This window comes from Dietzia maris, from assembly GCF_014144855.1.
Taxonomy (GTDB): Bacteria; Actinomycetota; Actinomycetes; order Mycobacteriales; family Mycobacteriaceae; genus Dietzia; species Dietzia kunjamensis.
This window is the reverse complement of the sequence record NZ_JAALDN010000086.1, coordinates 1-44,274: the sequence shown is the minus strand read 5'-3', so window position 1 is coordinate 44,274 and position 44,274 is coordinate 1. Positions and strand designations below refer to the sequence as shown.

At 70.7% G+C, this 44,274-nt stretch carries 44 protein-coding genes, 1 tRNA gene and 1 riboswitch; of the genes, 9 read left to right on the top strand and 36 right to left on the bottom strand.

The features are described 5' to 3' along the window. The coding region (locus tag G6024_RS03475) for a DUF4192 family protein (RefSeq protein ID WP_235027744.1) at nucleotides 1-739 on the bottom strand (739 nt) is incomplete at its 3' end. 286 nt (nucleotides 740-1,025) lie between these two features. Between G6024_RS03475 and G6024_RS03470 the strand changes: the two genes are divergently transcribed. From G6024_RS03470 to G6024_RS03440, 7 genes are all read left to right on the top strand, one after another. Beyond that, nucleotides 1,026-1,976, top strand: a complete 951-nt coding sequence (locus G6024_RS03470; protein ID WP_069390205.1) for a proteasome assembly chaperone family protein — start codon at nucleotides 1,026-1,028, stop codon at nucleotides 1,974-1,976. A 27-nt stretch (nucleotides 1,977-2,003) separates the two neighbouring features. Beyond that, nucleotides 2,004-4,550 (top strand): DEAD/DEAH box helicase, encoded by a 2,547-nt coding sequence (locus tag G6024_RS03465; RefSeq protein WP_159148027.1) that lies wholly within the window; start codon nucleotides 2,004-2,006, stop codon nucleotides 4,548-4,550. 85 nt (nucleotides 4,551-4,635) lie between these two features. Further along, nucleotides 4,636-5,094, top strand: a complete 459-nt coding sequence (locus G6024_RS03460) for a DUF3817 domain-containing protein (protein WP_096905531.1) — start codon at nucleotides 4,636-4,638, stop codon at nucleotides 5,092-5,094. Further along, nucleotides 5,091-5,759 (top strand): TetR/AcrR family transcriptional regulator, encoded by a 669-nt coding sequence (locus G6024_RS03455; protein ID WP_083249828.1) that lies wholly within the window; start codon nucleotides 5,091-5,093, stop codon nucleotides 5,757-5,759. The genes G6024_RS03460 and G6024_RS03455 overlap by 4 nt, the downstream gene beginning before the upstream one ends. A 4-nt stretch (nucleotides 5,760-5,763) precedes the next feature. Beyond that, on the top strand, nucleotides 5,764-6,579 hold the full coding sequence (locus tag G6024_RS03450) for an NUDIX hydrolase (protein WP_067715878.1): 816 nt from the start codon (nucleotides 5,764-5,766) through the stop codon (nucleotides 6,577-6,579). A gap of 79 nt (nucleotides 6,580-6,658) precedes the next feature. After that, nucleotides 6,659-7,648, top strand: a complete 990-nt coding sequence (locus tag G6024_RS03445; RefSeq protein WP_159148025.1) for a TY-Chap domain-containing protein — start codon at nucleotides 6,659-6,661, stop codon at nucleotides 7,646-7,648. A gap of 55 nt (nucleotides 7,649-7,703) precedes the next feature. Then, nucleotides 7,704-8,243 carry a hypothetical protein gene (locus G6024_RS03440; RefSeq protein ID WP_159148023.1) on the top strand — a complete coding sequence of 180 codons (540 nt, stop codon included), beginning with the start codon at nucleotides 7,704-7,706 and terminating at the stop codon, nucleotides 8,241-8,243. Here G6024_RS03440 and G6024_RS03435 read toward each other — a convergent pair. Next, a complete protein-coding gene (locus tag G6024_RS03435; protein ID WP_159148021.1) occupies nucleotides 8,240-8,623 on the bottom strand; it encodes a YchJ family protein in 384 nt (127 codons plus the stop codon). The two genes, G6024_RS03440 and G6024_RS03435, sit on opposite strands and share 4 nt — an antisense overlap. Nucleotides 8,624-8,763: 140 nt before the next feature. Between G6024_RS03435 and G6024_RS03430 the strand changes: the two genes are divergently transcribed. Continuing rightward, nucleotides 8,764-9,012, top strand: coding sequence for a hypothetical protein (locus tag G6024_RS03430; protein ID WP_120283106.1), 249 nt, complete (start codon nucleotides 8,764-8,766; stop codon nucleotides 9,010-9,012). Nucleotides 9,013-9,054: 42 nt separating this feature from the next. Continuing rightward, nucleotides 9,055-10,611 carry a fatty acyl-CoA synthetase gene (locus tag G6024_RS03425; protein WP_067715801.1) on the top strand — a complete coding sequence of 519 codons (1,557 nt, stop codon included), beginning with the start codon at nucleotides 9,055-9,057 and terminating at the stop codon, nucleotides 10,609-10,611. Here G6024_RS03425 and G6024_RS03420 read toward each other — a convergent pair. The 34 genes from G6024_RS03420 to G6024_RS03255 all read right to left on the bottom strand — a co-directional run bounded on the left by G6024_RS03420 (nucleotide 10,586) and on the right by G6024_RS03255 (nucleotide 44,143). Beyond that, on the bottom strand, nucleotides 10,586-11,476 hold the full coding sequence (locus tag G6024_RS03420; protein WP_082923882.1) for an alpha/beta fold hydrolase: 891 nt from the start codon (nucleotides 11,474-11,476) through the stop codon (nucleotides 10,586-10,588). The two genes, G6024_RS03425 and G6024_RS03420, sit on opposite strands and share 26 nt — an antisense overlap. 26 nt (nucleotides 11,477-11,502) lie before the next feature. After that, nucleotides 11,503-12,330 carry an 8-oxoguanine DNA glycosylase OGG fold protein gene (locus G6024_RS03415; RefSeq protein WP_067715796.1) on the bottom strand — a complete coding sequence of 276 codons (828 nt, stop codon included), beginning with the start codon at nucleotides 12,328-12,330 and terminating at the stop codon, nucleotides 11,503-11,505. 50 nt (nucleotides 12,331-12,380) lie between these two features. Then, nucleotides 12,381-15,260, bottom strand: a complete 2,880-nt coding sequence (gene gcvP, locus G6024_RS03410; RefSeq protein ID WP_172812136.1) for an aminomethyl-transferring glycine dehydrogenase — start codon at nucleotides 15,258-15,260, stop codon at nucleotides 12,381-12,383. 177 nt (nucleotides 15,261-15,437) lie between these two features. Next, a riboswitch (glycine riboswitch) is annotated at nucleotides 15,438-15,536 on the bottom strand. Between the two features lie 34 nt (nucleotides 15,537-15,570). Next, complete coding sequence (locus G6024_RS03405) at nucleotides 15,571-16,110, bottom strand: MerR family transcriptional regulator (protein ID WP_235027748.1); 540 nt, start codon at nucleotides 16,108-16,110, stop codon at nucleotides 15,571-15,573. A 350-nt stretch (nucleotides 16,111-16,460) separates the two neighbouring features. Beyond that, the gene (locus G6024_RS03400) at nucleotides 16,461-16,961 is read right to left on the bottom strand and encodes a bifunctional nuclease family protein (RefSeq protein WP_096907250.1); all 501 of its coding nucleotides are present in this window, start codon (nucleotides 16,959-16,961) and stop codon (nucleotides 16,461-16,463) included. 80 nt (nucleotides 16,962-17,041) lie between these two features. Further along, the gene (gene ftsR / locus G6024_RS03395; protein ID WP_067715790.1) at nucleotides 17,042-17,776 is read right to left on the bottom strand and encodes a transcriptional regulator FtsR; all 735 of its coding nucleotides are present in this window, start codon (nucleotides 17,774-17,776) and stop codon (nucleotides 17,042-17,044) included. Further along, on the bottom strand, nucleotides 17,773-18,192 hold the full coding sequence (gene odhI / locus G6024_RS03390) for an oxoglutarate dehydrogenase inhibitor Odhl (protein WP_172812138.1): 420 nt from the start codon (nucleotides 18,190-18,192) through the stop codon (nucleotides 17,773-17,775). Before odhI ends, ftsR begins: the two co-directional genes overlap by 4 nt. A gap of 121 nt (nucleotides 18,193-18,313) precedes the next feature. Further along, complete coding sequence (gene gcvH, locus G6024_RS03385; protein ID WP_067715784.1) at nucleotides 18,314-18,718, bottom strand: glycine cleavage system protein GcvH; 405 nt, start codon at nucleotides 18,716-18,718, stop codon at nucleotides 18,314-18,316. A 47-nt stretch (nucleotides 18,719-18,765) separates the two neighbouring features. Then, entirely contained in the window at nucleotides 18,766-19,530 is a 765-nt protein-coding gene (locus G6024_RS03380) for a CDP-alcohol phosphatidyltransferase family protein (protein WP_082923877.1), read from the bottom strand. Further along, on the bottom strand, nucleotides 19,527-21,824 hold the full coding sequence (gene secA2 / locus G6024_RS03375; protein ID WP_159148019.1) for an accessory Sec system translocase SecA2: 2,298 nt from the start codon (nucleotides 21,822-21,824) through the stop codon (nucleotides 19,527-19,529). The genes G6024_RS03380 and secA2 overlap by 4 nt, the downstream gene beginning before the upstream one ends. Before the next feature lie 86 nt (nucleotides 21,825-21,910). Further along, a complete protein-coding gene (locus G6024_RS03370) occupies nucleotides 21,911-23,050 on the bottom strand; it encodes a hypothetical protein (RefSeq protein ID WP_119191637.1) in 1,140 nt (379 codons plus the stop codon). Between the two features lie 115 nt (nucleotides 23,051-23,165). Continuing rightward, nucleotides 23,166-24,767 (bottom strand): polyamine aminopropyltransferase, encoded by a 1,602-nt coding sequence (locus tag G6024_RS03365; RefSeq protein ID WP_067715776.1) that lies wholly within the window; start codon nucleotides 24,765-24,767, stop codon nucleotides 23,166-23,168. A 22-nt stretch (nucleotides 24,768-24,789) separates the two neighbouring features. Next, nucleotides 24,790-25,242, bottom strand: a complete 453-nt coding sequence (locus G6024_RS03360; RefSeq protein WP_067715773.1) for a DUF350 domain-containing protein — start codon at nucleotides 25,240-25,242, stop codon at nucleotides 24,790-24,792. Nucleotides 25,243-25,285: 43 nt separating this feature from the next. Beyond that, on the bottom strand, nucleotides 25,286-25,705 hold the full coding sequence (locus tag G6024_RS03355) for a DUF4247 domain-containing protein (RefSeq protein WP_067715770.1): 420 nt from the start codon (nucleotides 25,703-25,705) through the stop codon (nucleotides 25,286-25,288). Then, nucleotides 25,702-26,307 carry a DUF2617 family protein gene (locus G6024_RS03350; protein ID WP_096905545.1) on the bottom strand — a complete coding sequence of 202 codons (606 nt, stop codon included), beginning with the start codon at nucleotides 26,305-26,307 and terminating at the stop codon, nucleotides 25,702-25,704. The genes G6024_RS03355 and G6024_RS03350 overlap by 4 nt, the downstream gene beginning before the upstream one ends. Further along, nucleotides 26,304-26,930 carry a DUF4178 domain-containing protein gene (locus G6024_RS03345; RefSeq protein ID WP_067715765.1) on the bottom strand — a complete coding sequence of 209 codons (627 nt, stop codon included), beginning with the start codon at nucleotides 26,928-26,930 and terminating at the stop codon, nucleotides 26,304-26,306. The genes G6024_RS03350 and G6024_RS03345 overlap by 4 nt, the downstream gene beginning before the upstream one ends. 174 nt (nucleotides 26,931-27,104) lie before the next feature. After that, nucleotides 27,105-27,178 (bottom strand) — tRNA-Pro (locus G6024_RS03340). 71 nt (nucleotides 27,179-27,249) lie between these two features. Continuing rightward, nucleotides 27,250-28,716 carry a ribosome biogenesis GTPase Der gene (gene der, locus G6024_RS03335; protein WP_067715763.1) on the bottom strand — a complete coding sequence of 489 codons (1,467 nt, stop codon included), beginning with the start codon at nucleotides 28,714-28,716 and terminating at the stop codon, nucleotides 27,250-27,252. After that, on the bottom strand, nucleotides 28,713-29,441 hold the full coding sequence (gene cmk / locus G6024_RS03330) for a (d)CMP kinase (RefSeq protein WP_067715760.1): 729 nt from the start codon (nucleotides 29,439-29,441) through the stop codon (nucleotides 28,713-28,715). Before cmk ends, der begins: the two co-directional genes overlap by 4 nt. Beyond that, a complete protein-coding gene (locus G6024_RS03325; RefSeq protein WP_371517504.1) occupies nucleotides 29,438-30,280 on the bottom strand; it encodes a pseudouridine synthase in 843 nt (280 codons plus the stop codon). Before G6024_RS03325 ends, cmk begins: the two co-directional genes overlap by 4 nt. Then, nucleotides 30,204-30,917: an SMC-Scp complex subunit ScpB gene (gene scpB, locus G6024_RS03320; protein WP_067715754.1), complete on the bottom strand. Its 714-nt coding sequence runs from the start codon at nucleotides 30,915-30,917 to the stop codon at nucleotides 30,204-30,206. The genes G6024_RS03325 and scpB overlap by 77 nt, the downstream gene beginning before the upstream one ends. Further along, on the bottom strand, nucleotides 30,908-31,753 hold the full coding sequence (locus tag G6024_RS03315) for a segregation and condensation protein A (protein WP_067715751.1): 846 nt from the start codon (nucleotides 31,751-31,753) through the stop codon (nucleotides 30,908-30,910). Before G6024_RS03315 ends, scpB begins: the two co-directional genes overlap by 10 nt. A 7-nt stretch (nucleotides 31,754-31,760) precedes the next feature. Continuing rightward, the gene (locus tag G6024_RS03310) at nucleotides 31,761-32,636 is read right to left on the bottom strand and encodes a ParA family protein (RefSeq protein WP_067715749.1); all 876 of its coding nucleotides are present in this window, start codon (nucleotides 32,634-32,636) and stop codon (nucleotides 31,761-31,763) included. 102 nt (nucleotides 32,637-32,738) lie between these two features. Continuing rightward, nucleotides 32,739-33,689, bottom strand: coding sequence for a site-specific tyrosine recombinase XerD (locus tag G6024_RS03305; RefSeq protein ID WP_082923875.1), 951 nt, complete (start codon nucleotides 33,687-33,689; stop codon nucleotides 32,739-32,741). Nucleotides 33,690-33,705: 16 nt separating this feature from the next. After that, nucleotides 33,706-34,275, bottom strand: coding sequence for an NUDIX domain-containing protein (locus G6024_RS03300; protein ID WP_067715746.1), 570 nt, complete (start codon nucleotides 34,273-34,275; stop codon nucleotides 33,706-33,708). A 5-nt stretch (nucleotides 34,276-34,280) separates the two neighbouring features. Beyond that, nucleotides 34,281-36,110, bottom strand: coding sequence for a CTP synthase (locus tag G6024_RS03295; protein ID WP_067715743.1), 1,830 nt, complete (start codon nucleotides 36,108-36,110; stop codon nucleotides 34,281-34,283). Between the two features lie 58 nt (nucleotides 36,111-36,168). Further along, a complete protein-coding gene (locus tag G6024_RS03290) occupies nucleotides 36,169-37,101 on the bottom strand; it encodes a copper transporter (RefSeq protein WP_235027743.1) in 933 nt (310 codons plus the stop codon). Then, a complete protein-coding gene (gene steA / locus G6024_RS03285) occupies nucleotides 37,098-38,270 on the bottom strand; it encodes a putative cytokinetic ring protein SteA (protein ID WP_159148017.1) in 1,173 nt (390 codons plus the stop codon). The genes G6024_RS03290 and steA overlap by 4 nt, the downstream gene beginning before the upstream one ends. Nucleotides 38,271-38,328: 58 nt before the next feature. Next, the gene (recN, locus tag G6024_RS03280) at nucleotides 38,329-40,074 is read right to left on the bottom strand and encodes a DNA repair protein RecN (protein WP_159148015.1); all 1,746 of its coding nucleotides are present in this window, start codon (nucleotides 40,072-40,074) and stop codon (nucleotides 38,329-38,331) included. Between the two features lie 9 nt (nucleotides 40,075-40,083). Next, a complete protein-coding gene (locus G6024_RS03275) occupies nucleotides 40,084-41,013 on the bottom strand; it encodes an NAD kinase (protein WP_159148013.1) in 930 nt (309 codons plus the stop codon). Then, on the bottom strand, nucleotides 41,010-41,831 hold the full coding sequence (locus tag G6024_RS03270; protein ID WP_067715729.1) for a TlyA family RNA methyltransferase: 822 nt from the start codon (nucleotides 41,829-41,831) through the stop codon (nucleotides 41,010-41,012). Before G6024_RS03270 ends, G6024_RS03275 begins: the two co-directional genes overlap by 4 nt. Then, entirely contained in the window at nucleotides 41,831-42,043 is a 213-nt protein-coding gene (locus G6024_RS03265) for a hypothetical protein (protein WP_067715725.1), read from the bottom strand. Before G6024_RS03265 ends, G6024_RS03270 begins: the two co-directional genes overlap by 1 nt. 10 nt (nucleotides 42,044-42,053) lie before the next feature. Next, a complete protein-coding gene (locus G6024_RS03260; RefSeq protein ID WP_159148011.1) occupies nucleotides 42,054-43,052 on the bottom strand; it encodes an HAD-IIA family hydrolase in 999 nt (332 codons plus the stop codon). 5 nt (nucleotides 43,053-43,057) lie between these two features. Continuing rightward, on the bottom strand, nucleotides 43,058-44,143 hold the full coding sequence (locus G6024_RS03255; RefSeq protein WP_182640301.1) for a tetratricopeptide repeat protein: 1,086 nt from the start codon (nucleotides 44,141-44,143) through the stop codon (nucleotides 43,058-43,060). Between the last annotated feature and the right edge of the window lie 131 nt (nucleotides 44,144-44,274).

Below are 44,274 nucleotides of genomic sequence, written 5' to 3'. Positions count from 1 at the left end.
GACGGGCCCCGTCCACCCGCGGCGGCCCCGACTCGTGGGGATCCTCGTCGCAGGCGTCCGCGTCCCGCACGAGGTACATCCGGTCTATCTCGTCCCGCGAGCCGGACCGGACCCGGCCACCGTACGCGTGGACCGCGGCGATCTGCGTCGAGTCGGGATCGAGTTGGACCCCACGGACCATCCCGAACAGGTCCACCCACGGTGCGCCCTCGGCGAACTCGCCGACGCCGTAGGCCGCCGCGACCTCTGTGCCCGCGACACCCAGCCAGTACTCGAACGCCGATGCGGCGTCCTCCGCCCGCAAGCCCGCGTGGTAGTCCTCCACGCAGTCCTCGTGCACCACGACCAGATGCACCGACCCGATCCCCTCCCGCGCGCAGAACTGCGCCAACCCGCGCGCGGGACCGGGATCGACAGCCGGGTTCGAGCGCCCCACGGAAGCGTCGTCGGGACCGCCGTCGTGATAACCGTCCACGTCGTCGTCACCGTCGAGCAACTCGTCGTCATCGGGGTCGCCCCGTCCCGCCCCCAGCAACCCGTCGACATCCATACGGACCACCGGCCCCTGCCCGCCGTCGGCCGTCTCGCCGCACAGCACCACCACCGACCCCCGGCCCGGTGGGAACCCGAGCATCGCCGGTATGGAGGCGATCAACTCCTCCGGCGAGGAGATCACCACCGTCGCCCGTCCGTCCGCCCCGTCATCGTCGATCATCTCGCCGGTCGTCATCGCCCTCATCCGTCTCCTGTCTCGCGCGTCCTGGGCCCCGCCCGGGTCCCGGCCCGCAGGTGCCGTGCACCGGTCTCACCATCGGGCACGTGGTCGGCCACCGGAGGCCTGCGGGCGTCCTGTCGCGCCCCGCCTGTGGAGAGGGGGACGACCTGTGGGGAACGGCAGGGGCACCGCCACCGGGGAATCAACCCGGGCGCGGTGTCGTTGTCACAGTTGTGAACCCCGTCCCGGATGGACGACCGGGCGACCCCGTACTCCCGACGGACGGGGTGTGGTGACGAGAGGAGTCGACATGGCCAGGCACAGCGATCTGTACCGAATGATCGAACCCGTTCCCGACCTGCGTTCTGAGGACGGCCGCGGGCCGGTCCTCGTGCACGGACTCGAGGGGTTCTCGGATGCCGGCCAGGCGATCCAGGGCGTGGCCGAACACCTCCGCGAAACCCTGGACTCGCAGCTGATCGTCGAGTTCGACGTCGACGAGCTGGTGGACTACCGGTCCCGCCGCCCCCACCTGAAATACTCGTTCGATCGGTTCTCCGAGTACGACCAGCCGACGATCCAACTGCACGCCGTCAAGGCCACCGACGGCACGTCGTTCCTGTTGCTCTCGGGCCTCGAACCCGACCTGAAGTGGGACGGTTTCACCAACTCCGTGATCGATCTGGCCGCCACCTTCGGCGTCCGCATGTCGATCGGACTCGGGGCAATGCCGCTGGGCGTGCCGCACACCCGGCCGACCAACTCCAGCGCCCACGCCAGTGATGTGGACCTCATCCAGGGGTTCACCGCCTGGCCCGGCGAGTTCTCCGTGCCCGGCAACGTGACCTCACTGCTCGAGCTGCGGATGGCCGAGCACGGGATCCCGTCCGCGGGCTTCACCGTGCACGTCCCCCAGTACCTGTCCCAGACCGCGTACCCCGCGGCGGTGCTCAACCTCGTCGACAACGTCTCGCGGCTCGCGGACCTCGAGCTGCCGACCACCGGACTGGAGAAGGCCGCCGAGGAGTTCACCGCGCAGGTCAACGCGCAGATCGAGAACAACCACGAGGTCCTCACCGCCGTCGAGCTCATGGAGAAGCAGTACGACCAGTTCATGGAGACGCGGCTGGGCTCCGATTCACTCAACCCCGGCGGCAAGCCGTTGCCCTCCGGCGACGAGATCGGTGCCGAGTTCGAGCGGTTCCTGGCCCAGCAGGCCGAGGACGACGGGTCGGGCCGGGGCCCGGAGATGAACGGCTGACCGACCCCGGCGACTAGGCTCGGACCGGTGCATCTGCCCCACCTCCTCGCCGACCTCGACGACGTCCCCGCCGACCTGCACGACGAGGCGGTGTTCGACGCGTTCGTGGCGTGGGCCGCCGACCGGGGGCTGACGCCGTACCCGGCGCAGGAGGAAGCCGTCCTCGAGATCGCCGCCGGCAGCCACGTGATCCTGGCCACCCCCACAGGCTCCGGCAAGTCCCTCGTGGCACTGGGGGCCCACTTCTCGGCGATGGCACGAGGTGTCCGCAGCTACTACACCGCCCCCATCAAGGCGCTCGTCAGCGAGAAGTTCTTCGCCCTGTGCGAGGTCTTCGGCGCCGAGAACGTGGGCATGCTCACCGGCGACGCCTCGGTCAACGCCGACGCCCCCATCGTCTGCGCCACCGCCGAGATCGTCGCCAACATCGCCCTGCGAGAGGGGTCGGCCGCCGACATCGGCCAGGTGGTGATGGACGAGTTCCACTACTACTCCGAGCCGGACCGCGGGTGGGCCTGGCAGGTGCCGCTCATCGAACTGCCCGACACGCAGTTTCTGCTCATGTCCGCGACCCTCGGGGACGTCGACTGGTTGCGGGAGGACCTGCGTCGGCGCACGGGTCGGGAGTGCGTGCACATCGGCGGCACCGAACGCCCCGTCCCCCTGTCGTTCGAGTACGAGCTCAGCGGCGTCCACGAGACGGTGGAACTGCTCCTCCGTGACGGCAAGGCCCCCGTCTACATCGTCCACTTCACCCAGGCCGCCGCACTCGAACAGGCCCAGGCGTTGACCTCGCTCTCGGTGGCGACCAAGGAGCGCAAGGCCGCGGTCTCCGAGGAGATCGGCGGGTTCCGGTTCAGCACCGCGTTCGGCCGCACCCTGCGCAAACTCCTGCTCCACGGGATCGGCGTCCACCACGCGGGCATGCTCCCCAAATACCGGCGGCTGGTGGAGCGGCTGGCGCAGGACGGCCTGCTCACCGTCATCTGCGGTACGGACACCCTCGGCGTCGGGATCAACGTGCCCATCCGGACCGTGCTGTTCACCGGCCTGACCAAGTTCGACGGCCGTCGTCAGCGGGTCCTCAAGGCCCGCGAGTTCCACCAGATCGCGGGCCGTGCCGGTCGGGCCGGGTTCGACACCGAGGGGTTCGTGGTGGTGCTCGCCCCCGAGCACGAGATCGAGAACGCCAAGGCCGCCGCGAAGGCCGCCGCCAACCCCAAGAAGAAGGCCAAGGCGGGCAAGAAGAAGCCCCCCGAGGGGTTCGTCAACTGGTCCCGGTCGACCTTCGACAAGCTCGTCGGCGCGCAGCCGGAGCAACTGACCAGTCGCTTCGAGGTGAGCAACTCGATGCTGCTCAACATCATCTCCCGACCCGGCAGTTGCTACGACCACATGCGGCACCTGCTGTTGTCCTCGCACGAGACCCGCGCGCGGGTACGTCGGCACGTGCTCCGCGCGATCGAGCTGTTCCGCGGACTGGAGGCCGCCGGGATCGTGGAACGGCTCCCGGAGCCCGACGGCGACGGGCGGCACGTCCGGCTGACGGTGGACCTCCAACGGGATTTCGCGCTGAACCAGCCGCTGGCGCCGTTCGCGATCGCTGCGATGGAGGTGCTCGACCCGGAGTCCCCCACCCCCGAGCTGGACCTGGTCTCGGTGATCGAGGCCGTGCTCGACGATCCCCGGCCGATCCTGTACGCCCAGCAGCGCCAGGCCCGTGGGGAGGCGATCGGGGCGCTCAAGGCCGACGGGGTCGAGTACTCCGAGCGCATGGAGTTGGTCGAGGACATCTCGTGGCCCAAGCCGCTCGGGGACCTCATCGCCGACGCCTACGACGCCTACCGCGCAGGGCATCCGTGGGTCGCCGGGATCGAACCGTCACCGAAATCGGTCATCCGGGAGATGGTCGAACGGGGCATGACGTTCTCGGACCTCGTCTCGGCCTACGGGCTCGGCCGCTCCGAGGGAGCCGTCCTGCGCTACCTCACCGACGCCTACCGGGCACTGCGCCAGACCGTCCCCGCCGACCGACGCTCCGAGGAGTTCGAGGACCTGGTCGAGTGGCTGGGCGAACTGGTCCGACAGGTGGACTCGAGCCTGCTGGACGAGTGGGAGCTCCTCACCGACCCGGATGTGTCGTCCGCCCAGGTCGCGGAGCTCGCGTTCGGTGAGTCCGCCGGGAACACCAGGCCCGTCACCGCGAACAGGCGCGCGTTCCGCGTGATGGTGCGCAACGCGATGTTCCGCCGCGTCGAACTGCTCTCGCGCGACGACATCGAGCGGTTGGCGGAACTTGACGCCGACGTGCCCGACCACCCCGACTGGGACTCGGAGATCGACGCCTACTGGGACGAGTACGACGCCATCGGAACCGGTCCGGCGGCCCGTGGCCCGGCGCTGTTCACGGTCACCGAGTCGGGCCCCGGCGTGGAGACCAATACGTGGCGGGTCCGGCAGGTGCTCGACGACCCGGAGGGCGACCACGGTTGGGCGATCGAGGGTGTGGTGGACCTGGCGGCCTGCGACGAGGCGGGCGAGGTGCGTTTCGCCTCACTCGCCCTCCACGGGTGAACCCGCCCCCGACCTGGAACCTACCCGCGCGGCCCGGGTCCGTAGCATGTGCGACGAACCCCGACCCGATCGATGGAGGACAGTTGTGACCCCCCGCATCCTGTACAAGAGACTCGCGCTCGCGGAGGTGGTCACCTGGACGCTCCTGATCCTGGGCATGATCGGCAAGTACGGCTTGGGATTCGACTGGGCGACCATGGTCGGCGGCAGCGTCCACGGGTTCGTGTTCCTCTGCTACGCGGTGGCCACCGTCGCGGTATGGACCGACAAGCGGTGGACCGCAGGGACCGGTGTCCTCGGTCTGGCCTCCGCCGTGATCCCCTATGCGACCGTCCCGTTCGAGCGGTCGGTGGAGCGTCGTGGACTGCTCGACGGCCCGTGGCGGGTCGGCCCGGAGGGCGACGCCCCGCGTACGCTCCCGGAGCGCGTTCTGGCCTTCGCGGTGCGGTCGCCCGCCCTCGCGTTGGTGGCGACGCTCGTCGTGGTGGCGATCGTGTTCTCGCTGTTGCTGATGGCCGGCCCGCCGACCGAGTGGTTCTCGTGACCCCCACCCGCGAACCCGGCCGCCGGGAGTTGAACAAGGCCGACAAGCAGCGGCGCATCCACGCGGCCGCCCGCGACCTGTTCACCCGTCGCGGCTACTCCTCGGTGACCACCCAGGAGGTCGCCGATCTGGCCGAGGTCGGGACGGGGACGCTGTTCCGGTACGCGCAGTCCAAGGGCGAACTGTTGTGCATGGTCGCCAACGACGAGTTCCGCGCGATGGTCGAGACCGTCCCGGCCACCGGCGACCCGGTGAACGATCTCGTCACCCTGTGCGAACCTCTCCTGGTGGCGCTCGACAGGCAGCCGGAGAACATCGCGGCGTACCACCGCGAGACGCTGTTCGGGGAGCCCGGGCCGCACCGCGCGGAGGCGCAACGCATCCTCGGAGAGCTTCGCGACCTCATCGCCGGCGTCCTCGCAGGTCACTCGGGCACCTCCGCGACCGCGGACGACCTCGCCGGTCCGGCCCAGACCGTGTTCGACGTGCTCTACATGACCATCGTGCGGTGCGGGGTGGAGCGCTCCCCCGTCAGCGACAGCCGCGGGACTGTCACCGAGCAGGTCCGCCACGTGCTCTACGGCGTCCTGCCTCCGGCCGCCACGGGTTCCGACCGACCACACCCACCCCGGTGTGCGGCGCGCCACCGCGTCGGGCGAGACTGACAGCATGACCGAGGTTGACCAGAGCACCGCCCGCCCCGTCAAGGACGCCTCCACCGTGATGGTGATCCGCGATTCCACCGCCGGCCCGGAGGTGTTCGTCGCCCGCCGCGTCAAGGGTATGGCGTTCGCCGGTGGGATGACCGTCTTCCCGGGTGGAGGGGTGGACGCCGCCGACGACGACCCCGACCTCGCGTGGACGGGCCCGGCCCCCACCTGGTGGGCCGAGCGCCTCGGGTGCGACGAGCCGCGGGCCCGCCGGCTGGTCTGCGCCGCCGCCCGGGAGACGTTCGAGGAGTGCGGTGTCCTGTTGGCGGATCACCTCGACGGAGCCGCGGTCTCGGATGCCGGCAGGTACCACTCGGCCCGGGCCGAGCTCGAAGCCCACGAATTGTCGTTCAGCGGCTTCCTGGAGCGGGAGGAGCTCTCGCTGGCCGCCGGCCGTCTCCGTCCGTTCGACCACTGGATCACTCCCGAGGTCGAGAAGCGCCGGTACGACACCCGGTTCTTCCTCGCCGCACTGCCGGGCGGGCAGGAGCCGGACGACCTGACCACCGAGGTGGACCTGACCATGTGGGCCCGCCCCGTGGACCTGCTGGCGGACTTCCGTACCGGCCACTCGATGCTGCTGCCGCCCACCTGGACCCAGCTACGCCACCTCGCCGAGTTCGCGGACGTCGACTCCGCACTGGCCGCGTCCCGGACCATCGCGCCGATCCAACCGGAGATCATCGAGCACCGCGGCGGCATCAGGGTCGGGTTCGACGGCTCCGACGAGTACTGGTCGGACTATCAGGCAGGGCATCCGCCGACCGGGAACTGATCGGCGCGCGCCGGGACCCGTGCGCCGGACCCTGTCGAACCGCTCACGGAGACGGTGGCTCGGTGGTTGACTGCCTTGCATGCCGGCATTCGAGTTCGACGTGGACGCGTCGATCGCGGCCGGGTGGGACCGTTTCGCCTCCCACCTGGCCGATCTCCTGCGCGACCTGGTCCCCGGCGCGATCTTCGACCTGGCGGTACCCGTCCTCGGTGCGCCCTCCGCGCACACGCCGTACATCCGGTTCACCGCCGTCGCCTCCGGGCGGGTCGACGCCGAGGTCTCCGGCGGCGGTTCCGAGGACACCCCCACCCCCCTGCGCCCCGCGCAACTGGCGCAGCTCTCGGCCCTCGGATGGCAGGCCGCCGACACGGGTCGTGAACCGGATCCCGCCGCCGGCCCCCGTGTCAGCCTGACGACGGACCGGGCCCGCGAGCTGTCCCACCTCGTCGCCGGGACCCTGGAACAGGTGTTCGGGATCCGACACCCGGTGTTCCTGCACGATGTCACCGACTCCGATCCGGATGACCTCGTCGGCGCGCGTCCGGTCGAGCCCGGGGCTCCGGACGGGGACCCGTCCGACGCCGGGAGCCCCGCGGGCGGCGAGGACGACTTCCGCCCGCAGCCGATCACCGATCCGGACCAGGCGACCCGGGCGGTGGAAGCCGCCCTCACCGAGGTCTACCGGCGGCGCGTCCGGGCCGACGAGCACGATGTCTTCACCGTCCCCGCCGGGTGCGTCCTGCTCTTCGTGCGCGCGCACCGTTCCCTGCCGCTCATCGTGTTCCGCAGTCCGCTGGTGTCGGCGGTGGAGGACGCGGCCGCCGCGGAGACCGAGGTCGCGATCCTCAACCGCGACTCCTTGTGGTGCCGGTACGTCTTCGACGGCAAGGCGATCACCGCCGAGTCGGAGTTCGTCGACCGGGTGTTCGTGCCGGTCAACTTCAAGATCCAGCTGGCCGAGATCTCCGCGGAGCTCGATGACGTCTACCCGGACCTCGTACGCCGGGTCGCGGGCAAACACTCGCGGGACCTGCGAGCCTCCGATGACCCCGACCCCGACGGGCCGTAGGATCAGGGACTGCCGGGACCGGCCCGGCGCACGATCCCGCCACAGGAGCGCCCCTATGCGTCGCGCCGCCCTCGCCGCCGTGGTCACGGCGGCGACCGTGTTGACCAGTGCCTGCTCTCCGTCGCTCCTCGGCGACGACGACGAACGCGCCGTGCCCGTCCCCACCGCCGAGCCCAGCGGCCCGCTGCCCTCATCCCAGCAGTTCGACCGCCCGTTCCCCGTCTCGGGCGATCTGTGGGACGCCACCGTCACCGTGTCGAACCTGCGGATCGAGCAGTCCTCCGCGTACTCGGACGCCGTGCTGGTGGTGGATGTCCGTGCCGTGCAGTCGTCCGGGCAGCCCGAGTTGGGTCCGGCCGACTTCTCCGCCTTCGACCCCTCGGGACGACCCTTCGAGCGGATCCAGAACCCCACGGGAATCGTCGACGACCCGCTGGTCCCCTCGGTCCTGGCCACCCCCGGCGAGGAGATCCGGGGAATGGTGGCCTGGACGGTGCCCCGCGGTGTCAGGATCGGCCGGATCGATGTGACCACCCCCGGCACGATCGGTTCGTTCATCGTGACCCGCCAGCCGGACGACCCCGCCCGGTCCTAGTCGCCCGCGGGATCCGATCCCGTCAGGTACGTCCAGCGCCCGCCCCTGCGCTCGAACAGCGACCGTTCCCACATCACGGTCGGGCCCTCCGGGCCGGTGTACCGCGCTTCGAACTCGACCACCCCGTCGTCGTCGCCCTCACCTCCGGCGACCACCTCCACGACGGTGAGCCCGGTCCACTCCACCTCGGAGGCCTCGACCGTCGGCGGCCTGGTCCGGGGATGCCACGTGCGCCAGAGATGGTCCGTGTGCCCCAGCACGAACGCCGTGTACCGCGACCGCATCAGCCGCTCGGCCGTGCGCGCGGGTAGGCCGTCCTCGACGATCGGACCGCAGCACGTCCCGAACCCGTCCCCACTGCCACACGGGCATGCGCTCATCGGTCCACTCCGTTCCCCCTGCGATCCGATCCCCTCAGGCTACCGCCGCCGCACCGGGCGGCCACCGACCCGCCCAGCCCCGCCACCGGACGCCGCCCGCCTACCCCCGGCCTTCCCGGCGGTCTATCCTCGCTGGTGACATGACTGGTTTCGCTTCCCTCCGCTCGCTCACGCGACGCCGCCCGGACCCCGACCTCGCACCCCTGCGCGTGCGCTCCTGCCGCGACCTGTGCAATTGGAACGAGACCCCGGTCGAACGCCGGGGAGAGCCGCTGTTCGCGTGCCGCGGATGCGGATCCCAGTGGGTCCCGAGTGAACCGTGGACCCCGCGCGAGGCCACCGGGGAGATCCCCCGGGCCGTCCTGGACCTCCTCCGGTCCGGCGACTGACCACCCGGGGTACGACGTCACCGTCCGCTATAGAGTCGGACCATGACAACGACCCCTCTGTCCCCCCTCTCGTCCGCCGGCGCCGGGACCGTCGACGCGATCCTGCGACGGTCCGCCTCCCGGTTCCCCGACCGGGTCGCCCTGACCTTCGCCGACCGTCGCTGGACCTACGCCGAACTCGACACCGCGGTCGACCGGGTCGCCTCCCTGCTCGCCGCTCGGGGGCTCGACGACGGTGCGCGGATCGCCGCCTACGGGGTCAATTCGGACGCCTACCTCATCGGCTTCCTCGCGACCTCACGGGCGGGGTACACCCACGTCCCGGTGAACTACGCCCTGACGGGCGGAGAGCTCGAGTACCTCCTGACGGATTCCGGCGCCTCACTCGTGCTGGTCGACCCCGCACAGGCGCCGACCCTCGAGACCGTCGTCCAGACCCTGCCGTCGCTGCAGACGCTCGCGCTGCAACCCGCCGCCGGGGACCCCGCCGACGGCACGCTGCTGGGCGCGGCAGTGGATCGGGGCGAGGCCCGGCCCGTCGACTCCCCCGCATCCGGGAGCGACCTCGCGCAGCTCCTGTACACCTCGGGCACCACCTCGCGGCCCAAGGGCGCGATGATGACGCACGCGGCACTGGCGCACGAGTACGTCAGCTGCATCCTCTCCCTCGACCTCGCCGCGGATGACGCACCACTGGTGACGATGCCGCTGTACCACTCCGCGGCCATGCACGTGTTCGCGATGCCGTACCTCTCGCTGGGGGCGACGGTGCACCTGATGGCCGCGCCCGACATCCCGGAGATCCTCCGGCGCGTCGAGGAGGACGGGATCGGGTCGCTGTTCCTCGCACCGACGGTCTGGGTTCCGCTGGCCTCCCACCCCGACCTCGACACGCGTGACCTGTCGAGCCTGCGCAAGGCCCAGTACGGCGCGTCGATCATGCCGGTCACCGTGCTGCAGCGCCTGCGCGACAAGTACCCCGAGCTCGGGTTCTACAACTGCTTCGGGCAGTCCGAGATCGGGCCGCTGGCGTGCGTCCTGCGTCCCGAGGAGCACGATGCACGCCCGGCCAGTGCCGGCCGTCCCGTCTTCTTCGTCGAGGCGCGCGTCGTCGACGAGAGCGGCGCGGAGGTCGCGGCCGGCGAGCAGGGTGAGATCGTCTACCGCTCCCCGCAACTGTGCCAGGGGTACTGGAACAAGCCCGAGGCCACGCAGGAGGCGTTCCGCGACGGGTGGTTCCACTCCGGGGACCTCGTGGTGCGTGACCCGGAGGGGTTCGTCGAGGTGGTCGACCGGATCAAGGACGTCATCAACACCGGCGGTGTCCTGGTGGCCTCCCGCGAGGTGGAGGACGCCGTGTACCGGGACGAGCGGGTCGCCGAGGTCGCCGTGATCGGCACCCCGGATCCCAAGTGGATCGAGGCGGTGACCGCGGTCGTCGTCCTCAAGGACGGAGCTCACGCCACGGAGGACGAGATCGTCGCGGGCACGCGCGAGCACCTCGCCCCGTTCAAGGTGCCCAAGCGGGTGGTGTTCGTCGATGAACTGCCCCGCAACCAGTCCGGAAAGCTCCTCAAGCGGGAGTTGCGGCAGGACTGACACGCCTCGGGGCGGTCAGGCGATCCGGGCCAGGACCTCGCGTGCCACCAACGCGGGGGTCCTGTTCCGGTATCCAGTGGCCGAGGTCATCGAGCGGGACGAAACGGTACTCGGCCGTCACCCGCTCCGCCGTCGCGTCGGCCCCGCTGCGCGCGACCGCGGGATCCTGCCCGCCCCACAGGAAGGTGGTGGGGACGGTGACGTCGGGGAGGTCATACCGCCGCATCGCGCGGTACCAGTGCAGGGCTGCGGTCAGGGCCGAGCGCTCCCCGAGCACCTCGAGATGCCGGTCCACCAGATCCGGCGGTACCTGCCCGCCGAACATGGCGCGCAGTCGGTGGGCATCTCCCTCGAGGAGCACGTCCTCGGCCTTGCCCTCCTGTCGGAACAATCCGAAGTACGCCGACCGGGCCTGCTGATCGGGATCCGTCCCGATCGCGTCGGAGAACGCCGCGAGATGCGGGATCGAGATGGCCGTGAGGCTGGCGACCCGATCCGGATGGTGGGCGGCCAACCACCATGCCACGGACGCCCCCCAGTCATGACCCACCACGTGGACACGCTCGAGCCCCAGACCGTCCGCCACGGCGAGGGCGTCAGCCGACAGGTGCTCGATGGCATAGTCCGCCACATCGTGCGGACGCGCTCCGGGCGAGTATCCACGCTGCATGGGGGCCACCACCCGGACCCCCTGAGTCACCAGGTCCGCGGCGACGCGTTCCCATTCCCACGCCGACTCGGGGAAGCCGTGCAGGGCCAACACCGTCCGCACCGGTGCAGTGTCGGCCGCGTGGCCGTCCGGCTCCCACACCAGGACGTCGAGGGTGCCTGCCGGGACGTCCACGGTCGTTCTCCGGGGTTCCATGGAGCGGACCCTAGCGCGCCACCGGGTCAGCGCGGGCGGGTTCCCCGATGCGTCCGGGCGGACGCGCTCGAGCAGCCGGCCGGCGCCCGCCGGTCGTGCCACTCCCGGACGAGCCACATCTCGATAACCAGCGGGTCGACGGCCGCCTCGCGCACCCACGCGGCGACCACGTCCAGGTATCGCTGGTAGCGCCGGGGGGTCAGCCGGGCGGCCGAGTCGATCTCGGTCCAGCCGGCGTGGATCAGGGTGCCGATCCCCGCCGGATCGACCGGCACGATATGCGGCGCCGACCAGGCCATGCCCAACGACGACAGGTACAGCGATGCCAGGGGATACCCCAGGTCCGGAACGCCGCGCCCCGCTCTGCCGGCGGGAGCTCCGTGCCGCAGGAGGTTCATCGCCTCAACCGGCGCGTCGAGCCAGTCCACCACCTCGTGCAGCACGAGTGGGTATCCGTGGGAGGAGACCGATACCCGACCGTGCCGGTCCCGCTCGGCTACCCGGAAGTCCGGCAGCCCGCGCCGCACCCCCGATCGCGACGGGTGGCCGGACAGCCAGGCGGCGCACATGTAGAGCGCCACCACGGATTCCTCGAGACTGCCCCGGGCGCGCCGACCCGCCGCCCACAGGTCGCTCCTGCGGAGGTACCCGGACCCGGACTCGACCCGCCCGCCGTCGAGGCCACCGGCGACCAGGCGGAGGTCGACGCCCTTCTCTGCGAGGCGCAGGTTCCACAGGTCCAGATCGATCCCGACGTACTCGTCGGCGACCAGCAGCGCGGGAGGCTGCGCGCGGCACCACTCGCGGCAGGCCGCGGGGAGTGCGGGGATCGGGTGGGGTCCGGTCGTCGTCATGCCCCGTACCGTGTCATGCGGGTACGACAACACCGGACCCCGGCGCCGGTTCAGTCCTGTGCGAACGCGTCCAACGGCGGGCACGAGCAGACCAGGTTGCGGTCGCCGTAGGCCCCGTCGATCCGGCGGACGGCCGGCCACACCTTCGGGCGCCAGGTCGACCCCAGGGGGTACCCCGCGACGCTGCGCGGGTAGGCGTGCGTCCACTCGTCGGCGGACACGCTCTCGGCCGTGTGGGGCGCGCCCCTGAGCGGGTTGTCGTCCACGGTCCACTCACCGTCGGAGACGCGGTCGATCTCGGAGCGTATGGCCGCCATCGCATCACAGAACGCGTCCAGTTCGGACAGGTCCTCGCTCTCGGTCGGCTCGACCATGAGCGTGTTGGGCACCGGGAAGCTCATGGTGGGCGCGTGGAAGCCGTAGTCGGCGAGACGCTTCGCGACGTCGTCGATCGAGATGCCGACCGAGTCGATGAGCGGGCGCAGGTCGAGGATGCACTCGTGGGCGACCCACCCGCCGTCACCGGAGTACAGCACCGGGAAGTGCTCCCCGATACGCCGGGCCAGATAGTTCGCGCTGGCGATGGCGGTGAGCGTGGCCCGGCGCAGTCCGTCGGCCCCCATCATCCGCACGTACGCCCACGTGATGGGCAGGATCGACGCGGAGCCGAACGCGGCCGAGGAGACCACGCCACCCGCGCCCAGGCCGTCCTCGTGGGGATGCCCGGGCAGGAAATCGCGCAGGTGCTCGGCCACCGCGACGGGGCCGACGCCCGGTCCACCGCCACCGTGGGGGATACAGAAGGTCTTGTGCAGGTTGAGGTGGCTCACGTCGCCCCCGAACCGGCCCGGGCGCGCGACCCCGACCAGCGCGTTGAGGTTGGCCCCGTCGATGTAGACCTGACCCCCGGCATCGTGGACGATCGCGCAGATCTGCTCGATGTCGTGCTCGTACACGCCGTGTGTGGACGGGTAGGTGATCATGATCGCCGACAGTTCGGCGCCGTACTTGTCCACCTTCGCGCGCAGGTCGTCCACGTCGACGTCGCCGTTCTCACGGCACGCCACCACGACGACCTTCATCCCGGCCATGACCGCGGAGGCGGCATTGGTGCCGTGCGCGGACGACGGGATGAGGCAGACCGTCCGGTCCTCCTCCCCGCGCGATCGGTGGTAACCGCGGATCGCGAGGAGTCCGGCGTACTCGCCCTGGCTACCGGCGTTGGGCTGCAGACTGACCGCCGCGTACCCGGTGATGTCGACGAGCCACTGCTCGACATCCGCGACGAGTTCGCGGAGTCCGGCGCTCTGGTCCGCCGGGGCGAACGGGTGGAGTCGGTTGAACTCCGGCCACGTGATGGGCTCCATCTCGGTGGTGGCGTTGAGCTTCATCGTGCACGAGCCCAGTGGGATCATGGTCCGGTCCAGCGCCATGTCCTTGTCCGAGAGCGCTCGCAGGTATCTCAGCATCGCGGTCTCGGTCCGGTACCGCACGAACGCCTCGTGCTGGAGGAACTCGCTCGTGCGATCCCCGTGGCCCGGATCCACCGAGATCTCGACGGCCCCGACGGCACCTGCGCCGAATGCCTCGAGCACGACCCCGACGTGCTCGGCGGTGGTGGCCTCGTCACACGCGATCGACACGGAGTCGTCGTCGACCTTCCACAGATTGACCCCACGCTCGGCGGCGGCGGCCAGTACCTCATCAGCGCGTCCCGGTACACGGGTCAGGACCGTGTCGAAGAACGCGTCGTGGACCACCTCGACCCCGGCCGAGCGCAGTCCCCGGGCGAGAGCATCGGCGTGGGCGTGCACCCGGCGGGCGATCGCCGAGAGACCGTCGGCGCCGTGATAGGACGCATACATCGCGGCCAGGACCGCCAGGAGGACCTGGGCGGTGCAGATGTTGGACGTCGCCTTCTCACGACGGATGTGCTGCTCACGGGTCTGGAGGGCGAGACGGTACGCGACCCGTCCGTCGGCGTCTGTCGACACCCCGACCAGACGACCCGGCAGGTTGCGGGCGTGCGCGCTGCGGCACGCGAGGAAACCGGCGTGCGGCCCGCCGAAGCCCATCGGGACCCCGAAGCGCTGGGTGGTGCCGAAGCACGCGTCCGCGCCCTTCTCCCCCGCGGGGGTCAGGACCGTCGCCGCCAGCAGGTCGACACCCGCGGCGACCATGGCGCCCCGCTCGTGGCACTGCTCGATGAGCCCGGACACGTCGGCGACACGACCGGACGCGCCGGGGGTCTGCACGAGCGCCCCGAAGAACTCTCCCTCGGGCAGGCCGTCGTCCACCAGGTTCGCGGTGACGATCTCGATGCCCAGGGGCTCGGCGCGGGTGGCGAGGATCGCCGCGGTCTGGGGGAAGATGTCGACGTCGACGGCGAAGCGGGGGCTCTTGGAGGAGCGGTTGGCCCGTCGCAGCATCGTCATGGCCTCGGCCGCGGCTGTGCCCTCGTCCAGCATGGAGGCGTTCGCCATGTCCATACCGGTCAGGTCGGAGACCATCGTCTGGAAATTCAGGAGCGCCTCGAGACGGCCCTGGCTGATCTCCGGCTGGTAGGGGGTGTAGCCCGTGTACCACGCCGGACTCTCGATGATGTTGCGGATGAGCACCGGCGGGGTGAGCGTGTCGTAGTACCCCTGGCCGATCATCGACACGGCGACGGTGTTGCGGTTCGCGAGTTCACGGAGCGCGGCGAGGGTGTCCGCCTCCGACAGCGGCTCCGGTAGCGCGTCGATCCCCTCAGCACGCCCGTCCGCGCCCACCTCGTCGAGGATGACCGACGGGACGGACCGCTCGGCGAGCTCGTCCAGCGAGCTCACCCCGATGGTGTCCAGGATGCGTTCCAGGCCGTGGGCGTCGGGACCCAGGTGGCGGGCGACGAACTCGCCTCCGGTCCGGGAGATGTCGGGGGTCGTCGTCACAGGTGCTCCTCAGGTGGCGGGGCCGCCCGGACAGGCGGCCTGCGGGCCGGTGCTACCCTCTCCGCTCTGTCCCCTGCCGGACGGGTGCCGGCGCCTGAGAGATTCACCGGACTCGCGAGGCGAGCCCGGCTTTCCCCGTGGGCGGGTGGTCTGTTCCACCGCTCTCCAGAGGCGTTAGGCGACTACACGGTCCGGGTGCCTGAGAGATTCTCGGAGAGGAGTTGCTCCTTCGGCGCCCACGGCCCGTAGGCCGCGGAGCTCTCCCGTGAGTCGCGTGAACGCACGGCCGAGTCTAGACCACCCGAGCCGATCAGCCCGTGCGGCGTGAGGCGCGTGCGCGCCGACGGGCCGCCAGTTCGTCCTCCACCGGCGTCAGGATGTCCTCCTCCGACACCGTCTCGGCGGGGAACTCGGCGATCGAGCCGGCGAGCTCACGCATCGCTCCCCCGATCCCGATCCCGAAGACACCCTGCCCGCCCTGCAGCAGGTCGAACACCTCCTCCTTGGAGGTGCACTCGAACACGGTGCGGCCGTCGGAGAACAGGGTGATGGTCGCCAGATCCTCCACACCACGTGAACGGATCTGGTCCACGGCCTTGCGGATGTTCTGCAGCGAGATGCCGGTGTCGAGCAGCTGCTTGACGATCTTCAGGACGAGGATGTCCTTGAACGAGTACAGGCGCTGGCTACCCGAGCCGGCCGCATTGCGGATCGACGGCACCACGAGGTCGGTGCGTGCCCAGTAATCGAGCTGCCGGTAGGTGATCCCGGCGATCTGGCATGCGATCGGGACCCGGTACCCGCTCGTGCCGTCCGGGATCCCGTCATCGGGGAACAACCCGGGCTGCACCTCGTCGAAGGAAGCCTGGGTGCCCTCTCCTCGGTCCCCGAAGAGACTCTCCGTGTTCGTATCGGCGACGGACGGCTCCGAGACCCGGGTGTGGTCGGCCACGATTGCTCCCTCAAGCTGCGGGTGTCGCCACGATCGTGACGACACGGTACCGGGCGACGAGGCCCGGATCCTGGACGCGTGAACACCATCGGTGTAGTTCACTGAGGGCAACGCTATGCCCGCCGGGGGCCCTGATCAATAGGACACGCGGTAAACCTCAACCTCAAGTTGAAGTTTAGAGTCTGTCCTGACCTGCGAACTGGTATCGGTGTGGCCACTGTGAATGCCAAACTCGCAGGTCGCAGGCGTCAGGACGATGACCCGCCCGGTTCTCTGGGCGCCTCCGGTCCGCCGAGAAAATCGTCAGGGTTCACCTGATCGAGGAACTCCCGGAAGGCTTCGACCTCTTCCTCGCCCTGCTCCACGAGGGAGATCCCCACCTCGTCGAGCACCTCCCGGCTCACGAGTACCGGCGAGGAGGTCCGCAGTGCAACCGCCACCGCGTCGGACGGGCGCGCGGACACCCTCGTGTCGCCGAAGACCAACTCCGCGAAGAACGTCCCCTCGGACACTCCGATGATCTCCACCTGCTCCAGCGGATGCGAGAAGGTGTCCAGTAGCGCGGCCACGAGGTCGTGGGTCAGCGGCCTGCTCGGCCGCACCCCCTGCTGTTGGAGGCTGATCGCCGCGGCTTCGGCCGCCCCGATCCAGATCGGTACGTACCGGCCACCGTCCTTCTCGTGCAGGATCAGTACGGGTGCGTACTCCGGCTCCTCGAAACGGACGCCGACGATGTCGACCTCGCGCATGTTCTTTCCCATGTTCTCCGCCTCTCCCACGTCTCAAGCGTAGCCCCGATCCGGTTCACCGCGAGCGGGCGCTGTCCCTGTCAGGACTCGAGGGCGTGCCTCACGGCGACGGTCACCAGGGTCGAATGGAGCGACACCGACAGTGCCGCGATCTCCCGCGCCAACTCCGCGGCCCGGTCACGGGCATCGGCATCGCCCTGGCGGGCCACCGGGCCGGCGATCTGGGTGATCAAGCCGGTCTGCCGATCCGCCGCCGTGCGGAAACCCCTGAGGTGGCGCACGTCCACCCCGTGCCCGGCCAGATCGTGCGCGGTCCGCGCCACCAGGACCGCTTCCGGGTCGAAGAAGCCGCCGGGCCCCGCCGCGATCAGGCCGGCGTCGATCAAGGCGTCGACCAGTGCGGCGTCCACCCCGGACTGCTCGACCACGTTCTCGCGGGTGAGCCTCTTCAGGGTGTCGCTCCGGAAATCGTCCGGGGCGGAGCCGGGGACGCCGTCCTCACCCGACCGGGGCCGCAGCGCGGTGGTCGACCCGTCGGCGATGCCGGCGTCCAGTGCGTCGAGTTCCTGCCGGATCACCTTGAGCGGCAGGTACCGATCGCGCTGGGCGGTCAGTACGTACCGCAGGCGCTCGCGGTCCTCGACGCTGAACCGCCGGTATCCGCTCGCCGTGCGCTCAGGGGTGACCAGCCCCTCGTTCTCGAGGAACCGGACCTTCGACACCGTCAGGTCCGGGAACTCCGGACTCAGAAGTGCGATGACGCCCCCGATGGAGAGGTACTCCTCCCTCGGGGCGCCCTGTCCGGCGGCGGTCACTGCCCGGGCGTACCCGTCAGGAAGACGAGACGGAACTTGCCGATCTGGACCTCGTCGCCGTTGGACAGCGACGCCGAGTCCACGGGCTCACGATTGACGTAGGTACCGTTCAGCGACCCCACGTCGACGACGGTGAAGGTCTCGCTCTCGCTCCGGAACTCGGCGTGCCGCCGGCTCACCGTCACGTCGTCGAGGAAGATGTCGCTGTCCGGGTGCCGTCCCGCGGACGTGGTGGCCTGGTCGAGCAGGAACCTCGACCCCGCGTTGGGGCCACGCTTGACCACGAGCAGCGCCTGCCCCTCGGGGAGCCCCTCGACACCGGTGACGGCGGAGTCGGACTGGGCCGCCTGCTGGTCGGATTCGTTGAGGAGCTCGGCACGGAACACCGAGGTGGTCTCGGCGGTCGCCTCGGGCATGTTCTTGTTCTCGGTCACGTTCGTATCTCCTCGTCCGAGCCCAGCGGGGGCTCACCGTGCGGTGCTGTTGATTCTATGTCGGAGTCCCCGGTCGCGGGGCCCGGGGGCGGCGACTACCCGCTCAGCCCTCGGTGATCTTGGCGTACCCGTCCGAATCGAGGGTCTGCTCGAGCTGGGACTCCAGGTCGTCCACATCGGCGATCTCGAGGACGACGATCCACCCCTCACCGTACGGATCCGAGTTGACCAGTTCGGGAGACGTCTCGAGGGCGGTGTTGACCTCGACGACCTTGCCGCTCAGTGGCGCGTAGAGGTCGGACACGCTCTTCGGCGACTCGACCTCACCGAAGGGCTCACCCGACTCGGTCTCCCCACCGACGTCCGGGAGTTGGACGAACACGATGTCGCCCAACTTGGACTGCGCGTACTCGGTGATTCCGATGCGCACGCGGGTGTCCGACACCCGCTCCACCCACTCGTGCTCATCGGTGTACCGGAGCTGGTCGGGGATGTTCTGATCGCTCACTGACGCGCCCTTCTCGAGTGGCTCACTTCGAATTCCATCTGGCGACATTACACACCGTCGGGCGCCCCCACATCAGCCGATCGGACCCCGCGCGGGCGAACCGCCCGCGCGATCCTCGACGCCTGCCAGACGTAGATGCCCCCACTCCAGGCGTACAGGCCGACACCCCAGTACAGGCACGCCTCCCCCACGAGTTCGAAGGCCTGGCCTCCCGGTACTCCGGCGTGGCCGGTCAGCAGCAGTGGGAGCGACCAGAACAGGGCGAAGGTCGCCGCCTTGCCCAGATAGGTGACCTCGGGGTCCAGCCCGCGCCGGCGATAGACCGGGAGCGTGGCCGTCAGTAGGAGATCACGCGCGATCAGCACCACCACGATCCACACCGGGATGTATCCCGCCACGGCGAAGGAGACGGGGACGGCGGCGACGAGGATCCTGTCGGCGATCGGGTCCAGACGCTCGCCCCAGGTGGAGCGCATGTTCCACAGGCGGGCGATCTTGCCGTCGAGCCAGTCCGACACCACCAGCACCCCGAGGAGCCACAACGCCAGGGGTGGGTCATCCCACGCCAGGATGCTCAGCACGAGGACCGGGATCAGGGCGATGCGCCCCAGGGAGATCGCGTTGGGCAACGTCCAGAACCGGTCGCTGACCTCCGGAACCCTCGCGGGCGTATCGGGCCCCAGGCCGGGCGGGACCGCCGCGGACAGGTGGCCGTCCCGCGGCGGGGGGATCCTGGCCCCGAGGACCTTGCCCTCGCCGGTCCGCCATTCCCGGAGGTCGGTCTCCCGTCGACCGTCACGCGCCGCACTCATCGGAACGTCGACATCATCCCGGAGAAGACGTTCCCGCCGGCCGCCATCGGGTTGTCGTGGACCATGTAGGTCCAGGTCGAGGTGGGCCGTGCCATGGAATTGGCCTCGAGGTCCACCCCGGAGGCGGTGAACTCGATCTCGGCGAACGTGGCCTCGGACTTGCGGACCGCGTCGGAGGCGAGATCGCGGAAGTGGTCGATCGCGATCCGGTGGAACTCGTCGAGGGGGTTCTCGCGTCCCAGCGCGCGGAGGTGGATCGATTCGCGGACGTCGTTCATCGTCTCGAGATGTCGCGCCCAACCACGGTCGAGATGCCACAGCATGATCTCGCGGCATCCCTGCACCACGGCGTCGCGGCCGTGCGCCTCCACCAGTCGGGCACTCCGTTCGGGATCATGTGCCGTGAGTTCCTCGAACGCCTTGTCCGTGCGGAGCAGCGCGGCACGTCGCTCGGCGAGGATGTCGCGCTGCTCGGCGAGGAGACGACTGTAGCGCCAGGTGTTGGCGTGGATCTCCAGCATCTGCCCCTCGGTCACCCGCTGGGCGTGATCGACGGCGTCGCGCCCGCGATTGCCCTTGAGCAACCCGGACATCCTGTCGTGGCTGGTCGGGATCTTTTCGGGTTCGAGCGCCGAGGTCACCACGGGGTCGTCCATGGCGGCGAAGAACACCGAGCTGCCCGGGTCGCCCTGACGCCCCGCCCGTCCCCTGAGCTGGTTGTCGAGCCGCTCGGTCCGGTGCCGTCCGGTACCCACCACGTGGAGACCGCCGAGTTCCACGACCTCGTCGCGTCGGGCCTCGTCGGAACCGCCGAGGCGGATGTCCGTCCCGCGCCCGGCCATCTGGGTGGAGACGGTGACGTTGCCGACGTCACCGGCCTCGGCGACGATGGCCGCCTCCTCCTCGTCGTTCTTGGCGTTGAGGACCGAGCACTCGACCCCCTTCTCGGCGAGCCGTGCGGCCAGTTCCTCGGACTCGGCCACGTCGTGGGTGCCCACCAGGACCGGCTGACCGGTGGCGTGGACAGCAGCGATGTGTTCGACCAGCGCGCGGGTCTTGCTGTCGGTGTCGATGTAGGTGCGGTCGGCCTCGTCGAACCGGATGTTCGGGGCGTTGGGGTCGATCCGGGACACGCCCAGGGAGTAGAACTCGCGCAACTGGGCACCCGCCGCCAGCGCGGTGCCGGTCATCCCGCATACCTTGTCGTACCGGCCGATGAACGCCTGGACCGTGATGCTGTCCAGGATCTGCCCCGCCTCGGACACCGCGACGCCCTCCTTGGCCTCCACGGCGGCCTGGAGCCCGTCCGGCCACCGCTGGAGCTCGGCCACCCGTCCGCGGGACGCGTTGACGAGCTGCACCCGTCCGTCGCGGACGATGTAGTCCACGTCCCTACGCAGCAGGAAGCACGCGTGGAGCGCGACGTTGACCTGGACCAGGGTCGTACCGACGTGGTCGGCGTCGTAGAGGTCGGGGATGCCGAGCTCGGTCTCGATGGCCTCGGCGCCGTCGTCGGTGAGGAAGATGTTGCGGCGGTCGGCGTCGGTCTCGTAGTGCCGACCCGGTCGCAGCTTGCGCACCGCGGCCAGGACCTCACCTGTCGGCGCCTCCCCGGAGGTCGAGCCGGCCAGGACCAGCGGCACGAGCGCCTCGTCCACCAACACCGAATCGGCCTCGTCCACCAGGGCCACGTCGGTGGTCGGGGCGATGAGATCCGCGGGGTCGGTCACCAACTGTTCGCGGAGGACGTCGAACCCGATCTCGGAGACCGAGCCGTACGTGACATCGCAGGAATAGGCGATACGTCGCTCGTCGCGCGTCGAGGACTCCGTCACGTGGCCGACCGAGAGCCCGAGCATTTCGAACATCGGCCCCATCCAGCGCGCGTCCCGGGCGGCGAGATAGTCGTTGACCGAGATGACGTGCACCGTGTGGCCCTGGAGGGCGTAGCCGGCGGCGGCCACCGCCCCCGAGAGTGTCTTGCCCTCGCCGGTCGCCATCTCGACGACATCGCCGGCGAACATCCGCAACGCTCCCTGGAGCTGGACGCCGAACGGCCTCAGACCGACGGTCCGGGTGGCGGACTCCCTCGCCAACGCGAGGAACCGGGCGAGATCCTCGGGCGGATCACCGAAGAGCTGCAGCCCGTGCGCGGCGTCCGCGAACTCGTCGTCGTCCAGTCCTGCCGCCCACTCGTCGAACCCGTGCGACATCTCGACCGCGCTCTGCGCGCGCGAGGTGTCGCGTCCCTGGGTGGAGCCCATGAGCTTCCAGAAGCGGTTGGCCAGTCCCACGCGTGGAGTCCTTCCCGGTGACGAACAGATGCTCCCACCGTACGCAGGGGGACGCCGTCGGGGACGCGCCCCTCCGGTCGCGGCGTCTAGCGGTCGGGGTCGATCTGGCCGCGCAACCTCCGCATGGCCTCCGTCGAGAGCATCCGGTCACCCGCGCGCGCCGCCAGATGCTCGGCCGCCACATCCGCCGGGGAGGGACGGTAGGGGGTCGAGGGCGACGCCACACCGTTGTCACGGGCGATGCCGGCGAGACGGTCCGCCTCCGCCACCGCGGCCTCGGCCCGCGACTCCACCGACTCGACGAGCTCCCGGAACGCGACCGCCCTGTCGACGACCTCCGCCCACACCTCGTCGATGGAGACGCCCATACCGGTCAGAGTGGTGAAACCGTCGCTCGCCGGCGGCACCCCGGCCGTGGCCGCGGCCTCGCGCAGTCGGCACAGATCCCCGGCGAGGCCGACCACCTCGGATTCGGCGTCGAACTGCAGCCGGATCTCCTCCACCGACCGTCCGCCCCGCGAGTACGCGCGGTACAGACGGTCGTACAGACCACCGACCTCCATGAGGGTTGCCGTATACATCTCGGGAATCCGACGCCGGTCCGCGCGGATGTGCGGGAGCGAGGGAAGGGACTGCACCACCGACTGCACCCGTGGTGGCAACACCACCCGGCCCATCTCCCGCTGCCCTCTGGCCGCTGCGACCGTCCCGAGCTCCGCGAGGGTCCGGGGCACGAGCGGGACGGGGGCCATGGTCGGCGTCGATGCCAGGGCGTCGAACAACCGGCCACGGTCATCGGTGTCCAGGTGCACACCGCGCCGCCGGTCGGCGCGGATGTCCTTGACCCGGAAAGCCCAGACGCCGGAACCCCGGGTGAACCCGGTCCGCAGGACGAGGTACTTCCGGTCGAGATCTGCGAGTCGGGTCCGCAGCGCCATGCGCAACATGGAGGGCACCGGGGTGCCGAGGATCCGCCTCAGATCGTGGCGCTGCTCCTCGATGATCCGGAGCTGGTGGAATCCGTTCACCGTCGGGAACGGCAGATTGCGGTGCATCCGGGCCAGGACGACGTCGCCGATGCAGGGTTCGATCAGCCCGCAGGCGACGAGCAGAGCCGCCCGGTCGGACAACTCTGCCACAGGGGCCTGCCCCTCCCCCCGGCACATGCGGTCGATATCGGACACGATCCGGTCCCGTGCCGTCTGTGGCGTGCGCTCGTCGGCCATGCCCCTCCTCGCCCGCGCGTCCGGCGCGCGGCTCTTCTCACGGGATACCTATCGGTTACAACGGTAGGCCCCGGCCCCGTGTTCCCCCGCGGGGGGCAGGCCGGCTCCGCACCGGTCAGCGTTCATAGCCACGTCGGGCGTCATCGAGGATCCGGGGCCGGTCGAGTGTGGAGGGCTCGAGTCGCATCGGGGCCACGTCGCGACCGAACCGGCCGGCTGCCTCGAGGGTCCCCTGGTCGAGGTATCGCAGGCCGGTGACGTCGGGCCGCAGTCGGAGATCCGGGGCGTCACCGTCGGCCGAGGCCAGGACGAAACCCCAGTCCCCGAACGTCGGGACGTGAACGTGGTACGGGGTCGTGCCCCATCCCGCGGAATCGACTGTCGACACCGTCCGCCAGAACTGCCGCGGTGTGGAGAACGGGCTCCCCGATTGGACGACCATGAGGCCGTCATCGCCGGTGACCCCGCGCACGAGGCCGTAGAACTCCTCGGAATACAGGCGGGACAGCGCGGCGTTGCGCGGGTCCGGCAGATCCACGAGCACCGCCCCGAAGCCGCCCGGCGGCACGGCGCCGTCGCCGCCCCGGCGCAGCCACGCGAAGGCGTCGTCGACCACCACCTCGACGCGCGGGTCGTCGAGGGAACCCCGGTTGTCCGCGCGCAGCTCGGTGCGGGCGATCTCCAGCACGGCCGGGTCGAGCTCCACCTGGACCACTCGCCGAACGCCCGGCACGGCCAGGAGGTCTCGGGCCGCCAGACCGTCGCCGCCGCCGAGTACCAACACGTCGCCGGGCCGCTCGGCCATCGCGGGCTGGACCAGCGCCTCGGTGTACCGGTACTCGTCCAGACTCGAGTACTGGAGCGTGCCGTCGAGGTACAGACGGCGGTCCGTGCGGCCGTTGTACCTCGCTCTGGTGACGACGATCTCCTGGTAGGCGGACTGGGTGTGGGAGAGCACCGGGTCCGGGTACAGCTTGGACCGCGACCACTCGGTGACGTCGTCGAGCGCGACGAGCAGCGTGCCCAGCAGAGCCGCGACCAGCGCGAGCGACAACGCCGCTACGGCAGTCTGCGTCCGGGTCAGCAGACCCCGCAACGCGAGCGCGAGCAGCACGGCCGCGGCGGCCACGTTGACCACCCCCGTGATGGCGGCGGCCTGCTGCATCCCGAACGACGGCAGGAGCAGGAACGGCCACAGCAGTCCCCCGACGAGCGCCCCCAGGTAGTCGGCGGCGTTGAGATCGGCCAGTACCCGGCCGGCCTCGGCCGACCCGGTCCGGCGGCCGGTCTGCAGCAGGGACATGAGCAGTGGCACCTCTGCGCCCACCAGCACGCCGATCGCGGCGGTGGCCACCACCAGCGTCACCAACGACGCCGAGTCCGACCCCAGGGTCGTGAAGGTCACATAGAGCGCCGTGGCCGACGCCCCACCGACGAGCCCCAGCGTCGACTCGACGGCGACGAAGCTCGACGCCGGGCGGTCGACGAACGGCTTGGCCAGCAATGCGCCGAGGCCGAGGGCCGCGACGTACCCGGCCACCACGAGACTCGTGGCGACGATCCCTCCGCCCTGGACTGTCGTCGCGAGCGTGAGGAGGGCGAGCTCGTAGATGAGCCCGCAGGCGGCGCACGCGGCGACGGAGGCCAGCACGACAGGACGCCACCAGCGGCCGGCGCGCGGCGGGGGTTCTCCGGCAGGGTCCGCCTCCGTCGGCACGGGAACCGCCGTGCCGACCTCGTCAGGCAATGGCGGCCGCGTTCACGGCGGAGACGGCGAGGAGTGTGGCCGCGACGGCGAGTGCGGCGGTGCTGAACCGTGGCGCGCCGACGAGGTCGCGGAACCTGCCGGGGACCAGCAGTTCCAGGATCACCAGGGTGACGGCCTGGAAGATCACGCCGAGCAGGCCGTAGACGGCGACGTCGATCAGGCCCAACACCAGGGAGTCCGAGGCGTTGGTCATCACGGTGACGACGATGATCGCGAGGGAGAACGCCGAGGACACGAACAGCGCCGCGGCGTTGGGACGGTGGTCGACGAACACGTGGTGGCGCAGGCTGCCCGGCGTCAGCAGGTCGAGCATGACGAAACCCAGCGCCAGGACCAGGGCGCCGACGCCGAAGTACGCCAGCGACACCCCGATCCCGTCCAGGAGTTCGGGTACGTGGTCGGCGGTTCCGGCGGCGATGGTCACCGTGTCTCCTCGGGGTTCGGGTGATCTGTGGGCGTCTCGTGGGTCACTTCACGCCGACCCCGCCGGAGCTGCCCCCGGCGGACCGCGCCGGGCTGCCCGGCCCGAAGGCCCCGCCGAGGAAGATGAAGCCTCCGGAACGGAGCGTGCGCGAGTTCTCGTCGAGCTGGACACGACAGGCGAGATCGCCGGAGCGGCCGACGACAATCATGTCGTCCCCGTACCTCAGGTACCGGGTGTCCTCGTTCAGCTGGTCGGCGTCCGGCCGCTCGTGGTTGCTGATGTCCCTCGCCGTGGAGTCCCGGTCGCCCCGGCACTCGTAGGTCTGGGACGCGCCGGCCACCGGGGAGTAGTTCTCACGGACATAACGCACGGCATTCGTGCCGGACCCCACCAGGACGAGGCCCAGCAGGACCGCGCACAGTCCGGCGACGAGCGCGATGATCCACCCGCGGTAGGGCTTCACGAGGCCACCCCCTCTGCAACGTCCACCCCAGCGCCGGCCAGCCCGGCGACGTGCACCCCGGCGACGTGCAACCGGGACGTGGTGGCGACGACGTCGCCACCGCTCTCCCCGGAGTCGTCTCCAGCCGGGTAGAGATGCCAGGTGTCCCACGACCAGCCCGTGTCGTCCGGCGTCGGAGCCACCACCGTGAGCGCCCCGTCAGAGCCCGGGAACCGTCCCGCGAGCACGGTCGGATCGGCAGCCGCGAGCGACGTCAGTCGCTCCACGACCGCCCCGAAGTCGGCGGCGGCGAGGGTCTCGGTGGTCCCGCGCAGATGGTGGACACCCCACGGACCGGGAAAGGACTCCTCGGCCGGCAGAGGCGCCCCGCCGTCTGCCGTTGCGCGGCAGGACACCTCCTCGGTCATCGCGTCGCGTCCGTCGATCATCAGCGTCACCGCGTGTGACGCCCCGAGGATGGACAGGCGTAGAGCGCTGTCGAGTGCGGGGTGCTCGAGAACGGTGGAGACGAGGGCGTTCCGCTCGGGCGTCACGCCGACCCGGTAACCCAGTGCCGCGGCCGCCACATCACTCGGTTCCGTGGCGAGGTCGTGGACGGTCACCGTCTGTAGTCCGGGTCGCCGGCGACGGGGGGCGCCGGGTAGACGGTCAGCTCACCCCGGGACATCGGGCGTCCGGAGGAGACCTCCCAGCCGGCCCCGTCCCAGTCCTCGAAGGACAGCAGCGAGCTGCCGTCCCCGGTACGCATGTCCTGGTACCGCATCCGGCCGCGCTCGGGCAGACCGGTGGTTCCCTCGCACGAGTACTCCGCCTCACCCGACTCCTCGAGCCGATGGACCCGATCGTCGACGATCACCTCGGATCCGGGGCTGACGCCGAGTCCCTTGCGGGTGTTCCACCAGGTGAGCTCGAGGGTTCCCTCGTCCTCCTCGACGCCCAACCACTGCGCTCCGTCGCCGCCCTCCAGGAGATGCTCCCACCAGATATACGGGCCCTGGCGAAGGGTGACCGAGCCGCGGACCACATAGTCGATGCCGCCGTAGGAGACGATCGCACCGGGGCCGAGCTCTCGCGGGCCGAAGCCGTGGACCGGCCGGTCGGCGGCGAGCGGGTCGAGGCGGGGTCCGGCCGCCTCGGGCTTCGTGCCACCCCGTGCCTTGACGATGATCCCGACGACCGCGATCACCGCGACTACCAGCCCCGCTATGACGAGTAGCTCTCCCACCGCGCGCTCACTCCTGGATCGAAGACTGACGGTCGACCCGGGTCGCCGTTTCGTGACCAGGCCAGGCTAACGCACCCCGGATTCTGCGGGCGTGACCCGCCGCTTGAACCGGAGTGAACCGCGGAAATGGACTCAGAGCCGGTCCCCCTCTCGGGAAACCGGCCCTGATCTGTGTCGGGCTGACAGGATTTGAACCTGCGACCCCTTGACCCCCAGTCAAGTGCGCTACCAAGCTGCGCCACAGCCCGTCCGCCACCGCGGCTCGCGCGGCGACTCGATTACCCTAGCGCACCGGTTCCGTCGGACTCCAATCGGCAGGTCACTTGCGCTGTCGACGCTCCTTGACCCGCACGTTCACCCGGACCGGGGAACCATCGAAGCCGAAGGTCTCACGGAGGCGACGCTCGAGGAAGCGCCGGTACCCGGCCTCGAGGAACCCCGTGGAGAAGAACACGAACGTCGGGGGCCGGGTGGTGGCCTGGGTGCAGAACCTGATCCGCGGCAGACGACCACCACGCATGGGCGGCGGGGTCGCGGCGACGACCTCGCTCATCCACGTGTTGAGGGGCCCGGTGGGGATCCGCTTGTCCCAGGAGTCCAGCGCCGTCTCCATCGCGGGCACGAGCTTGGCCAAGGCGCGGCCGGTCCTGGCCGAAATGTTGACCCGGTGGGCCCAGCTCAGCACCCGGGACAGTTCGCGGTCGATCTCCTTGTCGAGGTCGTACCGCCGGTCCTCGTCGACCAGGTCCCATTTGTTGAAGGCGATCACCAGCGCCCGGCCGGCGTCGGCGACCATCGAGATCACCCGCAGGTCCTGCTCGGTGATGGGCTCCGAGGCGTCGAGGAGCAGGACGACGACCTCGGCCGCCTCGATCGCGCCACGGGTACGCAGAGAGGCGTAGTACTCGTGACCGTAGGCCTGGTTGACCTTGCGGCGCAGGCCGGCGGTGTCGACGAACCGCCAGGTGCGTCCCCCGAGCTCCACGAGCGAGTCGACGGGGTCGACGGTGGTGCCGGCGACGTTGTCGACCACGGAGCGCTCCTCGCCGGTCAGCTTGTTGAGCAGGCTCGACTTGCCGACGTTGGGCTTGCCGACGAGCGCGACGCGCCGCGGCACGTCGGTGGCCTCGCGCATCCTCGCCTTGGACGGCAGCTGCCGGAGGATCTCGTCGAGGAGATCCGCCGTGCCGCGACCGTGGGCGGCGGAGATGGCGTGGGGCTCGTCCAGGCCGAGGGACCAGAACTCGGCCGCCTCCAGTTCGGCCTTCTCACTGTCGACCTTGTTGACGGCGAGGATGACCGGGGTGTCGGACCGACGCAGGCTCTTGGCCACCGTGGCGTCGGCGGCGGTGATGCCCACCGTGCCGTCGCACACCAGCACGATGAGGTCGGCCGTGCCCATGGCGATCTCGGCCTGCTGCGCGATGGAGCGGTGCATGCCCTTGGCGTCCTGCTCCCAGCCACCGGTGTCCTGCACCATGAAGGTGCGGCCGTTCCACAGCGCCTCGTAGGAGACCCGGTCGCGCGTGACGCCCGGGACGTCCTCGACGACGGCCTCCCGGCGGCCGATGATGCGGTTCACCAGGGTGGACTTGCCGACGTTGGGTCGGCCGACGATCGCGACGGTGGGCAGGATCTCCACGCCCTCGGTCACGGCCCCGATCTCGTCGGCGAACTCCGCGGCGACCGCCTCCCAGTCGGTGTCGTCGTTCCAGCCGTCCTCGATGGTCTCCTCGCCGGGCCCGGTGGGCAGGTCGAAGTCGGTGCTGTCCTCGTTGGTGGTCACAGTGCGGTCCCTTCTGCGGTGGCGCCGTGCGACGCGTGGATTCCCTCGGCGAGCGCGACCAGGCGGTCGAGCACCTCGTCGAGGGTCAGGTCGGAGGTGTCGATGACGACCGCGTCGTCGGCAGGCCTCAGGGGGCTCGCGGCGCGCGTGGAGTCCTTGCGGTCGCGTTCGATGACGGCGGCCAGCACCTCGTCGTAGTCGGCCCTGCGGCCGGCGGCCAGGTCCTGGTCGGTGCGGCGCCGGGCCCGCACCTCCGGGCTGGCGGTGAGGTAGACCTTCACCTCGGCGTCCGGCAGCACGACTGTGCCGATGTCACGCCCCTCGAGGACGACGGTGCCCCCGCTGGCGGCCAGCCGTCGCTGCAGGAGGACCAGGTTCTGGCGGACCTCGGGCACGGCGGACACCGCCGAGACCGCAGCCGTGACGCGGGCGGTGCGGATCTCCTCGCTGACGTCCTCACCGGCGAGCAGGACGCGCTCGGCTCCGGCGTCGGTGCCGATCTCCAGAGGCAGGTCGGCCGTGGCGGCGATCACGGCGGCCGCGTCCTCCGGGTCGATCCCGGCGCGCAGGACCTGCAGGGTCGCCACCCGGTACATCGCGCCGGTGTCGAGGTACGCGCCGCCGATACGCCGTGCCAGGGTGCGGGCCAGGGTGGACTTCCCGGTGCCGGCGGGGCCGTCGATCGCGATACGTCGACGCGCGGCCGGGGCGCTCGGGGCGCTCACAGGCCTACCGCCTCGTACAGGTCGGAGACCTCTTTGCGGCCCAGCTTGCGGAAGGTGCCCGCGCGCTGGTCACCGAGCGCGATGGCCCCGAACCGGGTCCGGACGAGCGCCTCGACCGGGTGCCCGACCTCGGCGAGCAGCCGCCGGACGATGTGCTTGCGACCCTCGTGGAGCACGACCTTGACCAGCGAGCGCCCGTCGTGGACGTCGAGGATCGAGAACTGGTCGACCTTGGCGGGTCCGTCCTCCAGGGTCACCCCGGCGCGCAGCTGCTTGTTGACGCCCTTACCCACGACGCCGGTGACGGTCGCCATGTAGGTCTTGGAGACCTCGTAGGACGGGTGCATGAGGCGGTGCGCCAGCTCCCCGTCGTTGGTCACCAGGAGCAGCCCCTCGGTCTCGGCGTCGAGACGCCCGACGTGGAACAGCCGCTGCCCGGCGTCCACGCGGTCCGCGACGAGGTCGCCGACACAGGGCCGGCCCTTCTCGTCGGACATGGTGGTGTGGTAGCCGCGGGGCTTGTTCAGTGCGAGGTAGACCAGGGTGTCGTCCAGGACGATGCGGGTGCCGTCCACGCGGATGACCGCCGTGGCGGGGTCGACCTTGACGCCCATCTCGCGCACCTTCTTGCCGTCGACCTCCACCCGTCCCCGGGCGATGAGCTCTTCGGAGGCCCGGCGGGAGGCGACCCCGGCCTGGGCCAGGATCTTCTGGAGGCGGACCGGTGCGCCGTCTCGGCCAGCGGATTCAGTCATGAAAACGTCACATCTCTTCGTCGTCGTCTCGGGGAGTGGGGTCGGGCGCCGCGGTTCGGCGCCGCCCCAGTGGGATCCGCGGATCGTCCGCGGGGTCGTCGCTCATCTCGTCGACCAGGTCGACATCCGGCAGCAACGGGGCGATGTCCGGCAGCTCGTCGAGCGACGTGAGTCCCAATCTTTCCAGAAATAGCTCTGTGGTCCTATACAGGATGCCCCCGGTGTCCGCATCTGTGCCGCATTCCACCGCCAGCCCGCGCGCCACAAGTGTCCTCATCACGCCGTCGACGTTCACCCCGCGGACCGCCGCGACCCGCGACCGGGTGACCGGCTGCCGGTAGGCGATCACGGCGAGGGTCTCCAGCGCGGCCCGGGTCAGCGTGGACCGGGTGCCGTCCGTGAGGAGCCGTTCCACGTACGGCGCCAGGTCTCGGCGGGTGTAGAGACGCCAGCCGTCGGCGCTGCGACGCAGGTCCATCCCGCTCCCCGCGGCCGTGAGCTCGTCGCGCCACGCCCGCAGCTCGGCCTCGACCTCGGCCGCCGTCGACCCGGCGGCCGCGGCCAGTGCACTCTCCGGTGTCGGTTGGTCCACCACCAGCACCAGGGCCTCGAGCCGGGCACGGAGCGGCGGCCCCTCTGGCTCCGGCACACCGGGCTCGTCGTCGTCCCCGATCGCCACCGGCTCGGGGGCGCCGGGCCCCGACACGTCGCTCACGTCCACTCGTCCCTTCCCTTCGTCACCTCGTCGGCGTCCACGCCCGTCCACCTCACCAACAGGTCCCCCAGTGCCTCGTCCTGGGCGAGCGCGACCGCGCGCGCCCGGTACAACTCCAACAGGGCGAGGAACCTGGCGACGACGACGAGGGAGTCGTCGCACCCCGTGATCAGGTCGCGGAAGTCCACCCACCGACCCTCGCCGTGGAACTTCAACAGCTCGAGGACGCGGCCCGCCTGCTCGGGGACCGAGACGACGGGAGCGTGGATGTGCCCCACCCCCACCTCGTCGACCGGCCGTGGCCGGAACGCGACCGCGGCGATGGTGGCGAACTGGTCGGGATCCACCCCGAGCTCCACCTCGGGGAGCAGTCCCAGGAACTCCTCGTCGGGCCCGGCGGTCCTCGGGTACGCGTGTCGCGCGGTGCGGTCGAGCTCACCGAACAGCTCCGCGACCTGACGGAACGCCCGGAACTGCAGCAGGCGGGCGAAGAGCATGTCCCGGGCCTGGAGCAGGGCCAGGTCCTCGGGATCCTGGACCTCGCCGGACGGGACGAGTCGGGCCGTCTTGAGGTCGAGCAGTGTCGCCGCGACGACCAGGAACTCGGTGACCTCCTCGAGCCCGGCCTCCGTGCCCAGGCGGCGGGTGTGCGCGATGAACTCGTCGGTGACGGCGTGGAGGGCCACCTCCGTGACGTCGAGGCGCTTGGAGTCGATGAGCCCCAACAGCAGGTCGAACGGACCGGTGAAGTTGGTCAGGTGGACGGTGAACGCCCGCGGGTCCCCGACCTCCGTCGCCGACCCGACCGGGTCCTGACCCGACGGGGGCCCGACGCCGGTCACCGCCCGGTCACCTGCCGCGCTGGATGACCTCGCGCGCCAGGGCGCGGTAGGCCTGCGCACCCGCGGACTTCGGAGCCCACGTGGTGATCGGCTCGCCGGCGACGGTGGTCTCCGGGAACCGGACGGTGCGGGTGACGAGGGTGTCGAACACCTTGTCTCCGAACACCTCCACGACCCGGCTGAGCACGTCGCGGGCGTGGACCGTCCGACGGTCGAACATCGTGATGAGGATGCCTGTGAGGTGCAGTCGGGGGTTGATGCGGTCGCGCACCTTGTCGATCGTGTCCGTCAGCAGCGCCAACCCGCGCAGCGAGAAGTACTCGCACTCCATGGGGATGAGCACGCCGTCCGAGCACGCCAGCGCGTTGACGGTGAGCAGGCCCAGCGACGGCTGGCAGTCGACGAGGACGAAGTCGTAGCGGTCCAGGACCGGGTACAGGGCGCGGCCCAGCGCCTGCTCGCGACCGACCTCGTTGACGAGCTGGATCTCCGCGGCCGACAGGTCGATGTTGGCGGGGATGAGGTCCACGCCCTCGACACGGGTCCGGACCAGGACCTCCTCCGTCGACACGGAGTTGTCCACGAGCAGGTTATAGACGGTGAGATCGAGCTGGTGGTGCGGGATGCCCAGGCCCGCGGACAGCGCCCCCTGGGGATCGAGATCCACAACGAGCACCCTGCGGCCGTACTCCGCCAGTGCCGCCGCGAGGTTGATCGTGCTGGTGGTCTTGCCGACGCCGCCCTTCTGGTTGCACATCGACAACACCACGGCGGGCCCGTGCGAGGACAGTGTTTCCGGTTCGGGGATCGCGGAGAACCCCTCGCCGGCCGCCGGGTCGTCGGCGCCCAGGAGCTCGGCGCGGGAGAACAACGCGGGGTCCATCGCCCCAGTGTTCAGCGCCACCGCATCTCCTCTCCTCGCCGTCTCACCCGTGCCGTGTCGAGCGTGCCGTCTCGAGCGCGCCGGGCCGTATCCACGGTCACGTTACCGTGCCCGGGGGTGACACTCGGCCCAGACCTCTCGGAGCGTGTCGACGGTGACGAGGGTGTACACCTGCGTGGTGGTGACCGAGGAGTGTCCCAGCAGCTCCTGGACCACACGGATGTCCGCCCCGCCGTCGAGGAGATGGGTGGCGAACGAGTGCCGGAACGAGTGTGGTGAGACGTCCTGCTGCACACCGGCGCGTCGTGCCGCGACCGACACCACGTTCCACAGGGTCTGCCTGGTGACGCGCCCACCGCGGGCGTTGAGGAACAGGGCCGGGCCCCCTCGGGTGGCGAGCGCGGGTCGGGCACGCACCAGATAGGCCCCCACCGCCTCGCACGCCGGACGCCCGACCGGGACGATCCGCTCCTTACCACCCTTGCCCCGCAGGATCACCGCTCCACCGTCCGGGTGGTCGAGACCGTCGAGGTCGTCGACGTCGAGCCCGACGAGTTCGGCGGCCCGGGCACCGGAGGCGTAGAGCAACTCGAGCATCGCGCGATCGCGCAGGCGTGCGGGGTCGGTGTCCGTCTCGGTGGCGCCGGCCGCCTCGATCACCGCGATCATCCGGTCGACCGGCAGTGCCTTGGGGAGCCGCCGCGGCGGACGGGGCGGGGTGACGGCGGCGGCCGCGTCGAGGGCGGTCACCCCGTCACGGGTGGCGAACCGGTGGAGACCGCGGACCGCCGCCATGGTCCGCGCGATCGAGCTGGGGGCCAGGGCCTTCCGTCCCTCGTCCGGGTCGGCGGTGGCCAACCGGGTGCGGAACTCCTCCACGTGCGCCTCGGTCACGGACGTCAGGTCGTCGACGCCCGAAGCCGCGAGATAGCGGTGGTACTTCTCCAGGTCGCGGCGGTACGCGGCCAGGGTGTGGGCCGAGGCCCCCTTCTCGACGGCGAGGTGGTCCAGATACCCGCGGATCTGCACGGTGGCGCCGCCCTCCGAGGTCACCGGGGGTCCGATCCCGTCAGGACCGGTCGATCACCGAGTGGGCCGCGAGGATGCCGGCCACGGCGATACCGTTGACGATCCGGCCGTCCAGCACGGCGTCGACGGCCTCGGCGAACGGCATGCGCGCGACCTCCATGTCCGCCTCCTCGTGCTCCGCCTCCGGGCGCTCGACCTGCCGGAGTCCGGTGGCCAGGTACACGTGGACGCGCTCCGTGCAGAACCCCGGGGACGGGATCATCTCGATCACCGGGCGCCAGTGCTCGGCCTCGAGACCGGTCTCCTCGGCGAGCTCACGGCGCGCGGTCGCCAAGGGCTCCTCGCCGTCGACGTCGCACAGCCCTGCGGGCAGTTCCCAGAGTCGCTCCCCCACGGCGTGCCGGTACTGCCGGACGAGGGTGATCCGGTCGTCGTCGTCGAGGGCGATCACCGCGACGGCGTCGTCGTGCCCGCAGATCTCCCGGTCGGCGGTGCCCCCGCCCGGCATGGTCAGGGTGTCCACACGCAGCCGCACGACGCGGCCGTCGAAGATCTCACGGCTCGCGACGGTGCGGTAGTCGTGCGTCCCGGGGGCACCGCGCTCGGACACGCCGGTCAGCTCCCGTCCGCGCGGGGGTCGGAGGCCGTCTCGGTGTCCACCTCGTCGGCACGGACGCTGGACGTCTTGGCGTCCGGCGCGTCCACCGTCTCCGGAGTGGAGCCCCCGCCCTGACCGGAGCGCCACGGTTCGACGGGCAGCCGCATCTCGTTCTCGTAGTCCAGCGCGGCCTTGATGAACGCGACGAACAACGGGTGGGGGCGGGTCGGACGCGACTTGTACTCCGGGTGAGCCTGGGTGGCGACGAAGAACGGGTGATGCTCGCGCGGGTACTCGACGAACTCGACCAGGTGCCCGTCCGGGGAGGTCCCCGAGAACTGCAGGCCGGACTCGGCGATCCTGTCGCGGTAGGCGTTGTTGACCTCGTAGCGGTGGCGGTGGCGTTCGGTGATCTCGGTGGACCCGTACGCCTCGGCCACGACCGAGCCCTTGGTGAGCGTGGCCGGGTAGGAGCCCAGACGCATGGTGCCGCCGAGGTCGGCGTTGCCGGCGACCGCGTCCACCTGATCGGCCATGGTCGAGATGACCGGGTGCTCGGCATCGGGGTCGAACTCGGTGGAGGAGGCGCCCTCGAGCCCGACCGAGCGGGCAGCCTCGATCACCGAGCACTGGAGACCGAGGCACAGCCCGAGCAGCGGGATGCGGTTCTTGCGGGACCACGAGATGGCGCCGAGCTTGCCCTCGATCCCCCGGATACCGAACCCGCCGGGGATGAGCATGCCGTCCACACCACGGAGCGCCTCGCGCGCGCCGGCCTCGGTGGTGCAGGCGTCGGACTCCACCCACCGGATGTTGACGCGGGCGTGGTGCGCGAAGCCGCCGGCGCGCAGCGCCTCGGTGACCGAGAGGTACGCGTCGGGCAGGTCGATGTACTTGCCCACGAGGGCGATCTCGACCTCCTCGCGCGGCTCGTGGACGCGCTGGAGCAGGTCGCCCCACACGGTCCAGTCGACGTCCCGGAATGGCAGGTTGAGCCGCCGGATGACGTGCGTGTCGAGGTGCTCGTTGAACAGCACCTTGGGGATGTCGTAGATGCTCGGGGCGTCCGGGGTGGACACGACGCCCTCGAGGTCCACGTCGCACATCAGCGCGATCTTGGCCTTGAGCCCGTCGGTGACGTCCCGGTCCGAGCGCAGGATCAACCCGTCGGGGACGATGCCGATCGAGCGCAGCGCGGCCACCGAGTGCTGCGTGGGCTTGGTCTTGAGCTCACCCGACGGCGCGAGGTACGGGACCAGCGACACGTGCAGGAAGAAGATGTTCTCGCGGCCCACCTCGTGGCGGACCTGCCGGCACGCCTCGAGGAAGGGCTGGGACTCGATGTCACCGACGGTCCCACCGACCTCGGTGATGACCACGTCGGGGCGGCGCCCCTGGTCATCGGAATCGCCCATCGCGATGATGCGGTCCTTGATGGCGTCAGTGATGTGCGGGATCACCTGCACGGTGTCACCGAGGTACTCGCCGCGGCGCTCCTTGGCGATGACCGCGGAGTACACCTGCCCGGTGGTGACGTTGGCCTTCGCGTCCAGATCGCGGTCGAGGAACCGCTCGTAGTGGCCGAGATCCAGGTCGGCCTCGGCGCCGTCCTCCGTGACGAACACCTCGCCGTGCTGGAAGGGGTTCATCGTGCCGGGGTCCACGTTGATGTACGGGTCCAGCTTCTGCATGGTCACACGGAGACCGCGGGCGGTGAGCAACTGCCCGAGACTCGAGGCGGTGAGCCCCTTGCCCAGCGACGACGCCACGCCGCCGGTGACGAAGATGTGCTTGGTCTCGGACCGCGATGCGGTTCGGTTCAGTGCCAAGGGGACTCCCGTGTCCATACGCCGGAATGGATGAATGCTGGTGTGGCTCCGGTGCACCCCACGGGGCTTCAGGCTATCACCGCTCCGGCGTCGGGGGGAGCGACGGCGCCGCGGCGGTCGCGTCCGGCCTCAGCCCGTAGTGACCCTGCCCACCGTCGAGCTGCTCCGCCAGCGCCAGCGTCGTCGCCAGACGTCCCGCCTCGGTACCGGCGTCATCGATGGTCGAGACGTCCTCCTCCGCCGAGGACCGCAGGATGCTGACCGCGTCGCGTCCCCCGGAGTCGCCCGTCCGCACCGCGACCACCGCGCCGGCGCCCTCACCGTCGAGGGTGCGGGCCAGGGCGGCGACACGGACCCCGGTCGATTCCTCGTCCCGGGGCCCGGTCACGACCAACGCGAGCTGTCCGGGCCGAAGGGTCCCGGGTTCGTAGCCGATGACCCCCGCATCCGCGAGGGTGGTGAGGACCGTTTCCCGGTCGTCGTCCTCGAGGTGCGGTTCCGCGTCCTCGGCGCGCAGCAGCCCCGCGCGACCGAGCGCCGTGCCCAGCTGGGTACCGAGGTCCGCATCAGCGGCCGGGGCGGTGCCGATGGGCAGGTTCGCGACGAGCGCCTGGAGTTCCGCGTCCGCCTCCGGGTCGACGGCCATGTCCGTCAGGGTGACGCGGCCGGCGTCGATCCCGCCGGCGGCGTCGATGACCTCGCGGGCCGCCGAGACGTCCTCGTCGGAGGCGCCGGGTGCCACGATCGTCAGGACCGGCCTCCCGTCGAGCCGACCGTCCACGACGGCCGGGGTGAGGTCTCCCGCCAGCGAGTCGAGTCGGTCGACGGCGAGCCGCTCCGCGGCCAGATCGTCCTGCGACGCCTCGAGCCGCGCCGCCGTCGTCTCCTCACGCTCGACCACCGCGTCCCTGATGGACGTCGCCACGGACGTCGACCCGAGGACGACCCCCACCGCGAGAGCGAGGAAGACGGCCACCAGCGTCAGGACGTGGCGACGCAGGGAGATCAACGGAAGAGCCCCTGGACCCAGAGCGCGAAGGAGTTCCAGGTCTCGACGGCCCAGATGAGCAGGTCCGCGGCGGCGTCGCGAGCCACCACGACCGCGGCCACCGCGATCAGGGCGGCGAGCACGACCAGGGCGAGTCCGATCCCGGCGCCACGAGACCGGTACAGGGTCGCGCAGGCGTCGGCGTGGACCAAGCGGGAGGAGACGGTCGTGTCGACCATCGTGGACGAGGGCGCGGACGAGTCGCGGAACGCGTTCTCGAGCCCCCTGTCGTCGCCGGTCACCACGATCATCTCGGCGCCCCCGTGGTAGGCCAGCAGCAGCGCCATGTCCCTCGCGGTCGCGGCGGCGGGGAATGTCGTGGCCCCCAGTCCGAGCTCTGTGATCCTCTCGAGGCCCTCCGCGCGCCCGTCGCGGTCGGCGGGCACCACCAGGACGGCGCCGTCGGTGAGGACCTCGTCGGACACGTCCGTGGGGGTCGCGACGACGACGTCGGCCGTCAGCCGAGCGGAGCGCAGGAACTCCGCGCCGGCACCCACGCCGACCAGCAGCGGTCGGTACTCCCGGATGAACGGCTTGAGCTCGGCGAGCTGGCCGCGCGCGGCCGCGTCACCGGTGACCACCACGACATGGCGGTCGGTGAAGTCGACGTCGATCGACGGGAGGCCCTCGCCGTCCAGCAGCAGCGGGTGCTCGAGGCTGAGGAACTCGGTGGCGTTGGCCAGGTGCGCCAGCGCCGACTCGACGTACCCGCTCTTCGCGGTGTCCACCTCGGCGAGGAGCGTGGCCGAGTCCACCTCGCGGCCGCTCGTGATCTCGTCCTCCGACTTGACCGAGTAGACGACACCGTCGTCGATCCGCACCCGGGTCCCGTCGGCGACCCCGGACAGGTCCGCGTCCTCGATGACCGGGATCGTCGACGCGGCGAGGATCCGGAACGCGGCGCGGGGGAGCATCTCCTCCCCCTGACGGGGCACGTGCACCACTGCCGCCACCCCGGCGTCGACGAGAGCGCGGGCGGTGTCGGCGGGCGCGCGGTTGAGATCGAGCACGGCGACGTCCTTGGCGCCGAGCTTCCTGGGGACCTGTGACCCCACCTCGATCTGGCGGACGGTGCCCACGACACCGGCGAGGTCAGTGGAACGGCGGCTGAGCAGACCCGACATCTTCATGCGCCGAGTATCACGCGTGTGATTCACGTGACCAGGGAGGTCTGCCCGGCGTGTCGGATTAACGGTCGACTTGAGCTTGAGACTTTTCCCGTTGTGCCTTCTCCAGCAACTCCCGCGCATGTGCCAGACCTGTGTCGGTGTCCTCCATACCGGCGAGCATCCGGGCGAGTTCGGTCACCCGATCGGAGTCGGCGACCGCCGTGACCCCGGAGACGACCCCGTCCGATCCCCCGGCGCCGGTGTCCTTGTGCACGACCAGGTGCGTGTCGGCGTACGCCGCGACCTGGGCGAGGTGGGTCACCGCGATGACCTGGTGGGTTCTGGCCAGTCTGGCCAGCCGCTTACCGATGCTCAACGCCGCCCGGCCGCCCACTCCCGCGTCGACCTCGTCGAACACCAGGGTCCCTCCCCCGGATCTCTCGGCCAGCACCACCTCGAGCGCGAGCATCACCCTCGACAGCTCGCCTCCCGACGCGCCTCGGCCGAGCGGGACGATGCCCGACGGCCCGTCGAGCGCCAGCTCGACGTCGTCGAGACCCGACTCCGAGGCGCCGTCGAGGCCTTCGCCTGATCGGGTGACCCGGACCACGAGCCGGGCCCCGCCCATCGACAGCTCTGCCAGCTCGGCGGACACCCTCTCGGCGAGATCGTCCCCGGCGGCGCGTCGGATGCGCGTCAGTGTGGCTCCGCGCTCGTCGAGTTCGGCAGCGAGGCGCTCCACGGTGGAACGGAGTTCGGCGACGGCGGAGTCGGAGGTGTCGACCTCACCGAGCCGCGTACGGGCCCTGTCCGCCCACGCGAGCACGTCGTCGACATCGGTGCCGTACTTCCGGGTCAACGCCCTGAGGTCGTGGCGTCGTTCCAATGCCGAGTCGAGGACCGCCGCGTCGACCGGCAGCTCGGCCAGGTACAGGCCGAGCTCGGTCGCGGCATCTCCGAGCGCCGCGACGGCCTGGCCGATGCTGGTGGCGATCGGGTCGAGCGCGGGGTCACCGGCAGCGGCCAGACGGTGCCGCAACTGGTCGAGGACGCCCACCACCGGCTCGCTGGTCTCGCCGTCACCGGCGAGGACGTCGTGGGCCTGCCCCGCGACCTCTCGCAGTTCCTCGGAATCGGTGAGTCGGCGGATGCGGGCGTCGAGTTCGGCCTCCTCCCCGGGCTCGGGCCCCAGGGCATCGATCTCCTCGAGTCCCATCCGCAGCAGGTCGGCTTCCCGGGCCAGCTCACGAGCCCGACCGGTGCGCTCCGCCAGTGAACGCTCGGCGTCCCGCCACAGCCGATAGGTGTCGCGGTAGGCGTCGAGGGCCGCCCGCGCCTCGTCCCCACCGTGGGCGTCGACGGCGTCTCGCTGCCTGTCCGGACGGAGCAGACGCAGCTGATCGTTCTGGCCGTGCACGGCCAGCACCGGCGCGCAGAAGCGGGCGAGGGTCCCGGCGGGGACAGACCTCCCCCCGAGCCGGGCACGCGAACGGCCGTCCGCACCCACCCGGCGTGCGGCGATGACACTGCCGTCCTCGTCGAGTTCGACGTCGGTGTCCTCGAGCAACTCGTCGAGGTCGCGTCGGTCGGCGGCGTCCATGGTGACCGTCGCGGCCAGGTCGAAGCGCCCTTCGACGAGTGCCTTCTCCGCACCGCGCCGGACACGCCCGGGGTCCGCGCGCCCTCCGGCCAGGAGCCTCAGTCCCGTGACCACCATCGTCTTGCCCGCGCCGGTCTCGCCGGTGAGCACCGACAGCCCGGGCGAGAAATCGGCCACGGCCTCGTCGATGACGCCGAGGCCGCTGATCCGAAGTTCCGTGAGCACGCACCCACCCTAGGTGAGGGGCCGGACAGCGGACCGCCCACGCCACCCGGTGACGGGCAGTTCGAACTTCGTGACCAGTCTGTCGGTGAACGGCGAGTCGTCCAGTCGGACCCACTTGACCGGGCGCGCGCCCCGCACCACCTCGACCCGGCTGCCCGGCGGGACGTCGACGAGGCGTCGTCCGTCCACCACCACCACTGCCGGGCCGGAATGCACCCCGGTCTCCACCGCGACCCTGGAGGAGGGTGCCACGACCATCGGACGGGCGAACAGCGCGTGGGCGTTGTTGGGGACCACGAGGATGGCGTCGAGTTCGGGCCAGACGATCGGCCCGCCGGCCGAGAACGCGTAGGCGGTCGACCCGGTCGGCGTGGAGACCAACATGCCGTCACAGCCGTAGTCACTGACCGGTCGGCCGTCGATCTCCACGGACGCCTCGAGGACGCCCTGCCGGGAGACCTTCTCGATGCTGACTTCGTTGAGTGCCCAGTCCCGGGCCAGGACGGTGTCCCCGTGGATGACGGTGGCCTCCACCGTCATCCGTTCGACCACCCTGTAGTCCTTCGCCGCGATCTGCTCGACGACGCCACTGAGCGAGGAGACCTCCGACTCGGCGAGGAAGCCGATGTGTCCGAGATTGACCCCCAGGATCGGCACGTCCGCGGCGTTGGCGTACTGGCAGGCGCGCAGGAACGTGCCGTCACCACCGAGGACCAGGACGAGTTCACACCCTTCGGCGGCCTCGGGGATGTCAGGGACCGTCTCCACGCCCGCCCCCGTGGCGACGCTCTCGCTGGTGCCCTCCACCATCCGTACCGCGATGCCCCTGGTCGCGCACGCGTTGACCATCTGGGCGACGGTGGCGACGATGTCCTGCCGGGCGACGTTGGGGACGAGCAGGATCCTGCGCGAGTGCACCGGTCCGGGCGTGCCGTTCATTGCGGGCCCTCCTCTACTGCCGTCCGTATGGCCTGCTGCGCCTCGGCGCTCATCTCGAGTCGCTCTCCCGCGCCGACCTTACGGAGGTGGAGGAAGTACTCGACGTTCCCGGACGGGCCGGGGAGCGGGCTGGCGACGCATCCCAGCGGCTCCAGTCCGAGTGCCGCGGCAGCCCGGGCGACACCGGTGACCGCCTCGATCCGCAGTGCCGGGTCGCGCACCACACCGCCCTGGCCGACACGCTCGCGGCCCACCTCGAACTGGGGCTTGACCATCGGCAACAGGTCGCCTCCCGGGCGCACGCACGCTGCGAGCGCGGGCAGGACGAGTGCGAGCGAGATGAACGACAGGTCGGAGACCACGAGGTCCACCGGGCCACCGATGTCGTCCGGGGTCAGGGAGCGGACGTTGGTCTTGTCGTGCACGCCCACGCGCTCGTCGCTGCGCAGGCGCCACACCAACTGTCCGTACCCCACGTCCACCGCCTCGACGCGGGTGGCGCCACGCGAGAGCAGGACATCGGTGAACCCGCCGGTCGACGCGCCTGCGTCGAGACACCGAGCTCCGGAGACCGGCACGTCGGAGAACGCCTCGAGGGCTCCGACCAGTTTGTGGGCTCCGCGGGATGCCCAGTCCGGTTCATCGGAGGCGGTGAGCGCGATCGATGTGGTCGGTTCGACCTGGGTCGCGGGCTTGGTGGCTGCCACCCCGTTGACGATCACGCGCCCGGAATCGATGAGATCACGGGCGCGTTCCCGACTGTCACAGATCTTGCGGCGAACCAGTTCGGCGTCCAGCCGCATCCGCTTCGCGACCATCAGCGCCGACTGTCCAGCGCCGTCAGCGCCAGCGCGAGGAGCTCGTGGGCGGCGTCGAGGGCGGCCACCTGGTCGTCCCGGACAGATGAGCCGTCCGGTCCAGCGCCCTGGCCCCCGACGGAATCGGCGAGCAGATCGTCGAACGTCGAGCGGAGTTCGTCGGTGTCGGGGCCCGCGGGCCCGGGGCGTGGCTGTGGTCCGGGGGTCGTCACGGCCTACACGCTAGCCGACGCCGAGGCCTGCACCCGCCAGCCGGGATCGCAGACCCTCGTCGGCCGCCCGGAATGCCTTCGACTCGTGACGCCACGCCAGTCTGACCACCGCACGGGCGAGATCGAGCCGATCGAGCGCCTCCGGCGCGCTGGCCAGGTGCAGGGCACCGTTCTCGACCGTTCCGTCCAACTCCACTGCGGCGTCGATCCGGCTGGCCTCCGCCGAGGCAGACAGTGCGGAGAGATCGTCCGCCAGGTAGGTGGCCCGGCTGTCGGGATCCGCGACCAGGAGATCGTCGACGCCGTGGACGCCGGTCAGCACCATGAGCGACGGCATCCCGGCGGCGACCGCACCCTGGATGTCCGTATCGAGGCGGTCACCGATGACCAGCGGGCGGGTGGAACCGACCAGATCCGCGGCGGCGGTCAACACGCCGGCGGCCGGTTTGCCCGCGACCAGGGGCTCGCGATCGGTCGCCGCACGGAGGGCGGCGACCAGGGACCCGTTCCCGGGGAGCAGGCCTCGTTCGGTGGGCAACGTGGCGTCCACGTTGGACGCGACCCAGGGCACACCCCGACGGATCGCCAGACATCCCTCGGCCAGATCCGACCAGGTCAGTTCCCGGGACAGTCCCTGCAGGACGACCTCCGGATCGCCGTCGGCGGACAGGACGACCTCGTACCCGGCCTGCCGGGCGAGGTCGCGGAAACTGTCGTGTCCCACCACCAGGACCCTGGCACCGGGATCGACATGGTCCGCAGCCATCACCACCGCGGCCTGCGCGCTGGTCATGACGTCGTCGGCACCGGCGGAGAAGCCGAGCGACCGAAGATGGTCGGCGGTGTCCCTGGGCGAGCGGCTCGCGTTGTTCGTCACGTAGACCACGGGGAGCCCCGCGTTCGCGAGCGCCTCCGCGGCCCCCGGGATCGGCTGGCTACCGCGGATGAGAGTGCCGTCGAGATCGACGAGTAGGGCGTCGTGCCGTGCGGCCAGCGAAAGGGAGCTCAACTGACCTACGCCTCGAGCTCCGCGAGACGCGCCTCCGCGTCGGTGGTCTGCTCGGGGTCCGCGGTGACGGCGTGACCGAACCAGTCGGCCGCCTCCTTCTTGCGATCGGCGACGAGCAGCACCTCGGCGTAGGCGTAGTCGAGACGCGCCGCGGACTCACCGCGGGCGTCCTTGTCGAGGCCGGCGTCCTGGAGGGTCACCAGGGCAGCGTCCAACTGGCCCATGTCCACCCGGGCACCGGCCTCCACGATGCGGAGTTCGATGAGCTCGTCACCTTCGAGCAACCGGGATTCCTCTCCACGGGCCAGTTCGATGGCACGTTGGGGCCTCTCGAGGCCTCGTTCGCAATCGGCCATCATCGCCAGCAGGCCCGGCCCGCCGGAGATCCGGCGGGCCGCCCGGAGTTCGCTCAACGCTTCCGACCATTCGCCGGCGCGGTACGCCAACACACCGAGGGTCTCCCGGACGACACCGATGCGCCCGGCCCTGTTCTTGGCCGCGCGACCGTGCGCGAGCGCGAGCTGCGGGTCTTCGTCGACGAGGTACATCGCCGCCACCATGTGCTTGGCCACGGACTCGGCGTTGGACTTGTCCAGACTGCGCAGGTCACGACGGATCTCGAGGTCGAGGTCGGCGGCCTCGATGTCATCGGGGAGCTGCGGCTCGTCAGCTCTGGCCGCCTGGCGTGCCTCCTGACCGGGACGACCTTCCGATCTACGGTCGTCTCCGGTACGGCCACCCCGCCGGGCTCCGCCCGGGGCGCCGGCTCCGCGTCGGTCTCCGCCGTCGCGTCGATTTCCGCCGCCGCGACCGCCGACGGGGGCCCGCCGGGGACCGCTTCCCCCGTCAGAGGCGGCACCGCGGCGTGCGGTGTCGTCGCCGGCGGAACGCGGACGTGCATCCTGTCGATCGGCCTGCTTCGCACCGTCCGACCGGCCTGTCTCCGAGCCGTCGTACCGCTTTCCGCGACGCTCGCCGTACGAGCTGTTGTCTCTCCGACGCTCCTGTGGCACCCGATCTCCCCGGCGGGGTACGTCGCGGTCGCCGCGTCGGGGCGAGCGGTCGGTGTTCTCGGACCGAGGTTCGTTCACGTCGTTCACCTTACGTGCGCCGGGCAGACCGGCACTGGAGTGGGTAGAAGGGTACAAATGCGACCAGCGGGAGGAACATATAGTCCCTCCCGCTGGTCATGAAGTTGTGTTCGGCGGTGACCTACTCTCCC

Excerpts from the sequence above, each read along its gene's own strand:
- G6024_RS03440 (WP_159148023.1), top strand. The coding sequence starts at position 7,704 with ATGCGTCGCGCCGCCCTCGCCGCCGTGGTCACGGCGGCGACCGTGTTG.
- G6024_RS03310 (WP_067715749.1), bottom strand. The coding sequence starts at position 32,636 with ATGGACCCCGCGTTGTTCTCCCGCGCCGAGCTCCTGGGCGCCGACGAC.
- G6024_RS03470 (WP_069390205.1), top strand. The coding sequence starts at position 1,026 with ATGGCCAGGCACAGCGATCTGTACCGAATGATCGAACCCGTTCCCGAC.
- G6024_RS03270 (WP_067715729.1), bottom strand. The coding sequence starts at position 41,831 with ATGGTCGCGAAGCGGATGCGGCTGGACGCCGAACTGGTTCGCCGCAAG.
- G6024_RS03435 (WP_159148021.1), bottom strand. The coding sequence starts at position 8,623 with ATGAGCGCATGCCCGTGTGGCAGTGGGGACGGGTTCGGGACGTGCTGC.
- G6024_RS03425 (WP_067715801.1), top strand. The coding sequence starts at position 9,055 with ATGACAACGACCCCTCTGTCCCCCCTCTCGTCCGCCGGCGCCGGGACC.
- G6024_RS03430 (WP_120283106.1), top strand. The coding sequence starts at position 8,764 with ATGACTGGTTTCGCTTCCCTCCGCTCGCTCACGCGACGCCGCCCGGAC.
- odhI (WP_172812138.1), bottom strand. The coding sequence starts at position 18,192 with ATGCCCGAGGCGACCGCCGAGACCACCTCGGTGTTCCGTGCCGAGCTC.
- G6024_RS03420 (WP_082923882.1), bottom strand. The coding sequence starts at position 11,476 with ATGGAACCCCGGAGAACGACCGTGGACGTCCCGGCAGGCACCCTCGAC.
- steA (WP_159148017.1), bottom strand. The coding sequence starts at position 38,270 with ATGAAGATGTCGGGTCTGCTCAGCCGCCGTTCCACTGACCTCGCCGGT.
- G6024_RS03450 (WP_067715878.1), top strand. The coding sequence starts at position 5,764 with ATGACCGAGGTTGACCAGAGCACCGCCCGCCCCGTCAAGGACGCCTCC.
- G6024_RS03295 (WP_067715743.1), bottom strand. The coding sequence starts at position 36,110 with ATGGACACGGGAGTCCCCTTGGCACTGAACCGAACCGCATCGCGGTCC.
- G6024_RS03400 (WP_096907250.1), bottom strand. The coding sequence starts at position 16,961 with ATGCGCGAGGTCGACATCGTCGGCGTCCGTTTCGAGGAGCCGGAGTAC.
- G6024_RS03275 (WP_159148013.1), bottom strand. The coding sequence starts at position 41,013 with ATGAACGGCACGCCCGGACCGGTGCACTCGCGCAGGATCCTGCTCGTC.
- G6024_RS03445 (WP_159148025.1), top strand. The coding sequence starts at position 6,659 with ATGCCGGCATTCGAGTTCGACGTGGACGCGTCGATCGCGGCCGGGTGG.
- G6024_RS03415 (WP_067715796.1), bottom strand. The coding sequence starts at position 12,330 with ATGACGACGACCGGACCCCACCCGATCCCCGCACTCCCCGCGGCCTGC.
- G6024_RS03370 (WP_119191637.1), bottom strand. The coding sequence starts at position 23,050 with ATGGCCGACGAGCGCACGCCACAGACGGCACGGGACCGGATCGTGTCC.
- G6024_RS03380 (WP_082923877.1), bottom strand. The coding sequence starts at position 19,530 with ATGAGTGCGGCGCGTGACGGTCGACGGGAGACCGACCTCCGGGAATGG.